General features: G+C 49.3%; 51 protein-coding genes, 2 tRNA genes, 1 other RNA gene and 10 pseudogenes (1 of these 64 only partly in view). 26 read left to right on the top strand and 38 right to left on the bottom strand.

The features are described from left to right. From ureE to CGZ65_RS08425, 6 genes and pseudogenes are all read right to left on the bottom strand, one after another. Positions 1-170, bottom strand: partial view of an urease accessory protein UreE gene (gene ureE, locus CGZ65_RS08445; protein WP_096295525.1) — the start only. It extends 319 nt beyond the left edge of the window; only the first 170 of its 489 coding nucleotides appear in the window; the start codon lies at positions 168-170; the stop codon falls past the left edge of the window. 96 nt (positions 171-266) lie between these two features. Further along, the gene (ureC, locus tag CGZ65_RS08440; RefSeq protein ID WP_332457910.1) at positions 267-1,643 is read right to left on the bottom strand and encodes an urease subunit alpha; all 1,377 of its coding nucleotides are present in this window, start codon (positions 1,641-1,643) and stop codon (positions 267-269) included. A gap of 38 nt (positions 1,644-1,681) precedes the next feature. Continuing rightward, entirely contained in the window at positions 1,682-1,918 is a 237-nt protein-coding gene (locus CGZ65_RS14925; RefSeq protein WP_332457909.1) for a hypothetical protein, read from the bottom strand. A 113-nt stretch (positions 1,919-2,031) separates the two neighbouring features. Beyond that, positions 2,032-2,319: pseudogene (locus CGZ65_RS08435) on the bottom strand (urease subunit beta); the annotation flags it as partial. 93 nt (positions 2,320-2,412) lie between these two features. Next, positions 2,413-2,715, bottom strand: a complete 303-nt coding sequence (ureA, locus tag CGZ65_RS08430; RefSeq protein ID WP_096295524.1) for an urease subunit gamma — start codon at positions 2,713-2,715, stop codon at positions 2,413-2,415. Between the two features lie 415 nt (positions 2,716-3,130). Further along, positions 3,131-6,961, bottom strand: a complete 3,831-nt coding sequence (locus CGZ65_RS08425; protein ID WP_096295523.1) for a DUF3683 domain-containing protein — start codon at positions 6,959-6,961, stop codon at positions 3,131-3,133. A gap of 335 nt (positions 6,962-7,296) precedes the next feature. Between CGZ65_RS08425 and ffs the strand changes: the two genes are divergently transcribed. The 6 genes and pseudogenes from ffs to dld all read left to right on the top strand — a co-directional run bounded on the left by ffs (position 7,297) and on the right by dld (position 9,819). Beyond that, positions 7,297-7,393: signal recognition particle sRNA small type (ffs, locus tag CGZ65_RS08420), an RNA gene on the top strand. Between the two features lie 62 nt (positions 7,394-7,455). Next, on the top strand, positions 7,456-7,686 hold the full coding sequence (locus CGZ65_RS08415) for a hypothetical protein (RefSeq protein ID WP_096295522.1): 231 nt from the start codon (positions 7,456-7,458) through the stop codon (positions 7,684-7,686). A 165-nt stretch (positions 7,687-7,851) separates the two neighbouring features. Then, positions 7,852-7,986 (top strand): hypothetical protein, encoded by a 135-nt coding sequence (locus tag CGZ65_RS14700; RefSeq protein WP_255419165.1) that lies wholly within the window; start codon positions 7,852-7,854, stop codon positions 7,984-7,986. Positions 7,987-8,131: 145 nt separating this feature from the next. Continuing rightward, the gene (locus CGZ65_RS15180) at positions 8,132-8,404 is read left to right on the top strand and encodes a hypothetical protein (RefSeq protein WP_415906951.1); all 273 of its coding nucleotides are present in this window, start codon (positions 8,132-8,134) and stop codon (positions 8,402-8,404) included. Next, positions 8,401-8,676: a hypothetical protein gene (locus CGZ65_RS15175; RefSeq protein WP_415906950.1), complete on the top strand. Its 276-nt coding sequence runs from the start codon at positions 8,401-8,403 to the stop codon at positions 8,674-8,676. The genes CGZ65_RS15180 and CGZ65_RS15175 overlap by 4 nt, the downstream gene beginning before the upstream one ends. Further along, positions 8,559-9,819: pseudogene (gene dld / locus CGZ65_RS08410) on the top strand (D-lactate dehydrogenase). The gene CGZ65_RS15175 and the pseudogene dld overlap by 118 nt, the downstream one beginning before the upstream one ends. Before the next feature lie 218 nt (positions 9,820-10,037). Here dld and CGZ65_RS08405 read toward each other — a convergent pair. From CGZ65_RS08405 to dapA, 17 genes and pseudogenes are all read right to left on the bottom strand, one after another. Then, complete coding sequence (locus CGZ65_RS08405) at positions 10,038-10,241, bottom strand: hypothetical protein (protein WP_096295521.1); 204 nt, start codon at positions 10,239-10,241, stop codon at positions 10,038-10,040. Between the two features lie 49 nt (positions 10,242-10,290). Beyond that, positions 10,291-10,981 (bottom strand): annotated as a pseudogene (locus CGZ65_RS15170) (IS3 family transposase); the annotation flags it as partial. 134 nt (positions 10,982-11,115) lie between these two features. After that, entirely contained in the window at positions 11,116-11,619 is a 504-nt protein-coding gene (locus CGZ65_RS08385) for a helix-turn-helix domain-containing protein (protein ID WP_232507406.1), read from the bottom strand. A 105-nt stretch (positions 11,620-11,724) separates the two neighbouring features. Next, positions 11,725-11,815: transfer RNA gene (locus CGZ65_RS08380), tRNA-Ser, on the bottom strand. A gap of 28 nt (positions 11,816-11,843) precedes the next feature. Continuing rightward, positions 11,844-11,934: transfer RNA gene (locus tag CGZ65_RS08375), tRNA-Ser, on the bottom strand. A gap of 81 nt (positions 11,935-12,015) precedes the next feature. Further along, on the bottom strand, positions 12,016-12,795 hold the full coding sequence (gene yaaA / locus CGZ65_RS08370) for a peroxide stress protein YaaA (protein ID WP_096295517.1): 780 nt from the start codon (positions 12,793-12,795) through the stop codon (positions 12,016-12,018). A 148-nt stretch (positions 12,796-12,943) separates the two neighbouring features. Further along, the gene (dapC, locus tag CGZ65_RS08365; RefSeq protein WP_096295516.1) at positions 12,944-14,128 is read right to left on the bottom strand and encodes a succinyldiaminopimelate transaminase; all 1,185 of its coding nucleotides are present in this window, start codon (positions 14,126-14,128) and stop codon (positions 12,944-12,946) included. Between the two features lie 176 nt (positions 14,129-14,304). After that, positions 14,305-15,474 carry an NAD(P)H-dependent flavin oxidoreductase gene (locus CGZ65_RS08360; protein WP_096295515.1) on the bottom strand — a complete coding sequence of 390 codons (1,170 nt, stop codon included), beginning with the start codon at positions 15,472-15,474 and terminating at the stop codon, positions 14,305-14,307. 328 nt (positions 15,475-15,802) lie between these two features. Next, positions 15,803-16,636 (bottom strand): symmetrical bis(5'-nucleosyl)-tetraphosphatase, encoded by an 834-nt coding sequence (locus tag CGZ65_RS08355; RefSeq protein WP_096295514.1) that lies wholly within the window; start codon positions 16,634-16,636, stop codon positions 15,803-15,805. A gap of 452 nt (positions 16,637-17,088) precedes the next feature. After that, positions 17,089-17,478 (bottom strand): RidA family protein, encoded by a 390-nt coding sequence (locus CGZ65_RS08345; RefSeq protein WP_096295512.1) that lies wholly within the window; start codon positions 17,476-17,478, stop codon positions 17,089-17,091. A 325-nt stretch (positions 17,479-17,803) separates the two neighbouring features. After that, positions 17,804-19,023, bottom strand: a pseudogene (hemW, locus tag CGZ65_RS08340) (radical SAM family heme chaperone HemW). Positions 19,024-19,242: 219 nt separating this feature from the next. Beyond that, positions 19,243-20,010 carry a sulfatase-like hydrolase/transferase gene (locus tag CGZ65_RS08335; RefSeq protein ID WP_198345264.1) on the bottom strand — a complete coding sequence of 256 codons (768 nt, stop codon included), beginning with the start codon at positions 20,008-20,010 and terminating at the stop codon, positions 19,243-19,245. A 391-nt stretch (positions 20,011-20,401) separates the two neighbouring features. Further along, positions 20,402-20,785: a phosphoethanolamine transferase domain-containing protein gene (locus CGZ65_RS12910; RefSeq protein WP_198345263.1), complete on the bottom strand. Its 384-nt coding sequence runs from the start codon at positions 20,783-20,785 to the stop codon at positions 20,402-20,404. 149 nt (positions 20,786-20,934) lie between these two features. Beyond that, positions 20,935-21,531 (bottom strand): RdgB/HAM1 family non-canonical purine NTP pyrophosphatase, encoded by a 597-nt coding sequence (gene rdgB, locus CGZ65_RS08330; RefSeq protein ID WP_096295511.1) that lies wholly within the window; start codon positions 21,529-21,531, stop codon positions 20,935-20,937. Next, positions 21,524-21,769 (bottom strand): NGO_0222 family membrane protein, encoded by a 246-nt coding sequence (locus CGZ65_RS08325; protein WP_096295510.1) that lies wholly within the window; start codon positions 21,767-21,769, stop codon positions 21,524-21,526. Before CGZ65_RS08325 ends, rdgB begins: the two co-directional genes overlap by 8 nt. Before the next feature lie 261 nt (positions 21,770-22,030). Next, positions 22,031-23,173, bottom strand: a complete 1,143-nt coding sequence (bamC, locus tag CGZ65_RS08320) for an outer membrane protein assembly factor BamC (protein ID WP_096295509.1) — start codon at positions 23,171-23,173, stop codon at positions 22,031-22,033. 18 nt (positions 23,174-23,191) lie between these two features. Beyond that, positions 23,192-24,066, bottom strand: a pseudogene (gene dapA, locus CGZ65_RS08315) (4-hydroxy-tetrahydrodipicolinate synthase). Between the two features lie 497 nt (positions 24,067-24,563). Here dapA and CGZ65_RS08310 point away from each other — a divergent pair. The 3 genes from CGZ65_RS08310 to nrdD all read left to right on the top strand — a co-directional run bounded on the left by CGZ65_RS08310 (position 24,564) and on the right by nrdD (position 28,508). Next, on the top strand, positions 24,564-25,955 hold the full coding sequence (locus tag CGZ65_RS08310) for a nucleobase:cation symporter-2 family protein (protein ID WP_096295508.1): 1,392 nt from the start codon (positions 24,564-24,566) through the stop codon (positions 25,953-25,955). Positions 25,956-26,156: 201 nt separating this feature from the next. Then, positions 26,157-26,687 carry an anaerobic ribonucleoside-triphosphate reductase activating protein gene (gene nrdG / locus CGZ65_RS08305; protein ID WP_096295507.1) on the top strand — a complete coding sequence of 177 codons (531 nt, stop codon included), beginning with the start codon at positions 26,157-26,159 and terminating at the stop codon, positions 26,685-26,687. A 39-nt stretch (positions 26,688-26,726) separates the two neighbouring features. Then, positions 26,727-28,508, top strand: coding sequence for an anaerobic ribonucleoside-triphosphate reductase (nrdD, locus tag CGZ65_RS08300; protein WP_096295506.1), 1,782 nt, complete (start codon positions 26,727-26,729; stop codon positions 28,506-28,508). Positions 28,509-28,592: 84 nt separating this feature from the next. Here the strand turns inward: nrdD and fumC are convergent, their stop codons facing one another. Further along, a complete protein-coding gene (gene fumC / locus CGZ65_RS08295) occupies positions 28,593-29,981 on the bottom strand; it encodes a class II fumarate hydratase (protein ID WP_096295505.1) in 1,389 nt (462 codons plus the stop codon). A gap of 671 nt (positions 29,982-30,652) precedes the next feature. On the opposite strand from fumC, the gene CGZ65_RS12905 reads away from it, so the two are divergent. From CGZ65_RS12905 to CGZ65_RS08275, 7 genes are all read left to right on the top strand, one after another. Then, the gene (locus CGZ65_RS12905) at positions 30,653-30,820 is read left to right on the top strand and encodes a hypothetical protein (protein WP_157742755.1); all 168 of its coding nucleotides are present in this window, start codon (positions 30,653-30,655) and stop codon (positions 30,818-30,820) included. Between the two features lie 24 nt (positions 30,821-30,844). Then, on the top strand, positions 30,845-31,021 hold the full coding sequence (locus CGZ65_RS12900; protein WP_157742754.1) for a hypothetical protein: 177 nt from the start codon (positions 30,845-30,847) through the stop codon (positions 31,019-31,021). A 301-nt stretch (positions 31,022-31,322) separates the two neighbouring features. Next, a complete protein-coding gene (locus tag CGZ65_RS08290) occupies positions 31,323-32,696 on the top strand; it encodes a diaminobutyrate--2-oxoglutarate transaminase (protein ID WP_096295504.1) in 1,374 nt (457 codons plus the stop codon). Then, positions 32,696-34,228, top strand: a complete 1,533-nt coding sequence (locus CGZ65_RS08285) for a pyridoxal phosphate-dependent decarboxylase family protein (RefSeq protein WP_096295503.1) — start codon at positions 32,696-32,698, stop codon at positions 34,226-34,228. Before CGZ65_RS08290 ends, CGZ65_RS08285 begins: the two co-directional genes overlap by 1 nt. Before the next feature lie 351 nt (positions 34,229-34,579). Continuing rightward, entirely contained in the window at positions 34,580-34,870 is a 291-nt protein-coding gene (locus tag CGZ65_RS14695) for a ferritin-like domain-containing protein (protein WP_198345262.1), read from the top strand. A 50-nt stretch (positions 34,871-34,920) separates the two neighbouring features. Further along, the gene (locus CGZ65_RS14690) at positions 34,921-35,031 is read left to right on the top strand and encodes a ferritin family protein (protein ID WP_269768595.1); all 111 of its coding nucleotides are present in this window, start codon (positions 34,921-34,923) and stop codon (positions 35,029-35,031) included. 48 nt (positions 35,032-35,079) lie between these two features. After that, entirely contained in the window at positions 35,080-35,514 is a 435-nt protein-coding gene (locus tag CGZ65_RS08275; RefSeq protein WP_096295502.1) for an organic hydroperoxide resistance protein, read from the top strand. Positions 35,515-35,607: 93 nt separating this feature from the next. On the opposite strand, the gene CGZ65_RS13395 is transcribed toward CGZ65_RS08275, so the two are convergent. The 4 genes and pseudogenes from CGZ65_RS13395 to pstB all read right to left on the bottom strand — a co-directional run bounded on the left by CGZ65_RS13395 (position 35,608) and on the right by pstB (position 38,303). Continuing rightward, a complete protein-coding gene (locus tag CGZ65_RS13395) occupies positions 35,608-36,246 on the bottom strand; it encodes a histidine kinase dimerization/phospho-acceptor domain-containing protein (RefSeq protein WP_096295501.1) in 639 nt (212 codons plus the stop codon). Continuing rightward, entirely contained in the window at positions 36,155-36,709 is a 555-nt protein-coding gene (locus tag CGZ65_RS08265) for a DUF3329 domain-containing protein (protein WP_096296146.1), read from the bottom strand. The genes CGZ65_RS13395 and CGZ65_RS08265 overlap by 92 nt, the downstream gene beginning before the upstream one ends. Beyond that, positions 36,702-37,394, bottom strand: a complete 693-nt coding sequence (phoB, locus tag CGZ65_RS08260; protein ID WP_096295500.1) for a phosphate regulon transcriptional regulator PhoB — start codon at positions 37,392-37,394, stop codon at positions 36,702-36,704. Before phoB ends, CGZ65_RS08265 begins: the two co-directional genes overlap by 8 nt. A 146-nt stretch (positions 37,395-37,540) precedes the next feature. After that, positions 37,541-38,303 (bottom strand): annotated as a pseudogene (gene pstB / locus CGZ65_RS08255) (phosphate ABC transporter ATP-binding protein PstB). Positions 38,304-38,318: 15 nt separating this feature from the next. Between pstB and CGZ65_RS08250 the strand changes: the two are divergent. Then, positions 38,319-38,963: pseudogene (locus tag CGZ65_RS08250) on the top strand (IS1595 family transposase). 49 nt (positions 38,964-39,012) lie between these two features. Here CGZ65_RS08250 and pstA read toward each other — a convergent pair. The 3 genes and pseudogenes from pstA to pstS form a co-directional block, all read right to left on the bottom strand. Then, positions 39,013-39,882: a phosphate ABC transporter permease PstA gene (gene pstA / locus CGZ65_RS08245; RefSeq protein WP_096295499.1), complete on the bottom strand. Its 870-nt coding sequence runs from the start codon at positions 39,880-39,882 to the stop codon at positions 39,013-39,015. Next, positions 39,879-40,837: pseudogene (pstC, locus tag CGZ65_RS08240) on the bottom strand (phosphate ABC transporter permease subunit PstC). Before pstC ends, pstA begins: the two are co-directional and overlap by 4 nt. Positions 40,838-40,957: 120 nt before the next feature. Continuing rightward, positions 40,958-42,090, bottom strand: a pseudogene (gene pstS / locus CGZ65_RS08235) (phosphate ABC transporter substrate-binding protein PstS). Between the two features lie 261 nt (positions 42,091-42,351). Here pstS and rpsF point away from each other — a divergent pair. From rpsF to CGZ65_RS08200, 7 genes and pseudogenes are all read left to right on the top strand, one after another. Then, positions 42,352-42,723, top strand: coding sequence for a 30S ribosomal protein S6 (gene rpsF, locus CGZ65_RS08230; protein WP_095502627.1), 372 nt, complete (start codon positions 42,352-42,354; stop codon positions 42,721-42,723). Beyond that, positions 42,720-43,021, top strand: a pseudogene (priB, locus tag CGZ65_RS08225) (primosomal replication protein N). Before rpsF ends, priB begins: the two are co-directional and overlap by 4 nt. 6 nt (positions 43,022-43,027) lie before the next feature. Further along, positions 43,028-43,258 carry a 30S ribosomal protein S18 gene (gene rpsR, locus CGZ65_RS08220; RefSeq protein WP_054599043.1) on the top strand — a complete coding sequence of 77 codons (231 nt, stop codon included), beginning with the start codon at positions 43,028-43,030 and terminating at the stop codon, positions 43,256-43,258. A gap of 14 nt (positions 43,259-43,272) precedes the next feature. After that, on the top strand, positions 43,273-43,725 hold the full coding sequence (gene rplI, locus CGZ65_RS08215) for a 50S ribosomal protein L9 (protein ID WP_096295498.1): 453 nt from the start codon (positions 43,273-43,275) through the stop codon (positions 43,723-43,725). Positions 43,726-44,036: 311 nt separating this feature from the next. Further along, complete coding sequence (mltB, locus tag CGZ65_RS08210; RefSeq protein ID WP_096295497.1) at positions 44,037-45,122, top strand: lytic murein transglycosylase B; 1,086 nt, start codon at positions 44,037-44,039, stop codon at positions 45,120-45,122. Positions 45,123-45,297: 175 nt separating this feature from the next. Continuing rightward, a complete protein-coding gene (gene dnaX, locus CGZ65_RS08205) occupies positions 45,298-47,307 on the top strand; it encodes a DNA polymerase III subunit gamma/tau (RefSeq protein WP_096296145.1) in 2,010 nt (669 codons plus the stop codon). A 183-nt stretch (positions 47,308-47,490) separates the two neighbouring features. Beyond that, complete coding sequence (locus CGZ65_RS08200) at positions 47,491-47,826, top strand: YbaB/EbfC family nucleoid-associated protein (RefSeq protein WP_095502622.1); 336 nt, start codon at positions 47,491-47,493, stop codon at positions 47,824-47,826. Between the two features lie 150 nt (positions 47,827-47,976). On the opposite strand, the gene CGZ65_RS08195 is transcribed toward CGZ65_RS08200, so the two are convergent. Next, positions 47,977-49,458, bottom strand: coding sequence for an aldehyde dehydrogenase family protein (locus CGZ65_RS08195; protein WP_096295496.1), 1,482 nt, complete (start codon positions 49,456-49,458; stop codon positions 47,977-47,979). Positions 49,459-49,923: 465 nt separating this feature from the next. Between CGZ65_RS08195 and adhP the strand changes: the two genes are divergently transcribed. Beyond that, positions 49,924-50,964, top strand: coding sequence for an alcohol dehydrogenase AdhP (gene adhP, locus CGZ65_RS08190; protein WP_198345261.1), 1,041 nt, complete (start codon positions 49,924-49,926; stop codon positions 50,962-50,964). A gap of 120 nt (positions 50,965-51,084) precedes the next feature. Here adhP and CGZ65_RS08185 read toward each other — a convergent pair whose 3' ends face one another. Next, positions 51,085-51,825: a pseudouridine synthase gene (locus CGZ65_RS08185; protein ID WP_096295495.1), complete on the bottom strand. Its 741-nt coding sequence runs from the start codon at positions 51,823-51,825 to the stop codon at positions 51,085-51,087. Between the two features lie 330 nt (positions 51,826-52,155). Further along, on the bottom strand, positions 52,156-53,721 hold the full coding sequence (guaA, locus tag CGZ65_RS08180; RefSeq protein WP_096295494.1) for a glutamine-hydrolyzing GMP synthase: 1,566 nt from the start codon (positions 53,719-53,721) through the stop codon (positions 52,156-52,158). Positions 53,722-53,992: 271 nt separating this feature from the next. Here guaA and CGZ65_RS12885 point away from each other — a divergent pair, with 271 nt between their 5' ends. Then, positions 53,993-54,196, top strand: a complete 204-nt coding sequence (locus CGZ65_RS12885) for a hypothetical protein (RefSeq protein WP_157742753.1) — start codon at positions 53,993-53,995, stop codon at positions 54,194-54,196. 46 nt (positions 54,197-54,242) lie between these two features. Here the strand turns inward: CGZ65_RS12885 and CGZ65_RS08170 are convergent, their stop codons facing one another. From CGZ65_RS08170 to CGZ65_RS08155, 4 genes are all read right to left on the bottom strand, one after another. Then, positions 54,243-54,590, bottom strand: coding sequence for a LiaF transmembrane domain-containing protein (locus tag CGZ65_RS08170; RefSeq protein WP_096295493.1), 348 nt, complete (start codon positions 54,588-54,590; stop codon positions 54,243-54,245). A 208-nt stretch (positions 54,591-54,798) separates the two neighbouring features. Beyond that, positions 54,799-55,245, bottom strand: coding sequence for an SsrA-binding protein SmpB (smpB, locus tag CGZ65_RS08165; RefSeq protein WP_096295492.1), 447 nt, complete (start codon positions 55,243-55,245; stop codon positions 54,799-54,801). 105 nt (positions 55,246-55,350) lie between these two features. After that, entirely contained in the window at positions 55,351-55,572 is a 222-nt protein-coding gene (locus CGZ65_RS08160; protein ID WP_096295491.1) for a DUF1653 domain-containing protein, read from the bottom strand. A gap of 266 nt (positions 55,573-55,838) precedes the next feature. Further along, the gene (locus CGZ65_RS08155; RefSeq protein WP_016687461.1) at positions 55,839-56,042 is read right to left on the bottom strand and encodes a cold-shock protein; all 204 of its coding nucleotides are present in this window, start codon (positions 56,040-56,042) and stop codon (positions 55,839-55,841) included. Positions 56,043-56,291 lie beyond the last annotated feature (249 nt).

The following is a 56,291-nucleotide window of genomic DNA, read 5'->3' as shown; positions in this document are numbered from 1 at the left end:
AGTCTTTGGCCTTCCTGCAGCATACGGAAAGAGATGTCTCTGCCGTTGGTTGTTGTTTTGCGTAAAATGTGCCGGCCGGCTTCATACCATTCGAGCTCAACGTAATCTTGTTCGGCTTGTGGATGAGGCGGCGTATCAAGCGGCAGCGTATTTTGGATAATCAGGTTCATGGTGAATCACTTAGAATAAATTCGAACGTAGTTTTTATGCTGGGTAGCGCGGCAGACAGGGCTTTGCGTAAGTAAAGTACCTGTCTGCCGTTTTCTTTAAAATAGAAAGTATCTTTGCGCTAAAGGCAATTTAACGGCAGGTTCGCAGGTAATGTGTTCTCCATTAACGCGCACTTCGTAACGTTCCGGATCAACAGTGATTTCTGGTGTTGCATGGTTATGGATAAGGTCTTTTTTACCGATGTTTCGGCAACCGTATACAGGTAAAGTGAGCTTGCTCAGGCCGTAACGGTCGCGGATTCCAGCATCTACAGCGGCTTGCGAAACAAACAATACAGCGGTTTCGGCCACTGCTTTACCGTGCGCACCGAACATGGGACGGTAGAGAACGGGTTGGGGAGTGGGGATGCTGGCGTTGGGATCCTCCTTTCGGGCGTAGCTGATGAAACCGTTTTTGATGATGATTTCAGGCTTGACGCCGAAAAAGGCGGGTTTCCACAAGACAATGTCAGCCATTTTGCCAACTTCGATTGATCCGACGTAATCGCTAATGCCGTGAGCAATGGCAGGATTAACTGTATATTTTGCTATGTAGCGTTTGATGCGGAAATTGTCGCTATCGGCTTGATCCTCTGGCAAGCTGCCGCGCTGCTGTTTCATTTTATCGGCAGTTTGCCAGGTACGGATGATGACTTCCCCTACGCGTCCCATGGCTTGGGAATCGGAATTCATGATCGAAAACACGCCCATGTCGTGCAAAATGTCTTCGGCAGCGATGGTTTCGGGACGAATGCGTGAATCGGCAAATGCGATGTCTTCGGGTACACGTTTGTCGAGGTGGTGGCAAACCATCAGCATATCGAGGTGTTCATCAATAGTATTGACGGTAAAGGGACGGGTTGGGTTGGTGGAGGCCGGCAGTACATTAGGATACATGGCCGCTTTAATGATATCGGGTGCGTGACCGCCACCAGCGCCTTCAGTATGGAAGGTGTGGATGACACGGCCATCTATCGCTGCCATGGTTTCTTCGAGAAAGCCACTTTCGTTGAGTGTATCGGTGTGTATGGCCACTTGCACATCCATTTCGTCAGCCACTTTCAGGCTGGCATCGATGACTGCAGGAGTTTCGCCCCAGTCTTCATGGATTTTCAGTCCAAGCGCACCAGCGCGGATTTGCTCGCGCAAAGGCTCTGTAGAAGCACAATTGCCTTTGCCGAAAAAGCCCATGTTTACCGGATAGGCGTCGACGGCTTGCAGCATACGTTGCAGGTTCCATGCACCGGGGGTAACAGTGGTGGCATTGGTGCCGTTAGCCGGGCCGGTTCCGCCGCCGATCATGGTAGTGATGCCACTTTCGATGGCATGGGCGATCTGCTGCGGGCAAATATTGTGAATATGGGTATCGATGCCGCCGGCAGTTGCGATCAGATGCGCACCGTTGTGTACTTCGGTGGAGGCACCGATGATCATGTTGGGGTCACACCGTCCATGGTGTCAGGATTACCCGCCTACCCAATGCCGACGATGCGGCCGTCGCGAATACCGATGTCGGCTTTGACAATGCCGCTGTGGTCGATGATAACGACGTTGGTAATGACAAAATCCAGTACGTTCGGATTGGTACGGCCTTCGGTAGCCGACTGTGCCATGCCGTCGCGTACCGATTTGCCGCCACCGAATTTACATTCGTCACCGTGGGTGAGCAAATCGCGTTCGACTGTAGCGAAAAGGCAGGTGTCACCCAAGCGGATTTTATCGCCGACAGTAGGACCGTAGGTGGCGAGATATTGGGCACGTGGGATGTCGAGCGTGGTAGTTTCTGTGGTACATAGGAGTGGGGAAGGCGTTTTCCAGAAGTTTGGTTACGAAAACCATGTAAAAGCCGTTTACCTCCGAATGCAACAAGCGTTACGGTTTTCTCTTCTCCCGGTTCGAAGCGTACGGCGTTGCCACTAGGGATGTTCAGACGGAAGCCTTCGGCTGCGGTGCGATCAAATGAAAGTGCGGGATTGGTTTCGGCAAAATGATAGTGCGAGCCGACCTGAATCGGGCGATCGCCGAGGTTGACTACTTTAATTATGCGTGTAGGCCTGTTACGGTTGGCAACAATATGGCCTTCAGCGGCTAGGTATTCTCCGGGAATCATAGGATTATCCTTTTTCTGGGATGTCGTTGCTACATTCCAAACGGTATGGACTGTAAGCATTGGGCAGTAAAGATTGCTGTATTTTTAAAATTTTCAGCGTATCGGACGGTGTACGGTAACGAGTTTTGTACCATCGGGAAAGGTGGCCTCAATCTGCATTTCGTCTATCATATCGGCAATACCTTCCACAACGTCGCCGTTGGTCAGCAAGGTCGTGCCGTATTCCATTAATTCGGCCACGCTCATGCCGTCGCGCGCGGCTTCTTGGAGATGGCTCGAGATATAAGTAATGGCTTCCGGATGGTTGAGCTTCAGGCCGCGGGCAAGGCGCTTAGCGGCGAGTTCGCCAGCCAGAAAAAGCATGAGTTTTTCTTGTTCTCGACTAGTAAGATGCATAAGAATAATCTTTTCGATTGGAAAATTGTTGACAATATATATTATATGAAAACTATTTTATCAATATTTAAAAAATTAAATATATAAAAAAATATAGTGATAAATTATAGGTTGTCAACAATTTTCAATTTAAAAAATATTATTCATCTTGCAAGATTGATCAGACATGCGGCTGAATGTTGCAAAAAATGCCGTCTGAAAAAATCAAGACGGTCTTAAGCAGGTAGAAAAATGCAGGGATATAGAAAGATTTGATTGAAAGCAGAAATTTTTTGAGTGTTGGCAAAGATAGGGATCGGGATTAGAAATATGAAAGTAATTCAAGCCAACATCTGCTGATAATGTTGCAATCGTTGACAGAGGTTGGCTTGAAATTGTCTTGGTTTGAAGGGGTAAGTGAAATAATTTTTTCAGATTACAGCAGCACTTTTTCCACGCCGCCGTTGTTGGCTTTGTCGACAAACTCATTCAGCCAGTTGTCGCCCAGAATATGCTTGGCCATTTCGATGACGATATAATCGGCGGGTATGTCGTTGTCGTCGCGGTAGCGGCTTAAACCTTGCAGACAGGCCGGGCAGGAAGTGAGCATTTTCACCGGCTGGCCTTGCGGCAATTCTTTAAGGTTTTTCTCGATTTCTTCCTGTTTGCGGAATTTCACCTGCGAAGCGATGTCGGGGCGTTTCACGGCAAACATACCGGATTCGCCGCAACAGCGGTCGCTCAACACCACTTTTTGCCCCATCAATTCGCTGGCCATTTGGGTGGCGTTCATGGTTTTAATCGGGCTGTGGCACGGATCGTGATAGAGATATTGCTGGCCTTCCACACCGTCGAGTTTCACGCCTTTTTCCAATAAGAATTCGTGAATGTCGATGATGCGGCAGCCGGGAAAAATTTCCTCAAAGCGGTATTTTTCCAACTGGTCGTAACAAGTGCCGCAGCTGACGACCACGGTTTTGATGTCAAGATAATTCAGCGTATTGGCCATGCGGTGGAATGAGACGCGGTTATCCGTGCTCATCTGCTCGGCGCGGGCTTTGTCGCCGCCGGCATCTTGCGGATAACCGCAACACATATAGCCCGGCGGCAACACGGTTTGCACGCCGACATGCCACAGCATCGCTTGGGTAGCCAAACCGATTTGGCTGAACAACCGTTCGGAGCCGCAGCCCGGGAAGTAGAATACGGCTTCGCTGTCTTCGGCGGTTTGCGGGTTGCGGATAATCGGGATGCTTTTGTCGTCTTCAATGCCCAATAACGAGCGCGGTGTTTTGGCCGGTACGCCTTTAGGTAGCGGGCGGTTGATGAAGTGAATCACCTGCTCTTTAATCGTCGGCTTGTTGACGGTAGCGGCCGGTGCGGCTTTTTCTTTTTTCACAATCGGGAACATTTTGCCCAATTTATAGGCAAAGTTCTGCGCCGGAAAGCCAGTTTGAATCATCGCGCCACGCAACGCTTTAATGGCTTTCGGGTTGGTCGCGTTCAGAAACGCCATGCCCATGGCTGCAGCCGGCACGGTGGTGCTGTGGCCGGTTTCGTTCAGATAATTGCGAATGGCAACGGTCACGTCGCCGAAGTCGATATTGACCGGACACGGTTTTACGCAGCGGTGGCACACGGTGCAGTGATCGCCGATGTTGGTCAGCTCGTCAAAGTGCTTCAAAGACACGCCGCGGCGGGTTTGCTCTTCGTAAAGGAAGGCTTCGGTGAGCAGACCCACACCGAGAATTTTGTTGCGAGGGCTGTAAAGCAGGTTGGCACGCGGCACATGGGTCGAGCAGACCGGTTTGCATTTGCCGCAGCGCAAGCAATCTTTCACCGATTCGGCAATCGTGCCCAAAGACGATTTTTCCATAATCAGCGATTCGGCGCCGAGTAATTCAAACGACGGCGTGTAGGCGTTGCGCAGGTCGGCTCCTTTCATCAATTTGTGGCGGTTGAAGCGGCCTTCGGGGTCGACTTTGGCTTTGTAATCCCAAAACGGCTGCATGTCTTCATCGCTCAAAAATTCCATTTTGGTGATGCCGATACCGTGTTCGCCGGAAATTACGCCGTTTAAGCTGCGGGCGATTTTCATGATGCGGTCGACGGAATGATAGGCCGTCTGAAGCATTTCGGCATCGTCGGAATTGACCGGAATATTGGTGTGCACGTTGCCGTCGCCCGCGTGCATGTGCAGTGCGACAAACACGCGGCCGCGTACGATTCTACCGTGGATTTTGGCTAAGTCTTCGAGAATTCTCACGTCGGTTTTGCCGCTGAAAATTTCGCTCAAAGGTTTCATCACGTCGGATTTAATCGACACGCGCAAACGGAAATCGCGGAAGGCGATAAAGGAGCTTTCATCATCGCGGGCTTCCGGTTCGGAAAAAACCGCTTTGCCGTAACGCGCTTTATATTCGCCTAAAGGCGCATCGAGATTGGCCAGCAGCCATTCCCAGCGTTCTTTTACTGCGGAAACATGATTCAGTGCGTGGGTGGCGCGGTCGCCTAATAATTCTTTACTTGGCAAGTCGGTGCCCATGGCATCGACCGGCAGGCGGCCTTGCAGGTAATCGAGCAGGGCGGCGCACAGGGTCAGCTTGTTTTTAATCGACAATTCGATGTTGATGCGCTCGATACCGTCTGAATATTCGCCCAATCGCTCCAGCGGAATCACCACGTCTTCGTTGATTTTGAAGGCGTTGGTGTGTTTGGCGATGGCGGCGGTGCGGCTGCGGTCGAGCCAGAAGGTTTTGCGCGCTTCAGGGGTGATGGCGATAAAGCCTTCGCCTTCGCGTTTGCGCGTCATTTCGACCATGTGTTCGGCCACTTCCTGCACGGCTTGTTCATCATCGGAAACCACATCGGCGAGCAACACCATTTTCGGGCGGCCTTTGCCGGCGGCTTTGGTGGCATAACCGACTGCACGCACATAGCGCCAGTCGAGATGCTCCAAGCCGGCCAATTGCACTTTTTCATGGCCGAGCAGGTAATCGCGGATTTCAACGATGGAAGGAGTGGCGTTGGCAACGGTGCCGAAAAATTCCATGCAGACGGTGCGGGTGTGTTTCGGCATTTTATGTAATACAAAGGCCACGCTGGTGATGATGCCGTCGGTGCCTTCTTTTTGGATGCCCGGCAGGCCGCTCAAGAATTTGTCGGTCACGTCTTTGCCCAAGCCGACTTTGCGGAATTTGTGACCGGGGATTTCCAAGCGTTCGGTTTTGACAATGTTGTTACCGCTGGTGTCGAGCGTGTGTACATCGAAAATGGCAGTTTCTTCATCGTGGATTTTGCCGAAATTGTGGCGCACACGTTCGATGCGCTGCCACTCGCCTTTCGGATTGACCATTTGCCAGTAGGCCAGATTGTCGAGCGCGGTGCCCCACAATACGGCTTTTTTACCGCCTGCATTCATGGCAGCATTGCCGCCAACGGTAGAGGCATCGGCAGACGTCGGGTCAACGGCAAACACCAAACCGGCTTTGTGCGCGGTTTCTTCCACGCGGCGGGTTACCACGCCGGCGCCGCAATGGATAATCGGGTGCGTGCCGTCAAGGCCCGGCAGGGTGACGAATTGCACACCGTTGTGCAGATCGAGTTTTTCAGTATTGATGACCGCACTGTTGGCATCCAACGGAATCGCGCCGCCGGTGTAGCCTGTGCCGCCGCCGCGCGGAATAATCACCAAATCCAGCCCAATCAGCGCGCGCACCAAAGGCGCGACTTCGGCTTCGTTGTCGGGATTAATCACCACAAAAGGATATTCCACGCGCCAGTCGGTGGCATCGGTGACGTGGGTCACCCGTGCCAAACCGTCAAACATAATATTATGCGGCTTGGTAATTTGGCTCAAACGCTCAAGAATCTTTTTGCGTTTTTGCTTGGTGATGCCGAAGCTGGCATCAAAATTCTGTACCGCGGTCAGGGCAGATTGCACCAAGGTTTCGACTTGTTGGTTGTCATCGCGGCGGTTTTGAATTTCGGTTAAGCGGTGGCGCATTTCCCGCACCAAAGCTTCGCGGCGTTTAGGATGCTCAAGCAGGTCGTCGACCAAATAAGGATTGCGTACCACTACCCACATATCGCCCAATACTTCAAACAGCATACGTGCCGAGCGGCCGGTGCGGCGTTGGCTGCGCAAGCCTTGCAGAATCAGCCAAGCCTCTTCGCCCAGCAGGCGCTGAACGATTTCTTTGTCAGTGTAGGAAGTATAGTTGTAGGGAATTTCGCGCAGGCGCTGCGGAGCGGTGGTGGTCGTCATGATGAATGGTGTCCGTAGAAGGCTTGTCGTTACAGATACTTTTTTTGCTTTTGCGATTTTGCAAGGTGTTTTCAGCCGGTTAAGAATGTGTTAATGTAATTTATTTTTTATTGTTTTTCAATGAAAAATTGGTATTATTTTAGGACTGTTTTGTGCCGGAAAGAGAAGATTTAATCTGTTTGATTGTTGACAATTTGTCCGGTTTGACGGGTTAAACCGTCGGAAAAGAACGGGAATTGATGTTCAGACGGCCTTAAAATGAAAAACATTTGCGGGGTTATATGACGCACGGTATTGGTATTTTTACAAAAAGCCGTTATAATGGATTTTCTTACGGCGGGTCTCCCCGCATGGTTACTTGGAACACCGGGTCAGGGGCGGAAGCCAGCAGCCCACTCTGATGCGCCAGTGCCGGGGGTTGGGCTCGCCGCCTCATTCAAAAAAGCACCGCAGATTTTTAGTCTGCGGTGCTTTTGTTTGCTCGGAGGAGAAAGATGGGAAAAATCGGCGAGATAGATTGGGGCGGACTGTGGGTGAGGTTTGCTTTGTTCGGCGTGATGTTTCTATTGCTGGGCGTGCTGCTTACTTTGCGCTATTTTGATGTGGTGTTGGGCGAAGTTCAATTGCAGCAGCAGATTTACCGGGTAAAAGCACAGTGTGTTAAAAGCCGGGCGGTATGCGCGCGAGGTGGAAAACGTCCGTGTCGTGCTGGTGTTGCCGGATAAGGAGCGGTTACCGCTTAATTTGGAATTGAAAAGCCTTCCCGTAAGGCTGGCTCAGTTTCAAAAAGAAGGGCTGGAAGTCTTTCCTGCGGATGAAATACGCATAGTGCGGCTGCAACGGCATGCTTATTTTGTCGAAGCATTGCTGTATCACGACCAAGGGTGGTGGTGGATTTTGTCAATCCGGATGTGCAGCAGCAGATGGAAGCGTTTCAACATCAAACTCGTAAAAGGGTGTCCGAACTGGTGATGATGGGCGGCGGGCTGGTGCTGTTTATCGGGGCGGCGGCATTTTGGCGCTAACGGCGCTGGTATTTAAGGCTTTAAAGCTTGCAGGCCGTCTGAAAGATGGTGTTCAGACAGCATGATGTCTTTGAACAGACGGTATTCGTGTTAACATACCGCGATGTAGAATGGTTTTAATCTCACGGTTGATAAGGAGAAAGCGATGACTGCTTCACAATTAATCCAAAGGCTGACGGAAGTCGTCGGCGAAAAATACATTTTAACTGACCCGAACAAAACTGAGCCTTACCGCCAAGGCTACCGTTTCGGCGAAGGGAGGGCGTTGGCAGTGGTACGGCCGGGAACATTGCTGGAGCAGTGGAAAATCTTACAGGCGTGTGTCGAAGCCGATGTGATTGTGATTACGCAGGCCGCCAATACCGGCTTGACCGGCGGTTCGACCCCGACGGCAATGATTACGACCGCGATATTGTGATTGTCAACACCATGCGCATGAACATCATCCAGCCCATCAACAATAATGAGCAAGTGGTGTGCCTGCCCGGTTCGACCCTGAATCAGCTTGAGCTCTTGCTCAAGCCTTTAGGCCGTGAACCGCATTCGGTGATTGGTTCATCGTGTATCGGCGCATCAGTATTGGGGGCGTATGCAACAATTCGGGCGGTGCACTGGTACAGCGCGGTCCGGCTTATACTGAAATGGCTTTGTTTGCGCAAATTAATTCAGACGGCCAATTGGAGTTGGTGAACCACTTGGGTATTGATTTGGGTGATACGCCGGAAGAGATTCTCACCAATTTGCAAGGTCATCATTATCAGCGTAAAGACATCACACAAAATGCCGGCAAAGGCCACGACCATGCCTATTGCGACCATGTGCGCCAAGTCGATGAACCGACCGCCGCGCGTTTTAATGCTGATCCGGCGCGTCATTATGAAGCATCGGGCTGTGCGGGTAAGTTGATGGTGTTTGCCGTGCGCTTGGATACCTTCCCGCAAGAGACAAAAACCGCGGTGTTCTACATCGGCACCAACGACATTAACGAGCTGACCGACATCCGCCGCGCGGCATTGGCCGATTTCAAATCCCTGCCGATTTCGGGCGAATATATTCACCGTGATGCCTTCAATATTGCGGAGATCTACGGCAAAGACACTTTTTATGTGATTAAGAAATTCGGTACGCACCAACTGCCGAAATTATTTGACTACAAAGCGCGCGCCGACCGCTTCAGCAAAAAATTATCCTTTCTGCCAAAACATTTCTCCGACAAAGCACTACAATGGGTGAGTAAATGGTTGCCGCAACATCTGCCGCAATCTTTGCTCAACTACCGCGACCAATACGAGCATCATCTGATCGTCAAAATGGGCGGCGGGGCGTGGACGAAGCGCGTGCCTTTTTGAAAGATTATTTTGCCAACCACAGCGGCACGTATTTCGAATGTAATGCAGAAGAAGCGCAAGCAGCGATGTTGCACCGATTTGCCGTGGCTTCCGCTGCTATCCGTTATCGCGCGGTGCATGATGACGAAGTGGAAGATTTGGTCGCGCTGGATATTGCCCTGCGCCGTGACGACCGCGATTGGTATGAGCATTTGCCGAAAGAAGTCGACGACAAAATCATTCACAAGCTTTATTACGGCCACTTTATGTGCCACGTGTTCCATCAGGATTATGTGGTTAAAAAGGCAACGACTGCATGGCTTTGGAGCATGAAATGTTGGCTGTGCTCGACCAGCGCGGTGCGCAATATCCGGCGGAGCATAATGTCGGCCATCTATACGAAGCCAAACCTGCGCTGAAACAGTTTTACCGCAAGCTCGACCCGACCAATAGCTTCAATCCGGGCATTGGGCACACGTCTAAGAAAAAAAACTGGGCGGAATAAGGTTTGCCCAATTTTAATGATAATAAGGCCGAGACCTTTGCGAAATCCCCATCTTTGACACATTTCTTTGCTATACGCTGCTCGAAAGCTTGCCTATCTAAATGATATGTCTGTGCTTTCTGTAATGCTCTAACTTTGAACTGTACTCAAATCGGGGGGGCAAAGGTCAGGCCGTCTGAAAGAAAAACTTTCAGATGGCCTGAGACCTTTGCCAAACCTCATGCACCACCAATAAAAAACCAAACAGCCGTCATTCCGCGCAAGCGGGAATCCATCTTAAAATTTAAGAAACTTATTTTATTCAATAGGTTGCCATACTCAAAAATAGATTCCCGCCTGCGCGGGAATGATGTCGACTCTTTGTACAGTGGCTTTTCAGGAAGTTTTGCAAAGGTCTCGGCCTGATAAATGAATTCAAACAAAAAAGCTGCTTAAAAATTGAACTGCCCCCCAAAAAGCCGGACAGTTTAATCAAGCGGTTTTCAAGGACTGAATCCTGTACTGTACAGGACTCAGTCCTTTTAATTTGAGCTTAATCCTCTCGTGGTTGTAATAATGAATATACTCATGCAAGGCTGTTTCCAATTCGGTAACAGAAGCATATTTGCAGGTATGGAAACATTCCGGCTTCAACGTTCCAAAGAAACTTTCCACCGCCGCATTGTCCAAACAGTTTCCCTTACGGGACATACCCTGCACTAATCCTTTGTCTTTTAACTGTTGTTGATAAAAGGGCATTCGATACTGCCCCCCTGATCCGAATGCAGTATCGGCTTTTCAGACGGCATTAATGTCTTAAACGCCTCTTTCAGCATCTTGCCGGCCAAATCGGAAGCCGGCCGGGTTTGGATACGGCAGCTGACGGTTTCCCCGTTAAACAAATCCGTCACCGGCGGCAGATACAGCTTCCCTCCTGCAACATTGAACCCGGTAACGTCCGTAACCCATTTCTTATTCGGTCTTTCCGCTTTGAAATGGCGTAGCAGGATATTGGGCGCAGTTCTACCGCCCCTCCTTTAAACGGGCGGTATTTGCGTTGCCGTATCACTGCCCTCAGGCCCATCTGCGCCATCAGGCGGCCGGCTGCCTTGTGGTTGGCCGATGTCCCTGTATGACGGATGGCCGCCGTTATCCTGCGGTAGCCGTACCGTCCTTTGTGTTGCCGGCAAACAGTGAGGATATGCTGTTTCAAACCGGCATATTTGTCTTCTGCCGATTGAGCAGCCAATTGGTAGCAGAAGGTACTGCGCGGCAGTCCGGCAATTGTCAGCAGCAGTTTCAAAGGATAGTCCTGCCTTAATCCTGCGACGATCCGGCTTCGCTCTGCCGCACTCCGTCCTCCCGGATTAAGGCATCGGGCTTTTTTAAGACGGCCGTCCCTGCACGAAGGTAAAGCAGTTCTTCCATCAGCCCTTCTTTGGTTTTGAGATGGCCGGCTTTTGGGGCGGCCTCAGGTTGCTTGGGCTTCTTCACAGGCTTCCTGCCTTCCGGTTTGGCTTTCAAACCGCCGGTGCCGTATTGGCGGTACCGACACAGCCATTGGGTGAGTAGGGAACCGGTCGGCAGGTTCAACCGGGCGGATGCCCCTTTTTGGGACAGCCCTTCATTTATGACCATTCTGACGGCGTTCGACTTGAAATCCAAAGGATAAACGGTAATACCCGACCATCGGTTGATGCCGTCCCCTCCATGAAGAACATAACGGGTTGCCCGTTTGCGTACGGCAGCATGGCCTAAGCAAAAAACTTTGGCTGTATGTTTTCCACCATGCCCCTGTAAATAGTAGTTTACTACTTGCAACTTGAATCCGTTTGAATACTTTGCCATAAAAAACTGCACCTCAATAAGTTGGGGATGGTGTCCAACTTTTGGGGTGCAGTTCACAATAAGCAGCTTTTTCTGATTTGGCGGAAGCGGTGAGATTCGAACTCACGGAGAGCTATCAACCCTCGACGGTTTTCAAGACCGTTGCATTAAACCACTCTGCCACGCTTCCTTAAATAAAAAAATAAAATTCAAGAAAATGGCGGAAGCGGTGAGATTCGAACTCACGGAGGGCTATCAACCCTCGACGGTTTTCAAGACCGTTGCATTAAACCGCTCTGCCACGCTTCCGTTTTCTTGAAGACAGTATAGTAATGAAAACTTGCCTGTTTGCCAAGCAAAATTTACGTATACAGGCTTAGTTTTTTGTTTTTACTTGGTTTGTTCTTTGCGTAAAAATACCCACTCCTTATCATTTGAAGCGGCGGCGTTGAATTCGTAGCCTTCGTAATCAAAATTTTGCAAATCTTGCGGATCGGTAATGCCGTGTTCGGCTGCATAGCGAACCATCAAACCGCGGGCGCGCTTGGCGTAGAAGCTGATGATTTTGTATTGGCCGTTTTTCTCGTCTTTAAACACAGGCGTAATCAACTTGGCTTTGAGTTTTTTGGTGTTGATTGATTTGAAATACTCTTGCGAAGCCAAGTTAATCAATACCTCGCTGCCGTTGGCGGCAAGGGTTTCATTCAGCAAACCGGTGATGCGGTCACCCCAAAATTCATACAGATTTTTACCGCGCGAATTGGCAAACGCCGTGCCCATTTCCAAGCGGTAAGGTTGCATTAAATCCAGCGGACGCAGCAAGCCGTAAAGGCCGGACAGCAGGCGCACGTGTTGTTGCAGGTATTGAATTTGTTTGGCGTTTAGCGATTCGGCAGCAATGCCTTCGTACACATCGCCGTTAAACATATACACCGCCTGCTTGGCGTTTTCCGGAGTAAACGGTGTGTGCCATGTAGCATTGCGCTCGGCGTTGAGCAGGGCGATTTTGTCGGAAACGTGCATCAGTTGGGCGATTTGCTGCGGCGCAAGCCGGCGTAATTCATGCATCAGGATTTCTGATTCTTTCAGCAAATCCGGCTGGGTAAATTCTTGAATGGGGGCGGAATCTTTTTCGTTGAGATTTTTCGCCGGAGATAAGACAAAAAACATGGTCGCCTCGTATCTTTATCAAAAATGAATGGGTCGATTTTAGTTTCAAACGCTGGGCAGGGCAAGAATCGGGGCGGTTGAAATGCTTAATTACACATGATAAAAGGCCGTCTGAAATTTTTCAGACGGCCTATGCATCACACCATAATCAACGATACAGTGACACGATGGTTTCTGCCGCTTTGACGCAGGTTTCCACACCGGCAACCAAAGCAATGCGTACATAGCCTTCGCCCGGGTTACCTTGCTCGGTATCGCGCGCCAAGAACCGGCCGGGTAAAACCTGAATCGCTGCTTCAGTCCACAAGCGCTTGGCAAAGGCCAAATCGTCGCCATCCGGCACTTTCAGCCAGATGTAAAACGATGCGTCAGGAAAATCGACCTCAAATACTTCGCGTAAAATCGGAATCACTTTGTCGAATTTTTCCTGATACAGCCGGCGGTTGTCGATGACGTGGGATTCATCGTTCCATGCCGCAATGCTGGCGCGCTGCACCGGAATACTCATCGCGCTGCCGTGGTAGGTGCGGTAAAGCAGGAAATCTTTCAGTAAAGCGGCGTCGCCCGCCACAAAGCCTGAACGCAAGCCAGGCACGTTGGAGCGCTTAGACAAGCTGGTAAACATCATTAATTTATCAAAGCTGCGCCCCAATTGCGCTGCGGCCTGCAAACCGCCGATGGGCTTTTTGCCGTCGAAATAAATTTCCGAATAGCATTCGTCGGAAGCAATCACGAAGCCGTATTTGTCTTGCAGGGCGAACAATTCCTGCCATTCTTCCAGTTGCAAGACGCTGCCGCTCGGGTTGTTCGGCGAGCAAACCAAAACCATTTTGGTGCGTTGCCACAGGCTGTCTGAAATGCTTGGCCAATCAGGATTAAATGATGGTGCAGGACAGTTGGCAAAATGAATTTCGCCGCCTGCGAGAATGGTACCGCCTTCGTAGATTTGGTAAAACGGATTCGGGCTGATGACAACAGGTTTGCTGTCGGCAACCGGATCCAAAACGGTTTGAATGAAAGAGAACAACGCTTCGCGGCTGCCCAATACCGGCAGGATTTCGGTAGCCGGGTCAACTTTTAAGCCATCATAGCGGCGCGCCAACCAATCGGCACAAGCTTGGTGTAATTCCGGTAAACCGGCGGTCAGCGGGTATTTTTCCAATTCGCTTAACGAAGCCGTGAGCGCATCGGTAATCACTTTGGGCGTGGCGTGTTTCGGTTCGCCGATGTGTAGCGGTACGGTTGGCAAGCCTTCGGGCGCTTCCAAGCCTTGCATGGCTTCGCGTAAACGGGCAAACGGGTAGGGTTTGAGTTGGGATAATAATGAATTCATGATGGTTCCGAGCCTGAAATTTAACCGCTATGTTAACATTTTTCTGATTTATTTTGTTAACAATCTGTGCAGGCTGTGACGGGTGAAGGCCGTCTGAAAAGTTTCAAGATATAGATAAATCACTGCACATCAAAAAGCCGTCTGAAATTCTATCGTTTTCAGACGGCCTCTGCGTTTTATTTTGCGGCAACCGGCATAGCGCCGTTTAACAAATAGTGAATGGTTTCTTGTACCGTGCGCATGGCATTGCCGAATGGCAGCGGGTCTTTGCCGCGGAAAAACAAGCCTTTATCGACCTCTCCACGGAAAGCGGCGGAAAGTTGGATGTCGATACAGAATTGGCCGGCTTTATCCAAACCATCACGCAAACCACAGCTGGTCAGGCAGTTTAAGCCTTGGGTGCAGCGGCGCGGGTCGGCTTTGGCCACAGATTGCAATTTGGCTTCGCGCTTGATGTAATTATCAAGGAATTTGGTGCGCACGCCGCGGGCCGGCAAACCGGCGACCGACATAAATTCAACCACTTGCTCGGTGTCGGCACCGGCCAAGGTTTTCTTGAAATTGATGTGGGCATCGCCTTCTTGGGTGACTGCAAACGCGGTGCCGATCTGAACGGCATTGGCGCCCCATGTTTTCAGCGCGGTAGTGACTTTTTCAAAATTCGCCATACCGCCGGCCAACACCAAAGGGATTTTTTCGCTTTCCAAGCCCAGATTTTTAAAGACTTCCAAAGTTTCTTCGATCACGCGCTTAAACTCGAATTTTTCATCGTTGACACCGGTTACGGTGGCTGCTCCTAAGTGCCCGGCGGCGTGAGCCGGGTGCTCGATTACGATGGCATCGGGCAAGATACCTTTCTTCATCCAGCGTTTCAACACGATATTAATGCCGCGCGATTCCGATAAAATCGGGAATAAAGCCACGTCTTTGTGGAAGCCCTCAGTCATTTCCGGTAGATCCAAAGGCAGACCGGCGCCCATCACAATTGCATCGGCACCCGATTCGCAAGCTTGGCGCACATAAGCGGCATGGTCTTTCACGGCTTTCATCACGTTCACCGCAATCATGCCGTTGCCTTCGGCGCCGCTTTTGGCTTTTTGGATTTCACGGTCAAGCGCAATGCGGTTGAGCTTGGTGTATTTTTCTTCGGTTGAGTTGATTTTCGATTGTTCCAGCAAATCTTCGTGCAGATGGCGCAAATCCACGCTGGCGATGGTGCCGATGCCGTTTTCTCGGGCGACGGCGCTGGATAGTTTAGACGCAGAAATACCCACGCCCATGCCGCCTTGAACGATGGGAATCAATGACTTGCCGCGGATAACCAATGGATCGAAAGAGTGTGACATGCTAATGGCCTCAGGTAGGGTGTTGGAGTGAGTACTGCAATGAGTGTGTCAGTGTATTTTTAATTTTAGGCATTATACTCTAAAAAAATCATAAATTAGAGTAATTCTATAGTTTTTTCAAAAGGTAACACAAAAATGTGAACCGGGTATGCTATATCGCAATAATAAAATCAAAAAAATTAATTGTTTATATAATTATTTAATATCGTAAAGATGCTGATGAAGATAAGAGAAACGGTAAATTTGATGGGAAAGTAGAAAACGTTTGATTTTGTATGGGCACAATAAAGGCCGTCTGAACTTAAATTTTTCAGACGGCCTTTTGATTTCAATCTTTTTTCAAAGTACGCCAATCCAAGCCGTTGATGGCGGCAACTTGGGTTACGGCTTCAGTACAGAGGTTGATGGCGGTGAGTTTGCCGCCCCACAATGCGCCGGTATCTAGCGAGATGATGCCGTTGGTGTTCATGTAACCGAGTGACGACCAATGGCCGAATACGATTTTATGGCTCAGGTTTTGGCGGTTGGGCACGCGGAACCACGGGCGCAGGTAAATCGGCATTTTGTCGAGCGTGGCTTTGAAATCGAAATCGAGTTCGTTTTGATAGGTGAGTGCCCGCATTCGGCTGAACACGTTGACGATAAAGCGCAGACGGCTGTAACCGCTTAAATTTTCATCCCACGCAATTGGGGTGTTGCCATACATTTTGGCGAAGAATTTTTCGTATTTCCGGCCTTGTAGTTCGGCTTCAGCTTCCCGCGCCAAATCTTCGGCTTGGTCGACAGACCATTGCGGCAGGATGCCGGCATGCACCATCACGTGGCTGTCGTTGCGGATCATCAAGGGTTGATGGCGCAGCCATTCGAGCATTTTCCGGCTGTCGGGATGATTGAGAATCGGGGTAATGGTGTCGCTGCGCTTGGTGGTGCCGTACCCGTAGCCAACAGCGAGCAGGTGGAAATCATGGTTGCCGAGTATGATCTGAACGCTGTCGGGATGCTGCATGGCAAATTGCAGCGATTCCAAGGATTTAGGGCCGCGGTTGACAATGTCGCCGGTGAGCCACAGGGTATCGGTGCCGTGGTTGAAGCCGATCTTTTCCAGCAAAACCGAAAGCTCGTCATAACAGCCTTGGATGTCGCCGATTGCATAATGCGCCATGTTGATTCTGATTCCTGATGGGGGGATTTCAGACGGCCTGAGATGTAGAAAATCGACGGGTTGTTTACACTTTTTATGCAAAACTTTTTTTATTTTTCACAGAATGATGGTTTTAAGATTTTTGAGTGTGATCCCGGCATTCTGGGCAACGCTCAAAAATCTCAAAATGGGCCGTCTGGCAAAAAAGCAAAAGTATGAACAACGCTAGGGTTTTCTAACTGCGGACTTGGCAACATCTCCATTTTTGGGCACATTTCTTCGTTATACGCGACCCGAAAGATCAGCTATCTTTATGATATATATTTGCTTTCTTCGCTGCTATAACTTTGAATTGCACTCGAATCTGATGCTTTGCAAAGCTCTCGGCCTGTTAAGATTAAGAGAATAGGCCGTCTGAAAATAATGATAACTTCAGGCCGTTTCAGACGGCCTTTATTTTTTAAACAAAAGGTTTACGCGTTTAACACCAATACCGCCTCCGCTTCGACCTGTACGCCTTTAGGCAGGCTGGCGATGCCGACGGCGGCACGGGCCGGGAACGGCTCAGGGATAAATTCGGCCATCACTTCGTTGAAAATGGCGAAATTGCCCAAGTCGGTCAGATAGGCGTTAACTTTAACGATGTCGCTCAACGAGCCGCCGGCTGCTTCGGCTACGGCTTGCAGGTTTTTAAACACTTGCACTGCTTCGGCACGGAAATCGCCGCCGCCGACCACTTGCATGGTGGCCGGGTCAAGCGGGATTTGGCCGCTCATATAAACAGTGTCGCCCGCGCGCACGGCCTGGCTGTAAGCGCCGATGGCGGCCGGGGCGTTGTCGGTGTGAATGATGATTTTCGCCATGATGTTTCTCCTGAAAAAAAAGCAGTTGGAATAGGCCGTTATGATACAAAATTTTGCGTGGCTTAGGAAGTTGGGCGGCAGGGTTGAGTGCGTTTCAGGCGGTATGTTTTCAATCAAGGCCGTCTGAAAAAGTTTGAGGATGAATTTCAGACGGCCTGAAATCTTTGCAAAATCCCTATCTTTGGCGCATCTATTCGTTATGCGCTGCTCGAAAGCTTGCCTGTCTTGATGATGTGTCCGCGCTTTCTGTGCCGCTCTGACTCTGAACGGCACTCAAATCTGGGGTTTGCAAATGTTCCAGCTTTCATTCTGTTTTATCAATCATTTATAAAAAACATTGCAATAAATCGTTTAAAAGCAGGCGGCCTTGTGCAGTCGGTTTAAACACGGTCGGGTCAGACTCCAGCAAACCTTTGCGGCGCGCGGTTTCGATTTGCGGCATGATTTGGGCAGTTGAAATACCGGTGCGCTGTTGCAGCATGGCGGCAGGCACGCCGTCGGTCAGGCGCAGGGTGTTCATCATGAATTCAAACGCCAAATCATCGCGCCGGATGGTTTGGCGCTCGATGCCGCCGGCCGGTTCGCTTTGCATGGCGGCAAGGTAATCATTGGGATGACGACGACGAGTGGTACGCTTGATGCGGTCGGCGTAGGAAATTTTGCCGTGTGCGCCTGCACCGATGCCGATGTAGTCGCCGAACTGCCAATAATTGAGATTATGGCGGCACTGCATACCGGCGCGGGCGAAAGCGGAAGTTTCGTAGTGGAGAAAACCGGCTTCTTGCAACTCGGCATGCACGGCGTCTTCGATGTCTAAAGCGTTTTCATCGCTCGGCAAACCCGGCGGCGGTGTATGGCCGAAAGCGGTGTTCGGCTCCATGGTGAGATGATACGCGCTGATGTGGCCTGCGCCGGTGGTGATGGCGGTGCGGACATCGTATAAGGCCGTCTGAACGGTTTGGTTTGGCAGGGCATACATCAAGTCGATATTGACTTTTTCAAATAAATTCAGGGCAGTATCGATGGCAGCTAAGGCTTCGCGGCTGTTGTGTATGCGCCCCAAGCAGTTTAACATGTCGTCATTGAAGCTTTGCACACCAATAGAAAGACGCGTAATGCCGGCTTCTTTAAAGCCTTGAAATTTTTCGATTTCAAACGTGCCGGGATTGGCTTCGAGCGTAATTTCGGCATTGGGCTGCAAGCGTACCAGAGCGCGTACGCCGCTGAGCAGCCTGTCGATGGCTTGTGCGCTGAACAGGCTCGGTGTGCCGCCGCCGAAGAAAATGGTTTCGACCGGCCGCCCCAAATATTGGGCAATTCGGTTTGCAAGTCGGCCAGCAAGGCATCAACGTAAGCATCTTCGGGCAAACCGCTTGGGGCAGTTTGAGTGGGTGTGATGGTGGCAAGCGGTTGATAACGCGAAATATTGTGTGAATTGAAATCGCAATACGGGCATTTTTTGATGCACCACGGAATGTGGATATAAAGCGACAAAGGCGGCAGGGCGGTGAGCGGTGTGGCGTGGGGAAGGGTAATCGGGGTCATGGTTTGGGTGTGGGTAAGGCTGTCTGAAAACAGTTATTTCAAAATGGATTTGGCTTAAGCGTTAGGATGAAAAAGTTTCAGGCTGCCTGATGGAGAATTTTTGAATTATAACAGCTGCGATATTTTTAGTTAGGAAACTTGTTAATCGTACATTTAAAATACTTTGATTATTTATCAATATGCCGTCTGAAAGTGATTTCAGACGGCATATTGATATGATTATGGCATTAAAACCGGATCATCTTCCAAGCTTTCATAAGGAACAATTTTTTCCCAATCGAAAACCTTGATTCCTTCACTTGCCTGCACTTCTGAAAAGAACTTATAAGGTAATTTCAGCTTAGTTTCATCAATGCCCAGCCATTCGGCAAAACCATAAATAAAATGGAATCCGCTTCGTTCGGCCTGTTGGCGGATTTGCCCTTTATCATTGCTGGAAATACGTACAAATGGAACATGATATGCCTGTTTGTGCTTCGGTGAGTTAATAAGGGTTACGTCAGCCGAATCTTTATTGACGTGTGCCAAGCCATGGTCAGATAAGTAAATCAAAGAATAACTGCCGTAAGGTTTCAGTTCTTGCACGATATTTTCGATTAATGTATCCGTTTGTTTCAGTGTTTCTAAATAGCAGGCCATTTTTTGATTTTTAAATTTCTCAGAAACAGGTTGTATCAACCGTTTGCAGAAATCAGGGTGCGAGCCGTTGATGTGGAAAACATATAAAGCCGGTTCTTGTGATTGTTTACGCTTGGATAAAACTTCTTTTAATCCATCCAGTACAACCGTGTCGTTGAATGTGCCAATTCCTTCTCTTGGTGCATTCGGTTCATAGAATTTTGAGAACTTAGCTTGAATCCCGACGCGAGAAGCCGCCGTATCCGCATCATGTCCTGTTGGTTGGGTAGATAACCAATGGGTTGTAAATCCTGCTGCATTGGCTAAGGAAATAATATTATTGGGATATACAGCTTGGTTTTCATTCATTAAGTGCAGCATACGTGTTAATGATAACTGGGTATTGGGGGAGGGGAGATAAATTTATCCAGTATCAAACCCGCATGTTGGTTTAAATAAGGACTGGTGTTAATTGGAAATTGATAGAACGGTAAATAATCGGAACGAACACTTTCGCCGATTATCAAGACATAGTTTCGATAATGAGGTGTGACTTTCTTAATTTCCCAAGCCGGTTTTTCTGCAAGAAAAGACTTAGCTAGATTTTTCTCTTCTTGATATTGTTGTAATACCTGCCATGCTTTGACATAAAAATGAATATTTGAAACTAAGGTATTATTCAGATTGAACGGTTGGTTGCGTTTTAAGGTTGCTGTTGTTGGTTTATGTAAGATCAAAAGTGAGAAAATAGTAAATAAAATTAGTGTTCTATAACTTCTAGGCCAGTATAATTTGCTTGCTTGCTTGCTTGCTTGCTTGCTTGCTTGCTTGCTTGCTTGCTTGCTTGCTTGCTTGCGGTGAATAATACACCTACGCCGCTCACCAATACGATTACTGCTGCCAGCCAACTCTGCCAGGGTAAAGTGCTGATAAATTCAATACTTTCGTTTGAATCGGTTTCTAAGGCCGAAGCAACCAGTCCGATATTGATGCGGCCATACAATTGGCCGACAGGTGCAAACAGTGTGCAGACCAATAAATTCAAGCTGAAAATAATTTTGAAAAGTGTCCTGTTAAGTTGAAATAAGGCATACCAAAAGCAGACCATAGCTAGAAAATAACCATCTTCTAATGCATAGCCCAACCCCTATACAGAGATAAGAGAAAATAGAAAAATACTGATTAATAAAGGATACCTAGTTAAAATTGACATCATTATTCCTTTGTTTGATAAGACTTCAGAGAGAAAGGTTTGTAGGCCGTCTGAAACGTTCAGACGGCTTTTTTAGCGATTCACATCTCGGCGTGGATTTTGTCGAGCAATTCCTGCAAAGCCTGTCCGCGGTGGCTGACGGCGTTTTTGACTTCAGGTGCGAGTTCGGCGGCAGTGCAGCCGTGTTCGGGCAGAAAAAAATGCGGGTCGTAGCCGAAACCGTTGCTGCCGGCGGCTTGTTGCTGCCATTGGCCGCGCCAAATGCCTTCGGCGATAATCGGCTGCGGATCATGCTCGTGGCGTACCAAGACCAATACGCAGACGTAATAGCAGCTTTGGTCGGCTTGATCGGCTAAGTCGGCGGAAAGTTTGGCGTTGTTGGCGGTGTCCGATTTGGGGTCTGATCCGGCATAGCGGGCAGACAACACACCCGGTGCGCCACCTAAAGCATTGGCGCAAATGCCACTGTCGTCGGCCAAAGCAGGCAAACCGCTATGCTTGGCGGCATGGCGGGCTTTGGCCAGCGCGTTTTCAACGAAGGTAGAATATGGCTCCGGGCATTCGGGCGTATTGAATTGCGATTGTGGCAGGATATCGATATTTTGTTCGGCAAACAGGCGGGAAAATTCTTTGAGTTTGCCGACGTTGCCGCTGGCCAAAACGATTTTGTCAAACATGGGGTGTTCCTTGATTGTCTTGTGCCTGCATCTGCATATATTGCATCTTGGCTTTTAAACGCAGATAAAGTGCCAAGCTGGCGATTTGGCCGAAGATGGCGGCAAATGCGAATAAGAATGCGGTCACGGCAAACTGTTTGCTGCCGATGGAAAGCAGATAGCTGCCCAGCAGCACCAAGGCCATAAAAAGCAGGGTAAAAAAGACGATGCAGAGTAGGTAGGTTTTGCGTTGGTTCATGAGCCGGTTTGCTTTTGCTGCAGAATGAAATGCCGTATTATATAGCGGTATTTCATCAATTTTCGATACAAGGCAGCAAGCCGAAGACAGTACAAGTAGTACGGCAAGACGCAGTAACGCCGTAGCGAAAGTTAAGTTAATCCGCTATAGCGGATAGAGAAGGCCGTCTGAAACTATTATTTTTCAGCCGGCCTTACCCATATAAAAAACCGCTTTTGAACGTCAAAGTCAAAAGTGGTTTGATGTGTTTGGATTGCCGGATTAACGCAATTCCGAATGCAGGCGACCAATCAGAGTGGAAGCGTCGCTGCCTTTGTAGCTGCTGCCGTCTTTATTCAGCAGGCTGATGCGTGCACCGTTGTTAACCGGTTCAATGTAAACAATCAGTTCAGGTCGTTGCACTTGTTGGGTTTCGGTTTTTTTGCCTTTGCCAAACCAGCGGCTGAACATCCCCGGTTTTTGGTTATTCACAGCCTCGCTTTCGGTCGGCGCTTGTTGTACCAAGAAAGCGTGACGCTCAGCGTTTTGACCCAATACGGTCAGGCCGATGCGATCCAGTGCCAGCGCAGTACGGCGCCAGTTGCGTTCGTAGTCGCCGCTGACCAGCACGGTTTGGCCTTCTACTTTGGCCAAGTCACCGGTATTGGCGGAAGGCGCAACGCTTTGACCCAAGGCGTTTTCAGCCTGTTTTTCGTCCATGCCCAGATATTGCATGAAGCGTGCCAAGAAGGCGGCTTCTAAGTTGGGATCGTTCGGGCGAGGCTGCCACATGGTGGTGTCTTTGTTTTTGTCACCATACACTTCTTCCATACCTTTGTGGGCGAAGAAGACATCGGTAGTGCCGTTTTTGCCTTTTTCAACACGGATGATGAATTTATCGCGCTCGCTGGTTGAGTAAACACCCCCTAAGCCGACTTTTTCAAACAAGCGTCGCAAGGTATCTTGCGGGATTTTGGCGCGGTTTTCCGCCCATTCGGTTTCCATTTGGCCGATAGCCGGTTCTTCAGATTTGATGTCGAAACCGTTTTCTTGCCAGAAAGCTTTCAGTAACGGCCACAATTCAGCAGGCTGTTTGCCGTCAACTACTACCCAGCGTTGTCTGCCGTCGCGCTCTAAGCTTACTCCTTTTACCGATTGCAACACGGCTTGGTTGGCCGGTTGCTGTGTAGCTTGAGTGCGGTTACGACGGTTGTCGAGCTCGGTCGCGCGCACGGCACCATTGCCCGCAGGCAGGTTGTACAAATTGCCTTGATCCGGATTGGTCAAATCAGGCGGTACTTCCAAGTTCACGATTTTACGTGTTTGGCTTTGGTAATCCAGCTTAGGTTGTTCTTTTTTGCCGCTAGAGCAGGCGGTCAGGCTAATCAGGGCGATAGCCACGGCTATCGGTTTGAGGTAAGTCATCTCGGTTTCCTGTTGAGGTTAAATCAGTTTGGCTGCTTCCAATGCGCGGCGTACTTTGGCTTGGCCGTCTTCGGTCAGGGCGACCAAAGGCAGGCGCACATGCGCTTCGCATTTGCCCAATGCTGCGGCGGCCCATTTCGGGGCGGCAGGGCTGGGTTCGCAGAACATGGTGTTGTAGATTGGAATCAGTTGGTTATTGAGTTGACGTGCCGCCGCAATGTCGCCGGCCAATGAGGCGCGGCACATATCGGCAAATAGTTTCGGTGCAACGTTAGCTGCGACGGTAATCACCCGTGGCCACCTGAAAGCATAAAGGCCATGCCGGTCGGGTCGTCGCCCGACAATACGGTGAAGCCTTCCGGGGCGTTGTTAATCAGCTCGATATCACGGCCGATGTCGCCGCTGGCTTCTTTCACGCCGACAATATTCGGTATTTCGGCCAAACGCAGAATGGTTTCGTTGTTCATGCTCACCACGGTACGGCCCGGTACGTTGTACACAATCATCGGAATAGAGGTGGCTTCGGCAATCGCTTTGAAATGTTGGTAGATGCCTTCTTGCGAAGGTTTGTTGTAATAAGGAACCACAGACAAGCTGTAATCGGCGCCGACTTTTTCTGCGGCTTTCGACAAAGCGATGGCTTCGACGGTGTTGTTGGCGCCGGTGCCGGCAATCACAGGCACGCGCTTGTTGACGTGTTTGACCGTGGTTTCAATCACAGCCAAATGTTCGGCAACATCTAAAGTTGCGCTCTCGCCGGTGGTGCCGACTGCGACGATGCCGTCGGTGCCGTTGTCGATGTGCCAGTCAATCAGGCTTTTCAGGTGTTCGAAATTAATGCTGCCGTCTTGATTCATCGGGGTAATCAGGGCAACCAAGCTACCTTTTAGCATAATGAAACCTTTATTTCGATAATGATGAGGTCGGTTATGTCGGCGATTGTAGCTTACTTTGTTGTTGGTGTGAAACACTGCTTAAACAGACGGTCGTGTGGTTGATTGGAGTGTTAGGGGTGTTTTAGGGAATAAGTTTATTAAAAACAGATAATTGCTTATTGTGTTTGACCTTTTTCATGTCAAGGCTAAAAAGTGTTAAATCTTCAAAACGCATTGGGGCCGTCTGAAACTAACAGGGTCTCGGCTTGTGTTCCTTATCCTATATATAGGTCAGTCTGTTTCGTGATGGCCGGAAACACCGATATTCTCTTAAACAATTAATTGCACAATATTGATATATCATAAATCAAATGGAGCCAGTTATTTAGCCAGTGTTGTGACTACATGCGGTTACGCTTTGCAGGCCGTCTGAAAAATTGCCCAAATGATTAAGATTGTATACAATTTTGCCCTTACAAAATTTATCTGTTTATTACTAACCTTAAAGGATGGGTATGGTGCACAACACGGACAAGCAGGCTCAATCGCCTGATTTGGTGTATGGTTTGGAAGACAAACCGCCTTTTATGAATGGGCTTTTGAGTGCCATTACGCACTTATTGGCGATTTTTGTGCCGATGATTACGCCTGCGCTGATTGTTGGCGGTGCGTTGAATCTGCCGGTGGAAATGACCGCTTATTTGGTGTCGATGGCGATGGTGGCTTCCGGCATCGGCACTTATTTACAGGTGAACCGCTTCGGGCCGGTTGGCTCGGGCATGTTGTCGATCCAGTCGGTAAACTTTTCGTTTGTGACCGTCATGATTGCTTTAGGCACGGGTATGAAAGAAGGTGGCATGGATGAAAACGCAATGATTTCGACGCTGTTGGGTGTGTCGTTTGTCGGTGCGTTTTTGGTGTGTTTTTCCGCGTGGTTGCTGCCTTATCTGAAGAAAGTGATTACGCCGACGGTAAGCGGCGTGGTGGTGATGTTGATTGGCTTGAGCCTGATTCACGTCGGCATTACCGATTTCGGCGGCGGCTTCGGTGCGAAGGCTGACGGAACATTCGGATCGATGGAAAATCTAGGCTTGGCATCGCTGGTGTTGTTTATCGTGTTGCTGTTCAATTGTATGAAAAACCCGCTGTTGCGCATGAGCGGCATTGCCGTGGGTTTGATTGTGGGTTATATCGTGGCGCTGTTTTTGGGCAAGGTGGACTTTTCGGCATTGCAAAACCTGCCGCTGATTACCATTCCGGTGCCGTTCAAATATGGTTTTGCTTTCGATTGGCACGCTTTTATCGTGGCCGGTGCGATTTATTTGTTGAGCGTGTTTGAGGCAGTGGGCGATTTGACGGCCACGGCGATGGTGTCAGACAAACCGATTGAAGGCCCTGAATACACCGAGCGCCTGCGCGGCGGTGTGTTGGCCGATGGTTTGGTGTCAGTGATTGCAACCGCATTGGGTTCGTTGCCGCTGACCACGTTTGCGCAAAATAACGGTGTGATTCAAATGACCGGCGTAGCTTCGCGCCATGTCGGGAAATATATTGCCGCGATTTTGATTTTGCTGGGATTGTTTCCCGTGATTGGCCGCGCGTTTACTACGATTCCGAGTCCGGTATTGGGCGGTGCGATGGTGTTGATGTTTGGTCTGATTGCGATTGCCGGTGTGCGTATTTTGGTGAGCAACGGCATCCGGCGTCGCGAAGCAGTGATTGCGGCTACTTCGGTGGGCATCGGTTTGGGCGTCGCGTTTGAGCCCGAAGTGTTTAAAACCCTGCCGGTGTTGTTTCAAAACTCGATTTCCGCTGGCGGTATCATGGCGGTAATTTTGAACTTGGTGCTGCCGGAAGATAAAACCGAAGTCACGGTTCATGTGAATACCGACAGTTTGGAACATTAATCTGAAAGCGGATCAAAGGCCGTCTGAAACCATAGTTTCAGACGGCTCTTTTTTATATTAATTTTTATATTAATTAGTTAGGATAAATCATATTTATAAAATTTTTCTATGTTAAACAGAAATCAGATTTAAACTTAAAAATACCATATTTAGTATTAATATGATTTAATCTGTACAAAATATAGTATCCAATCATTTGATATGCAAGCGCTCACGTTTACTGCCGAACACATTGTCTGGCAGGAAGTGCCGAATGAAACTTCATTGGCGTTTCTGATTGCCGGTTGCCCGCTGCGTTGCCCGGGCTGTCACAGTGCCGACAGTTGGAAAGCAGGTTTGGGTAAGGCTCTAACCGCCGAATATCTGGCAGGCCGTCTGAAACGCTATCAAGGCTTGATTAGCTGCGTGCTGTTTATGGGCGGTGAATGGCAGCCTGAAGCATTGCTGCCGCTTTTGAAGCTTGCACAATCCGCCGGATTGAAAACCTGCCTGTATACCGGTTTGGAGCGCGCGGAATGGGAAGCCGTTTCAGACGGCCTGATTGGGCATTTGGATTATTTGAAAACCGGCCGATGGGTAATGGAATTGGGCGGGCTCGACAGCCCGACGACCAATCAACGGTTCACGGATTTGCGCACAGGCGAAACGCTGAATCATTGGTTTGTCAAAGACCATCCGCAAAAAACGTTCGCCATCACACCTGCACAACCTGATTTTTTTCAAACGGCCTGACCGCTGCTGCTTATTAACCAACCTTACTAGGAGAACAACATGATTCGGCTGCATCCCGAACAGTTAAACGGCAAACTTAATTTTATGCATGACTATATTCACGCGGCCAATGCGGCCGACGGCTCGAAAATGGATGCCAATGCTAATGTTACGCAGAAAAACATCGCCACGATGGAAGCGGAATTGATGAAAGATTTTTTCGTGCAGATTAACCGCAGTCAGGTGTCGCGCAAGATTGCCGAATTGTTCGGGCAGGGGGCAGCCGATGAATACATCCGTCAAATCGAGGCGCACGAAATTTATGTGCATGACGAAACCAGCTTGAAACCATATTGCGTATCGGTGACGCTGTATCCGTTTTTGCTCGACGGTTTGACCAGGCTCGGCGGCGAATCGAAAGCCCCCAAGCACTTGGCTTCGTTTTGCGGGTCTTTCGTGAATCTGGTGTTTGCCATCAGCGCACAATTTGCCGGGGCGGTGGCGACAGTGGAATTTCTGACTTATTTCGACCATTTCGCCCGCCGCGACTTTGGCGGGGATTATTTGGAAACCCACGCCGATGAAGTGGCCAATCACCTGCAGCAGGTGGTGTACAGCATTAACCAGCCGGCGGCCGCGCGCGGTTATCAGAGTGTGTTTTGGAATATTTCGGTGTATGACCGATATTATTTTGAAGCCATGTTCGGCGATTTTGTCTTCCCTGATTTCAGCAAACCCGATTGGCACAGTGTGGCCAAGCTGCAAAACTTTTTCCTGAAATGGTTTAATCAAGAGCGTACCAAAGCCGTGTTGACGTTTCCGGTCATCACCGCCGCCATGCTCACCGGTGAAGGTAAGTGCAAAGACATGCAGTTTGCCGATGAAATGGCGCAGGAATTGGCTGAAGGCAACTCGTTTTTCGTGTATCTGTCCGACAATCCTGATTCACTGGCTTCGTGCTGCCGTTTGCGTAACGCCATCGAAGACCGCACCTTCTCCTACACCTTGGGCGCGGGCGGTGTGGCGACCGGTTCGATTAACGTCATCACCATCAATATGAACCGCTTGGAACAAGACGGACGCGATTTGGCGGCGGAAGTGGCGAAAATCCACCAATATCAATACGCCTGCCGCAAATTGATGGAAGAGTATCAAGCTGCCGGCATGTTGCCGGTGTACGACGCAGGTTTTATCACGCTGGACAAGCAGTTTCTCACCATCGGCATCAACGGCATGGCTGAAGCGGCGGAATTTCACGGCATTAAAGTCGGTTACAACGAAGAATATGTCGCGTTTGTGCAAGGCCGTCTGAAAACCATTTTCGAGGCCAACCAGGCCGCCACCAAACATTACGGCGTGAAGTTCAACACCGAATTCGTGCCGGCGGAAAACCTCGGTGTGAAAAACGCCAAATGGGATAAAGCCGACGGCTATCAAGTAAGCCGGGATTGCTACAACTCGTATTTTTATGTGGTGGAGGACGAAGAAATCAACGCGCTGGACAAATTCTTGCTGCACGGCAAAGAAATGGCCGGTTGGCTCGACGGCGGCTCAGCGCTGCATTTGAATTTGGACGAAGCCTTGCCGAAAAGCGGTTACCGTTCGCTGCTCGACATCGCCGCGCAAACCGGCTGCAACTATTTCTGCGTCAATGTGCGCATCACCATTTGCAACGAATGCGGCCACATCGACAAGCGCACCTTACATGCCTGCAGTAACTGCGGTTCGCACGATATCGATTACGGCACACGCGTCATCGGTTATCTCAAGCGTGTGTCAGCCTTCAGCAGCGGTCGGCGTAAAGAGCATGCCTTAAGACATTATCACCGCCAAGCGGCGTAAGGTTGCCTAAAAGAAAAGCCTCAGGCCGTCTGAAAGTTGTTTCAGACGGCCTTTTACTGTGTTTAAAACCTGATTTCAAACTTTTTAACGCGGATGCACCATATCGGCAGGTACCACCAGTTCGTCAAATTCTGCGCCGCTCAATAAGCCCAGACTGATGGCGGTTTCGCGCAGGGAGCTGTCGTTTTTATATGCGGTTTTGGCGACTTTGGCGGCATTTTCGTAGCCGATTTTACGGTTTAAAGCGGTAACCAGCATCAGTGAGTGGTGCAGGAAATAGTCGGTTTTTTCCGGTACCGGCTCGATGCCGACGGCGCAATGTCCGTTGAAGCTGTTGCAGGCATCGCCCAGCAGGCGGATGGATTGCAGCAGGTTGTAGCCGATGACGGGCATGTACACGTTCAATTCAAAATTACCCGATGCGCCTGCCATGCCGATGGTCACGTCGTTGCCGAATACTTGGCAGCACACCATGGTCAGTGCTTCGCATTGGGTTGGGTTGACTTTGCCCGGCATGATGGATGAACCCGGCTCGTTTTCCGGAATTTTGATTTCGCCCAGGCCGCAGCGCGGGCCGGAAGCCAGCCAGCGGATGTCGTTGGCGATTTTGTTTAAGCTTGCGGCCAAAGTTTTCAATGCACCTGAAGCGTACACGGCAGCATCGCGTCCGGCCAATGCTTCAAATTTGTTTGGGGCGGTGACAAACGGCAAGCCGGATAATTCGGCGAGTTTGGCGGCTGATTTTTCGGCGTATTCGGGATGGCTGTTCAAACCGGTGCCGACGGCGGTGCCGCCCAAAGGCAATTCATAAAGTCCTTTCAAGGCATCGTTCAGACGGCCTAAGCCGTGGTCGAGTTGGGAGACGTAACCGGAAAATTCCTGACCCAATGTCAGCGGTGTGGCATCCTGTAAGTGGGTGCGGCCGATTTTGACAATCGGTTCAAACGCTTTGGCTTTGGCATCGAGCGTGTCGCGCAGGGCTTTCACTGCCGGAATCAGCAGGCGGTTGATTTCGATGGCGGCGGCAACGTGAATCGCGGTGGGGAAGCTGTCGTTGGTCGATTGCGCGTGATTGACGTGGTCGTTGGGGTGGACAGGCTGATACGCCGCCAAACCGCTGCCCGCAATTTCGTTGGCGCGGTTGGCAATGACTTCGTTCATATTCATATTGGATTGTGTGCCCGAGCCGGTCTGCCACACCACCAGCGGGAATTGGCCGTCGAGTTTGCCGTTTAACACATCATCAGCCGCCTGTGTAATCAAATCGCCTTGCTCGGCTTTGATGCGGCCTAAGGATACGTTGGTTGCGGCGGCGGCTTTTTTGACCAAGGCCATGGCGTGGATTAACGGCTGGGGCAGGGTTTCGCCGCCGATTTTGAAATTGTTGCGGCTGCGTTGGGTTTGCGCGCCCCAATAGGCTTCAGACGGCACTTCAACATCGCCCATGGTGTCGTGTTCGGTACGGGTAGTCATGATTTCTCCTGTCTAGTTTAAAATGCGAACCATTCGCATAAAATAATTATAACCAGTCATGAATGTTGTGAAAAGGCCGTCTGAAACAATTTATTTTTTGGATGACTGAACTATTTTTGTTGAGGTTAGTCTGTAATTGACACAGCCAAACCGCCGGCAAAATTTGTCGGCGGTTTGTTGCATATTCATAAAGTAGATAAACCGCAGTGGCCAGACATTAGTTTGTGGTGATGAAGCATAAAAAAAGTGGATAAACCGGTAATCATCCTGCTATACGGTTGTCGGTGAATTTGGGAATTGGGAACTTAAATAATAGACAACCATTAGCCGAGAGCGGGAAAGCAAATTGCTTGACCGTGTTTATGAGTGTTTTGCAGCATCAATATTTTAGTTTGCATGTTGAGCTTCTCTTTGCAGATGATTGCACCTGCAGATGGAGGGCAGGATTTAGAGGCAAGCTGGTGTTTAGGCTGCATCGTTTTTCCGGTGTCAATGTTGATCAGGTTTTACCACTCGGTACAACGGTTTTGTGTTGTGGCGGCATCGGCATTGATTGCTTTTTTTGGTAGAGGCGATCGGGTTTTGCGTCGAGACGGTATGTTTCTGGCGTTGGTTCGCTGCGGCAGCTTCCGTTAGATGAAATTGCCCAAATTCATGAAAGCATGGCGATATTGAGTCAATGGGTAATGGGTTCTACGCAAGAAAGCATGCCTGGTTATGCCTATTTTTTGTGGGTGGTGCCGGGTTTGGTTGTGAGCACACTGATTGGTTTGTCTTTGCTTAAATTTATCCGTCGTCTGCCTGTCAAAGCAGCACGCGGCATTATTGCCGGGGTGTGATTTTTCTTGCGGGGGGCATTGGGTATGGAAATACTTCCCGGCTTGTGGAGCTTCCGTTACAGCGAAAATGCTTATTATCAACTTTTGGTGACATTTGAAGAAGGCATGGAAATGACGGGTATTTCCGTTGCGTTGGTATCGTTGCTTTCTGTGGTTCGTTTTCAGCCGCAGCAAAAAGGCGTAAACATGGTGCTTCAGTAAAAGTTGGAGTAAATACTAAAAAACACTTTCATTTTTCCAAAAAAGGTGTATCATTGCGCCCACTTGCCAGTACGCTACGGGTCGGTTTTGCCGATTCCGGGCGTTTTTTGTTTTTAGTACCTGCCGCTTCAACCCATGGTCATAATCGGCAACCTACTATTCGAGACCGCGTACTGCATGGGGTGTGCAGCTTGTTGCTGTCAGCACCCATTGTGGGGGTTTTATCATATGGTAAAACCTGTTCTTTAGGGCATTTTTATCTTTCCTGCCCGATAACCCTTATCCGAGATGGTAATCAGATATGAGCGTTACGCCTGTAAATCCTATTCCCCATGCCAGCAATGAGCATTACTTAACCCGTCAAAACGAGATGGAATCCAATGTCCGCAGCTATCCGCGCAAATTGCCGTTGGCGATTGCCAAAGCATGCGGTTGTTGGGTGACTGATGTTGAGGGTCATGATTATTTAGATTGCTTGGCCGGCGCCGGAACCCTAGCCTTGGGCCACAATCACCCTGCTGTGATTCAAAGCATTCAAGATACGTTAGCCAGCGGTTTGCCCTTACATACCCTGGACATCACCACGCCGTTGAAAGATGCGTTTTCCGAAGCCTTGCTGGCGCATTTTCCCGGCGGCAAAGAAAATTACCGCCTGCAATTTTGCGGTCCGACCGGTGCAGATGCTACGGAAGCAGCAGTCAAACTGGCCAAAACCTTCACCGGTCGCGGCAATGTCATCAGCTTTTCCGGCGGCTACCACGGCATGACCCAAGGATCGTTGGCCTTGACCGGCAATTTAAGTGCGAAAAATGCGGTGCAAAACCTGATGCCGGGCGTACAGTTCCTGCCGTATCCGCATGAATACCGTTGCCCGCTGGGCATTGGCGGTGAAGCCGGTGTCGATGCGCTGACTTATCATTTTGAAAACTTCATCGAAGATGCGGAAAGCGGCGTGGTGAAACCGGCTGCGGTGATTCTGGAGGCGATTCAAGGTGAAGGCGGCGTGGTGGCGGCACCGGCCAAATGGCTGAAAAAAATCCGTGAAGTCACCGCCAAACACGGCATTCTGATGATTGTGGACGAAGTGCAGGCCGGTTTCTGCCGTTCGGGCAAAATGTTTGCCTTCCAACATGCCGAAATTGAACCGGATGTAGTGGTGATGTCGAAAGCTGTCGGTGCCGGCCTGCCGTTGGCCGTGTTGGCGATTAAAAAAGAATTCGATGCGTGGCAGCCGGCCGGGCACACCGGCACCTTCCGCGGCAGCCAATTGGCCATGGCCGCCGGTTATGCCTCGCTGGAGGTGATGAAGTCGCAAAACTTGGCGCAAAACGCGCAAACGCAAGGCGATTTCATTCAAGCCGAATTGAAAAAAATGGCACAGGAATTTCCCTGTATCGGCAACGTGCGCGGTCGCGGCCTGATGATCGGCATTGAAATTGTCGATGAACGTCTGCCTGCCGACCACATGGGTTCGCTGCCGGCCGATAGCGAATTGGCGGCGGAAATCCAAAAATCCTGCTTTGCCAATAAATTATTACTGGAACGCGGCGGCCGCAACGGCACAGTCGTGCGCATATTGGCACCGCTGATTATCAGCCGCGAAGAGAGCGAAGAATTTTTGCGCCGCTTCCGCCAATCATTGGCTGATGCGCTGAAGAAAGTGCGGGGCGTGTAATGGCGGATTTTGCACAACACCAACGCACATTGCTTTGCAATCACCCGCAATCAGTCGCCGATTATCAGGCGGCGATGAATGATGCGGTGCAAGCGGTGGCAGCGTGGTTGAACGAAGACAAAATGTACACCGGCGGCAGCATTCGCCAATTGCGTGAAAAAATATCGTTCAGGCCGTCTGAAAACGGTTTAGGCTTGAATGATGCCTTGCAACGCGCAGTAGAGCTTTTTTTAAACAACAGTTTAAAAGTGCATCATCCGCATTCTTTGGCGCATTTGCATTGTCCGACCTTAGTCGCCGGCCAAGCGGCGGAAGTGTTGATTAACGCCACCAACCAATCGATGGACTCATGGGATCAAAGCCCGGCAGCTTCATTGATGGAAGTACAAATGATCGACTGGCTGCGCCAAAAGCTCGGCTACGGTAAAGGCACGGCAGGCGTGTTTACCTCCGGCGGTACGCAGTCCAATCTGATGGGCGTATTGTTGGCGCGCGATGCCTGTATTGCCAAGCACTGGAAAACTTCAGACGGCCTTGAATGGAGCGTTCAACGCGACGGTCTGCCGCCTGATGCGCTGCAAAAAGTGAAAGTGGTCTGCTCGGAAAACGCGCATTTTTCGGTGCAGAAAAACATGGCGATGATGGGCATGGGCTTCCAGTCGGTGGTGACCGTACCGGCCAACTGCTACGGCCAAATCGACACCGCAGCATTGGCAAAAACGCTCGACCGTTTGGCAGACGAGGGCAAAATCATTGCCTGCGTGGTGGCTACTGCCGGCACTACCGATGCCGGTGCGATTGACGATTTGAAAGCCGTGCGGGCTGAAGCCGACCGCTACGATGCGTGGGTGCATATCGACGCCGCATGGGGCGGTGCGCTGCTGCTTTCCAATGAGTTCCGCCACATGATTGACGGCATTGAATTGGCCGATTCGGTAACGCTCGATTTTCACAAGCACTTTTTCCAAAGCATTTCCTGCGGTGCGTTTTTGTTAAAAAACGAAGCAGATTTCCGCTTCATTCATTATGAAGCCGAATATCTGAATTCCGCTTACGATGCCGAACACGGTGTGCCGAATCTGGTGTCGAAATCACTGCAAACCACACGCCGCTTCGATGCGTTGAAATTATGGCTCACCATCGAAGCCTTAGGGGAAACACTGTACGGTTCGATTATCGACCATGGCATTAAGCTGGCAAAAGAAGTCGAGCAATATATCAACGCCACTGACGGCTTGGAAATGACGAACGCGTCGCAGTTTGCTTCGATTTTATTCCGCTTAAATCCGCAAGGTTATCCCGCCGGACATATCGACAGCTTGAATCAAAATGTGGCAGACGAATTGTTTGCACGTGGTGAGGCCAATATCGGCGTAACCAAGGTCGGCGATGTGCAATCATTGAAAATGACCTTGCTCAGCCCGATTGCCACGCTGGAGAACGTGAAAAAATTGCTGGCGCAAGTGCAGCAGGAAGCCGAGCGTATCAAAGATGCGATTGCCGCGGGCAGCTACACGCCGCCAATTGATTAATGCTTTGATTGAATAATCAGGCTAAAAGGCCGTCTGAAACATAGTTTGTTTCAGACGGCCTCAAATATAATAGGGCAACACTATTAAATTATTCCCTTCATTTAAATTTAACAACGGCCTATTGCTTAAAAACGGCTTTGTTGTTACATAGATAATCGGGCTGTCCGATTTTTCTGTCGGGCAGTAAGATCCGAGTCAACTTGGACTGTGTGGTTTAGGGTTTAGTTGAATAGCAGTATTGGAATTTTGATGAGTGTTCGTCTGTCGGATTAAAAAATTTTATAAAATTATATTGCAAACAATATAATTTTTGGATATAATGTTTTCACTGTTTAAGCTTGGAGCAAGAAAATGAATAAAATTCACGATTTATTAAATGAGATGTTGGCGGTTTATTGGTCGGCAAGCATTCAACACCGCAGCCATGTGGCGGTAATCGCTGCGGAAGGGGCAAGTTTGCTGGCGACTGAGATGGAAAGCAAAATTGCTGATGAGCCGGAAACAATCATTAAGCTACAAAACCGCTTACTTGATTTGGGCGGCCAAATCCGTTTTACCATCAAACATCCCAACATTGGCACTAATCTGCGCGAGGCACTGGAAAATGATTATGAGCTGCAAAAAATGCCCGTATCGGTTTAAATCAATGGGCAGAAACAGCAAGCAGCGAGCACGATGCCACCACGCGCATCTTGATTGAAGAAATTTTGGCAGACGAAGAAGAGCATTTGTCTTGGTTAGAGCAAGAGTTGGATTTTCTGGAAAAACTGGGCGAGCCGCTTTATCTGTCGAAAAGAATGTAATTTAAGTTTTAATTTTACTGTTGATTATTAAATTGAAAGGAATGTAACATGAAAATTTTCTACCACACTTCAGCCACAGCCACCGGCGGACGCGACGGGCATACTCAGGTTGATGACGGTTCAATCGGTTTTGACTTGGTCGGTTTTCAAAACGAAAGCGGCAAAACCGGTACCAATCCCGAACAATTGTTCGCCATGGGTTATGCGGCTTGCTTTGACAGCGCGATGAACCACGTTGCCCCGACTTTAGGCCTGAAGCCGGAGCAGTCTTCGACCACGGTGGCGGTGGGCATCGGCCAAAAAACCGGTGGTGCATTCGGCTTGGATTTGGACATCACCATCACGGTAAAAGGCTTAAGTGAAGCCGATGCGCGTAAACTGATTGAAAAAGCGCATGAGGTTTGCCCGTATTCTAATGCGGTGCGTGGCAATGTGGACACGCGTTTGCATGTAAACTTAATTCAATCGTTTGATTTGTCATAAAAAAGCAAATAGTTGATTTGCATGTGGCTCAGTCATTTGCATAAACCAAAGGCCGTCTGAAAATATTTCAGACGGCCTTTGGTTTATGCAAATCTACAATTTAATTCCAGTGGGAATTCCAGATGCCAATTCAAACAGTACGGAAAACGTGCTGCCTTTGCTTAATTCACTTTCCACTTCGATTTTGGTGTCATGCGCGGCCAAGGCATGTTTGGCGATGGCGAGACCTAAGCCGGTACCGCCGCTTTGGCGTGATCGGCTGTTGTCGACGCGGTAAAAGCGCTCGGTCAGACGCGGGATGTGTTCGGGGCGATGCCGGGGTCGGTGTCGCTGACGCTGAAGCGGGCGTGGCGCTCGCCTTCCGGTTTGAGGCTGATTTGTACTTTGCCGCCTTGACAGGGTGAGCAAGTCGTTGAGCAAATCGAGCATGCGGCTGCCTTCTTTTTGCATCAGGCTGATGAATTGCCGGCGCTGTTCATCGGGAATATCGGGCATATCGCGCATGGTTTCCAAAAAGCCGTTGATGACGGTTAACGGCGTGCGTAATTCGTGCGATACGTTGGCAACAAAGCTGGTGTGGCTGGCTTGCACGTGCTCGACGGTGCTGATGTCTTGGCTGATGAGCATTTGGGTGTTTTTTTCAAACGGACAGCGCGTCACCAGCAGCGTGCGCGGAATCGGGTGATTTTGCGGCACGGTCAAACGGATTTGTGTTTGCTCGGTTTGCTCCATAAAGGCATGAAACTCGGGCAGGCGGATGAGGTTGAGCTAAAATGCCGTTGCGGACGCGTTCGCGGTTGAGATTGAAATGAGTGGCGGAAAGGCGGTTTTGCCATTCGATGCGCATTTCTTTATCCAAAATCATCACACCGGTAGGCAGGGCTTCGGCAGCGCGGTTGAAACGCATCAATGCGTTTTTAAGTTTGCGCTTTTGCTTGCGGCGGTTGCGGCTTTGCTTGAGCAGGGTGGAAAATACTTCGTCCCAAATACCGTTGGCAAAAGGAATCGATTCCGGCTCGGGGTTTTTCAGCCAGCCGAGCAATTTGTACATCTGGCGGATGTGCAGCAAACTGATCAAGCTGAGCGTGGCAAAGGCGGCAACAAACGCGCCGGACATGCCCCAAAAGGTCAGTCCGGCGGCTGCGGCAAACAAAATGCCCAAAATGGAAGGAATCAGGTAAACGAGATTATTCATTGTTGTTGCCGAAACGGTAGCCGCCGCGGACGGTTTGCACTAAATGGGCGAGCTGGGCTTTTTCCAAGCCTTGACGCAAACGGCGGATGTGCACGTCAACGGTGCGTTCTTCGATGAAGACGTGGTCGCCCCAAATCATGTCGAGCAGTTGGCTGCGGCTGTAGAGGCGGTTGGGGTGTGCCATGAAAAAATGCAAGATTTTGAATTCGCTTGGGTTAAGTTGCAATTCAATGCCTTCGGTGGTATTGACTTTGCGGTTTTCCGCATCCAGGCGGATGCCGAAAATTTCTAAAACCTGTTTGCTTTTTTGCGGTGCCATACGGCGCAGCAGAGCGTTGATGCGGGCGATGAGTTCGCGCGGTGAGAAAGGTTTGGTGATGTAGTCGTCGGCGCCGATATTCAAGCCCAGCTCTTTGTCGCTCTCTTCGCTACGGGCGGTGAGCATGATGATGGGTAAGTTTTGCGTGCGGGTTTGGGCGCGTAACTGTTGGATGTATTCGACGCCGGATACATCGGGCAGCATATAGTCCATCAAGATAAGATCGGGCAATTCGTTTTTCAAAAGCTTTTCAGCCTCGCTCACGCGCTCGGCGGTGGCTACGCGGTAACCGGCCGCTTCGAGGTTGAAACGAATCAAGGTGGCAATGGCCGGCTCGTCTTCTACAATCAGGATATAGACGGACATGTTGTTCTCTCTTTGTTGGGTTGCGTTTGATTTTCAGACAGCCTGACAATCGGTTTGACACACAATACGCAACAGGATTTTCATCAGGCCGTCTGAAAGGTCATTGCTTTGGTTGCAGACGCCTATTAGGACTAAGCAATTCAAACTTAACCGAATTTACCGGTGATATAGTCTTCGGTTTCTTTTTTGCCCGGTTTGGTGAAGATGGTTTTGGTGTCGCCCACTTCAACCAGCCTACCCAAATACATATACGCCGTGATGTCGGACACACGTGCGGCCTACTGCATATTGTGGGTCACGATGGCGATGGTGTAATCGTGTTTTAATTCGGTTACCAATTCTTCAATATAAGCGGTCGAAATCGGATCGAGCGCGGAAGTCGGCTCATCCAGCAGCAAGACTTCGGGCTTGGTGGCGATCGCGGGCAATGCACAAACGCTGCTGCTGGCCGCCGGATAACGAATTGCCGCTTTGCTTGAGTTTGTCTTTGACTTCGCCCCACAAAGCCGATTTGTTTAATGCCCATTCTACACGGCCGTCCAATTCGCTGCGACTGAGTTTTTCATACAGTTTTACGCCGAAAGCGATGTTATCGTAAATCGACATCGGAAACGGTGTCGGCTTTTGGAATACCATGCCGACTTTGGCGCGCAGCAGATTCAGGTCAACATTTTTATCAAAAATATTGCTGCAGTCGAGCAGGACTTCGCCTTCACCGCGGTTGCCGGGATACAGGTCGTGCATGCGGTTTAAGGCGCGCAGCAAGGTCGATTTGCCGCAACCTGACGGACCGATAAACGCGGTGACTTGTTTTTCAGGGATTTCCAGATTGATGTTTTTTAATGCGTGGAATGGACCATAATAAAAGTTAAGGGGCTGTACTAGATAACTAGGGAAATCTAATTTCAAGTTAGAATAATCCCTATGAGAAGAAGCCGTTTAAGCCAGTACAAGCAAAACAAACTGATTGAACTGTTTATTGCGGGTGTTACTGCCCGTACTGCAGCTCAATTAGCCGGTGTTAATAAAAACACGGCAACCTATTGCTTTCATCGTTTGCGCGTACTGATTTTCCATAACAGCCCGCATCCGGAAATGTCTGATGGCGGAGTAGAAGTTGATGAAAGCTGTTTTGGCGGACAGCGCAAAGGCAAACGTAGTCGCGGTGCAGCCGGCAAAGTCGCTGTATTCGGGCTTCTGAAGCGCAACGGCAAGGTTTGCACCGTTGCTGTGCCCAATACACAAACTGCCACTTTATTGCCGGTAATACGTGAGCAAGTAAAGCCTGACAGTATTGTTTACACTGATTGTTACAAAAGCTATGACGTACTTGATGTGAGTTTAGCCACTTTCGCATCAATTACAATACACACTTTGCTGATCGGCAAAATCACATCAACGGGATTGAGAACTTTTAGAATCAGGCAAAACGCCGCTTACGTAAGTTTAACGGCATTCCAAAGAGCATTTTGAGCTGTATTTGAAGGAATGTGAATGGCGTTTTAACCACAGTGAGATAAAGTCTCTTGTTCTATTTTAAAACAATTAGTAAAGCAGAATTTATTCTAGTTATCTAGTACACAGCCCCAGTTAAAGTCTTTTGTAACGATTTTGGCGTTCATGAGGTTTCCTTATTTGGCTTGTTTGCCAAGGTATCGTGTTTGCCAAGGTATCGTGCCAAAATATTGGCGATTAATACGGTAACAGCGATCAGCAGTGCGGCAGCCCAAGCCAGTTGGTGCCAGTCTTCATACGGGCTCATGGCAAACTGGTAAATCACATTCGGCAGGTTGGCAATCGGCTGATTCATGTTGGTGCTGAAAAACTGGTTGTTCATCGTGGTAAACAGCAGCGGGGCAGTTTCGCCGGTAATGCGGGCAAAGGCCAGGATGATGCCGGTCAACACGCCTGCTTTGGCGGATTTCAAGGTCACCATTGTCACCAGTTTCCATTTTGGCGCGCCCAGCGCAAAGGCGGCTTCGCGCAGGCTGTTCGGTACCAATTTCAGCATGTTTTCCGTGGTGCGTACCACGACCGGAATGACCAACAGCGATAAGGCCAATGAGCCAGCCCAGCCGGAAAAGTGGCCTTGTTTCACGACCACCAATTCATAGATAAACAAACCGATCACAATCGGCGGCGCCGACAATAAAATATCGTTCATAAAGCGCGTGGCTTGGGCTAATTTGCTGTTTTGCCCGAATTCCGCCAAGTAAATGCCGCACATCAGACCGATGGGTGTGCCGACCAACAGGCCGAACAGGGTAATCATAAAGCTGCCCAAAATGGCGTTGCGCAGACCGCCCTCCATGTCCGGCGGCGGCGTGTCGAGCGTAAACAGCGTGCTTGATAAACCGCTGAAGCCGTTGCTCAATAAAGTGTAGAAAATCCACGCCAGCCAAAACAAGCCAAATACCATGGTGATGTAGGCCACGGCCAGATAAAAGCGGTTTTGCCACAAGCGTCGTCGGTAAATGCTGTTGCTCATGATTTTTTCCCTTCGGATTGCTGCATTCTGAGCAATAAGATTTTGGCGAAACACAGCACCACAAAAGTGATGAAGAACAGAATCAAGCCCAAGTAGAGCAGTGATGATAAGTGCAGCGGGCCAACCGCTTCGGCAAATTCGTTCGCCAGCGCGGAGGTAATCGATACACCGGAATTGAACAGGCTCGGGCTGATGTTGAAGGTATTGCCGATCACGAACGTTACTGCCATGGTTTCGCCCAAAGCGCGGCCCAAGCCTAAGATAATGCCACCGATAACGCCGGCTTTGGTGTAGGGCAGAACCACGTTGCGGATGACTTCCCATTGCGTGCTGCCCAAGCCGTAAGCCGCTTCTTTCAAAGGTTGCGGCGTGATTTCAAACACATCACGCATCACCGAGGCAATAAACGGAATAATCATAATCGCCAAAATCAGCGAAGCGGTAAAGATACCGATGCCCATCGGTGCGCCTTGAAACAGCGAACCAATCACCGGAATCGCGCCTAAATATTTAATAAAAAACGGCTGGAAGTGTTCGGCAAAGAAGGGCGCGAACACAAACAAACCCCACATACCGTAAATAATCGAAGGAATGCCGGCCAATAATTCCACGCAAATGCCCAAAGGCTTTCGCAACCAAACCGGACATAGTTCGGTTAAAAACACAGCAATGCCGAAGCTCACCGGAACAGCAATCAGCAAGGCCAGGCCGGATGTCACAATTGTGCCGTAAATCGGTGCCAGTGCACCGTATTTGCTGGCCACCGCATCCCAGTTGGAAGAAGTAAAAAAGCCGAAACCGAATTTTTCAATGCTCGGCATCGCGCCTAAAATCAGCGAGAACAAAATGCCGCCCAAGCTGGCCAAAACCAGTATGGCAAAAAACGCGTCGAGCCGACAAACAGCGCATCAAGCTGCTGCTGGCGTTTGAGTTTCTGTGCGGAAGAGGTTTGCATGAGTGTGCCTTTTATAGATTTGATGAGGCCGGATACGCAGAGCGTGATGTAAAGAGGCCGTCTGAAAAAATGTATCGTTTGAAGAGTACATTTTTGTTTTCAGACGGCCTGATTCATACATTATTTAGTGAAAACCGCCTGACCGTTTTCATCTTGGATATTGGCCCATTCTTGACGTACCAAGTCTTTCACTTCGGCAGGTAAAGGCACATAATCCAGTTTTTGAGCCGCTTCGTCACCGCTGGTGTAGGCCCAATCAAAGAATGCCAAGGCTGCTTTCGCTTTTGCCGCGTCAGCATTTTTTTTGTGCATCAAGATAAAAGTAGCCGCAGCCAAAGGCCATACGTTGGCGTCAGGCTGGTTGGTCAAGACCAAGCTGAAGCCTTTTACGCTCTTCCAATCCACTTTGGAAGCGGCAGCGAAAGTTTCTTGAGAAGGCTGCACGAAATTACCGGCCGCGTTTTTCAATTGAATGTGCGACATATTGTTTTGTTTCGCATAAGCGTACTCCACATAACCGATAGAATTGGCCACTCGTGATACATAGTTGGCCACGTCTTCGTTGCCTTTACCGGCCACGCCGCTGGCAGCAGTTGGCCATTTCACGGTATTGGCCGCGCCGACTTGGTCTTTCCAGCCTGCGGATACTTGGCTCAAGTAAGTGGTGAAAATGAAGCTGGTGCCGGAACCGTCTGAACGGAACACAGTGGTAATGTTGGCATCAGGCAGTTTTACATCGGCGTTTAATTCTTGGATTTTTGGGTCATTCCATTTGGTGATGGTACCCAAGCAGATTTCCGCCAATACTTCACCGGTCAATTTCAATTGGCCGGCTGCCACGCCTTCGACATTCACTACAGGCACCACGCCGCCGATCACAGTAGGGAATTGAACCAAGCCTTCCTGCTCCAGTTTTTCACATCCAAAGGCGAGTCGCTGGCGCCGAAATCAACGGTTTTCGCAGTAATCTGTTTCACACCGCCGGAAGAACCGATTGATTGGTAGTTGATGCGGTTGCCGCTTGCCTGTTGGAAAGCATTCGCCCATTGCACATAAACAGGTTGCGGGAATGACGCACCGGCACCGGTTACATCCAAGCCCACCGGCTGCTGCTGTCCGTCAGCCGCTTTGGGCGCTTCATTTGTCGTTGCCGCCACACCGGCTTTAGGTGCTTCAGGCGCTTTAGATTCGCCGCCGCAAGCAGCCAATGCCAAAACAGTTGCGATACTTACCACGAAAGCAGATTTTTTCATTTTAGGCGTCCTTGTTAGGAAGGTTGTTTGGATAACGCGGCCAGTTTATCTAGCAAGTATTACAACTTCATGACAAATTTAAGAAAATGTTACAAACTCTTACATCATTTTGAAATGATACAAATCCGCCACGGCTCAACATTTAAAACCATCAATAGCTTGTGTACTCAATTCATAAACGTTATAATCAAACGTTTTCCAACCCTTGCCTTTTACTTTTCGCATGGTAGAAGGCTGTTTATGAATCCATAAGGAGATAACATGCGTCATTACGAGATCGTGTTTATCGTTCATCCTGATCAAAGCGAGCAAGTGCCTGCGATGGTTGAACGTTACAAAGCCATGATTACCGAAGCCAACGGTACCATCCACCGTTTGGAAGATTGGGGTCGCCGCCAATTGGCTTACCCAATCAACAAAATCCACAAAGCACACTATGTTTTGATGAACGTAGAGACCACACCTGAAGTTGTGGCTGAGCTGGAAACCGCTTTCCGCTTCAATGATGCCGTATTGCGTCATCTGACCATCAAAACCAAAAACGCTGTTACCGAGCCATCTGTAATGATGGGCGGCGAGAAAACCAAAAACTTGCTGAACGGTGCGGCTGAAGAAGTTGCAGCAGCCGAATAAGATTGAATAATCTTATCCACCTTACCGCCCGGCTCGCCGAAATCGGCACGCTGAGGTATACGCCGGCAGGCATTCCTGTATTGGATATTGTGCTCAAGCACGAATCATGGCAGGAAGAAAACGGACAACAGTGTCTGGTCAAATTCGAAATGCCCGCACGGATTTTGGGTAAGCACGCTGAGGAATGGCAGTATCGGCAAGATATGATGGTTGAAGCAGAAGGCTTTTTAGCGCAACGCAGCCAACACTTCCCCGACCGATACTCCGCATACAGAACATTAAAGAATATAAAGGTTAAACGACAATGGCTCGTCAATCATTCAAACGTAGAAAATTCTGCCGTTTCACGGCTGAAAAAATCCAAGAAGTTGATTACAAACAAGTTGACTTGTTGAAAGACTTCATTTCTGAAAACGGCAAAATCATCCCTGCCCGCATCACCGGTACTAAAGCACACTACCAACGCCAATTGGCGGTTGCTGTGAAACGCGCACGTTTCCTGGCTCTGTTGCCTTACACCGATCAACACAAATAATTGGAGCTTAGAACATGCAAATTATTCTGTTAGAAAAAATCGGCGGCTTGGGTAATCTGGGCGACATCGTGACCGTGAAAAACGGTTATGCCCGTAACTTCCTGATTCCAAGCGGTAAAGCCAAGCGTGCTACCGAAGCCAACATGAAAGAATTCGAAGTACGTCGTGCCGAATTGGAAGCCAAACAAGCCGAAATCCTAGCTGATGCTAAAGCACGTCAAGAAAAATTGGACGGCCAAACTGTGACCATCGCGCAAAAAGCCGGTGTTGACGGCCGTCTGTTCGGTTCTGTAACCAATGCCGACATTGCTGAAGCCATCGTTGCTTCAGGCGTTGAAGCTGTTAAAGCCAACGTACGTTTGCCTGAAGGCCCATTAAAAGCTGTTGGCGAATACGAAGTTGAAGTGGCTCTGCACACTGACGCCGTTGCGAAAATCAATGTTGTGGTGGTTCCTGCTGCCGAATAATGATTGACAAATCGTGATCGATTAAAAAGGCCGTCTGAAATTCAGACGGCCTTTTGTTTATTTTTATAGGTACTGATAAACTTTTCAAGCATTATTTTTCAGACGGCCTGATATAGCGGATTTATTAATTTTCGATACTAGGCAGCAAGTCGAAGACAGTACAAGTAGTACGGCAAGGCGCCGCAACGCCGTAGCGAAAGTTAAGTTAATCCGCTATATGAATCCAGATGTTTCCCGCTTCAACTCAAAGGGTTTATCTAAACGTTTAATTTTGTTACACTCAATCCCTTTCTCACATTCACGGATACCTCATGAAAAAGTCTTTTGTATTCCTCTCTGTTGCCGTTGTCGCGGTATTGGCTGCTTGCAGCACGTCTAACAAACCCAGCATTACCCGCGATGGGCAACCATTAAAACCGATTCAGCAAACCGAAAAGCGTCCGACTTTTGACGTGGCGGCTGAATCAGTGGCGAGCAGCGGTTTCAATGCCAATCCTAATGTGCAGAATTTTATCCGTTACGAAGCCGCTAAAGGGCGCTTGAGTGCAGCCGAATTGCAAAACTTCTTTGACGGCGCGGTGTATAAAGGCAATATCATCAATATTATGTATCGTCCGGGCACATCACGACCATGGTATGAATTCCTCACCGGCAATTCGGGAGCAGCTAAATTCAATAACGGCCGCCAATTTTATGCCGACAACCGCGCGGTGATTGACGATGTGGCGCGCAAATACGGCGTACCGGCTGAGTTGATTGTGGCGATTATCGGGATTGAAACCAATTACGGCCGCAATACCGGCAGCTTCCGCGTAGCCGATGCCTTGAGCACGTTGGCGTTTGATTATCCGCGCCGCGCTGAGTTTTTCCAAAATGAATTGAGCGAATTGCTGTTGATGGCGAAAGAAGAAAACCGCGATGTATTCAGTTTTAAAGGCAGCTATGCCGGTGCGATGGGTATGCCACAGTTTATGCCGTCAAGTTTCCGTAAATGGGCGGTGGATTATGATGGTGACGGTCGTCGCGATATTTGGAGCAACATCGGCGATGTCGCCGCTTCGGTTGCCAATTACATGAAACAACATGGTTGGCAAACCGGCGGTAAAATGGTGGTGCCTGTGCACTTGAACCTCACGCCGCATTTGCAGGCAATCATCGATGAGAAAACCGCGCTTACCCGCACTGTAGCCGATTTCAAAGCTTTGGGTGTGATGCCGCAAACGCCGGTTGCCGACCATGAAAAAGCGGTGTTGTACCGTTTGGAAACCAGCCCGGGCGTATACGAATATTATTTGGGCTTGAATAATTTCTACAGCGTTTGGAAATACAACAACAGCCGTATGTATGTCACGGCCGTTCGCGACATTGCCAATGCCGTCGGTGCTGCCGGTTTATAATCCGGTTTATGTTAAAACCACTTTGTTGTTGTGACAAAGTGGTTTTGCTTATGGCAGCAAACAATGCATTTGTACGTTTATGCGTCAAAAATGTTAAAATGCACCATCTTTCAATAGGCCGTCTGAAAGAATATGGCGTTCAGACGGCCTGGTTATCATGAAGCAGAGAAAAGACATGGCTTATCAAGTGCTTGCCCGTAAATGGCGTCCGAAAACATTTGCCGATTTAGTCGGCCAAGAACACGTTGTCAAAGCATTGCGCAACGCTTTGGACGAAGGCCGTCTGCACCATGCCTATCTCCTGACCGGTACGCGCGGCGTCGGCAAAACCACCATTGCGCGTATTTTGGCCAAAAGCCTTAACTGCGAGCATGCCGATCACGGTGAGCCGTGTGGTGTGTGCCAAAGCTGCACCCAAATCGATGCCGGCCGTTATGTCGATTTGCTGGAAATCGATGCCGCCTCCAATACCGGTATCGACAATATCCGCGAAGTATTGGAAAACGCGCAATATGCGCCGACTGCCGGTAAATACAAAGTCTATATTATCGACGAAGTGCACATGCTGTCGAAAAGCGCGTTTAACGCTATGCTGAAAACGCTGGAAGAGCCGCCCGAGCATGTGAAATTCATTTTAGCAACCACCGACCCGCATAAAGTGCCGATTACGGTATTGAGCCGCTGCTTGCAGTTTGTCTTGCGCAACATGACCACGCAGCAGGTGGCCGAACATTTGGCGCATGTGTTGGACAGTGAAAATATTCCTTATGAGGTCACTGCCTTACAATTGTTGGGTAGGGCGGCGGCAGGCTCGATGCGTGATGCCTTGAGTTTGCTTGATCAGGCCATTGCGATGGGTTCGGGAAAAGTGGCCGAATATGATGTGCGCCAGATGATTGGTGCGGTTGATAAACGCTATCTGTATGAATTGCTGCATAGCGTGGTTAATCAAAACGGTCAAGCTTTGCTGAACAAAGCGCAAGAAATGGCCGACCGTGCGATTGGTTTTGACAGCGCATTGAGCGAACTGGCAATGCTGTTGCAACGTTTGGCGCTGATTCAAGCTGTGCCGTCTGCCGTGGCCAACGATGATCCCGAGCGCGAAGCCTTGCTGCAATTGAGTCAAGCCATGAGCGGTGAGCAGATCCAGCTATATTACCAATGCGCGATTCATGGCAAGCAGGATTTGAGTTTGGCGCCCGACGAATACGCCGGATTTGTGATGACCTTGCTGCGCATGCTGGCGTTTGCACCTTTGGCCGCTCAAGCGCACGGTGTAAATGATGTGGTTGAACACACGCAATTGAAGGAGGTGGAATATAAGGAAGCCACCGCAAAAAAGCCGCTGACGATTCCGACGCCGTCTGAAAATCAACCTGATGTTCAGACGGCCTCTACCGCTGCCGCCGTGGCTTCTGAAAATGAACCGCAAGCAAAAGATATTCTGCCTTGGGAAGAGCAGCCGGCAAATGAAGCGGTAGAAACCGAGTTGCTTCAGACGGCCCCGGTTTCTGATGAACCGTCTGCGGTTGTGGCAGAAGTTAATCCGCAAGTTATTGAGACTGAAAGCAATTCTGTTCAACAGCCGACACAAATTCAGACGGCGTTTGATCAATCAGACAGGCCGTCTGAAACCGATGAAGAAGATATACCGCCGCCTTATTTCGGCGAAGATTCCTATGATTTTGCCGCAGAGGCTGATATGCCGCCTGTGCCGCCGATTGCGGATGAAAGCCCTGAAGCCGATGACGAGGAAGAAGACGAGCCGAAATTTGTGGCCTTGCCTGATTTCGAGCCGGAAAATTGGGCGTTGCTGGTGCAACGTTTTGCGAAAAAACTTGGTGCCGCGCAAATGTTGGCGCAGCATGCTGCTTGGGTGGATTACAACCCCGATACGCATTTGATGAGTTTGTCGCTCACCAGCGAAGCCAAAGCTACCGCCAACAAAGAGCGTTTGGACAAAATCCAAAACGTGTTGGCCGCAGCTTATCATTTGCCGCTGAAGCTGCAAACCCAGCCCTGGCAAGACGGCAAAGGCTGGGAAACGCCGATTATGCTGCGCCAGCGTTTGCAGCGAGAAGGGCGGCAGCAGGCACAGGATTTATTGGATGCCGACCCGACCGCACAGCAGATTTTGCAAATATTTGAAGCTCAATGGCTGCCGGATACGCTGGAATTGAAATAAACGAAAGAATCTTGAGCCGAAGGATCAATATTTGGTATCAGGCCGTCTGAAAATGCTTTGCCGCAAACATACGTTCAGACGGCCTTAAATCATTTTTCATCGATTAGCCCGTGCAAGCAGGGGCAAAACCTGATAGGATTCGTCCTGAATAATTTTCTCATACACGCAAATTAGGAGCATACAATGTTCGGAAAAGCCGGATTAGGCGGGCTGATGAAGCAAGCCCAACAAATGCAGGAAAACATGAAAAAAGCCCAAGCCAAATTGGCTGAAACCGAAGTGAGCGGCGAAGCGGGCAACGGCTTGGTTAAAGTCACCATGACTTGTGCGCATGTGGTACGAAAACTCGACATCAGCGAAGATTTGATTAAAGAAGCGGCTGATGACAAAGAAATGCTGGAAGATTTGATTTTGGCTGCGGTAAATGACGCTTCTGCCAAAGCCGAAGAAACCAGTAACAAAACCATGGGCGCGTTTACCCAAGGGCTGCCGGCCGGCATGGGTGATTTTTTCCGTTAACCAGTAAAAGCATTCTCTAAGAAATCAAAAAACCGCTGTTCCGCTCAGATAGAAACAGCGGCTTATCATTGATTTTATTGAAGAAAGAAACGATAAAGGCCGTCTGAAAAATATCGGTTCAGACGGCCTGATTCAATCAATCATGAAAAATCAATACATGCCTTCGCGCTCTTCTCGGGTAGAAATGTAAATGTTTTTCACTTGTGTGTAAGCAGCCAACATCATTTTGTGGGTTTCGCGACCGATGCCGGAAGATTTATAGCCGCCAAACGGGGCGTGTGCCGGTAGGCGGTTGTAGCAGTTTACCCAAACACGGCCGGTTTCCAAGGCGCGGGATATGCGCAAGCAGCGGTTGATGTCTTTACTCCATACGCCGCCGCCCAAGCCGTATTCTGAATCATTGGCCATTTTGATGACTTCTTCTTCGGTTTTAAACTTGATGACAGTCGCCACAGGGCCGAAGATTTCTTCTTGTGCCACGCGTGCATCGTTGTTTTTGGCTTCGATTAAAGTCGGCTCCAAGAATGCGCCGTCGGCCAATTCGCCTTCGGCTTTTTTACCGCCGGTAATGATGCGGCAGCCTTCTTGCTCACCGATTTTCACATATTTCAAAATGGTTTCCAATTGACCGGCATTGACTTGAGCGCCCATTTGGGTGTCGTCTTCCCAAGGCAGGCCGACTTTTACTTTTTTGAACTCTTCCGCCAAAGCTTCAACGAATTTATCGTAAATGCCTTCTTGTACAAAAATACGCGAACCGGCGCAGCACACTTGGCCTTGGTTGAATAAAATACCTTTTTGGGCGCCTTCGAGTGCTTTGTCAAACGGCATGTCGTCGAAGAAAATATTGGCTGATTTGCCGCCTAATTCCAAAGTGGCCGGAATCAACATTTCTGCGGCAGCGATACCGATGCGGCGACCGACTTCGGTCGAGCCGGTAAACGCCAGCTTGTTGAAGCCTTTGTGATGCAGCATGTATTCGCCGGATTTCGAACCTTTACCGGTGATGACGTTGAACACGCCTTTCGGCAACACATCGTTCACTTTTTGTGCGAAAGACAGCAGGCTCAGCGAAGTGCTGGAAGAAGGATGCAATACGATGGTACAACCGGCTGCCAAAGCAGGGGCGATTTTCCAAGCAGCCATCAAGAATGGGAAGTTCCACGGAATAATTTGGCCGACTACACCGATTGGTTCACGCAAAATCAGCGACAAATCTTCTTCGTCCAATTGGGTGGCCGTGCCTTCTTCGCCGCGAATCACACCGGCAAAGTAGCGGAAATGGTCGGAAGCCAACGGAATGTCGGCAGCGCGGGTCTCGCGGATTGGTTTGCCGTTATCGAGGGTTTCTTGCAGGGCGAACAATTCGGCGTTTTCATCAATGATGTCGGCGATTTTGTTCAAGATTGCGGCGCGTTCGGTAACGGTGGTTTTTTTCCAGGTTTTGAATGCTTCTTGGGCGGCGGCAACGGCGGCATCTACGTCAGCATCGCTGGCATCAACGAATTTAGCCAATTCTTCGCCATTGGCCGGGTTAGTGGAAGTCAATAATTTACCTTCGCTGCCCTTGGTCCATTCGCCGTTGATTAATAAGCCGTATTCTTTGTCAAAAACGTTTAAATCTTTTGCCATGATGCTGCCTCCTGTATTTTTTAGCAGTTGTAGTTGACTGTAAGCGAAACGCTTAAGGGCTAGCATAGTATTTTTTGCTATTGAGTTCAAGCGTTAAAAATGCAAAGAAATATGAATTAACAAAGCGAAAGAATGCGGAAGAAAATTAATTCATTCAATAAAATCAATTGGTCAGGGGTTGAGGCCGTATGAAAAAATAAATTTTATTTTATTTAAATATAATAAATATAATCAGTTGCTTGTTCGATTGGAAAATGCATCAGTAAGTATGTTATATTATAACAAATTTTAATAAATTCAATACGATGCAGATTGACGGAACTAATTTTGAAGTACATACTTAAATCGTGATGTAACGAGCGAAATCATCATGTGTATGGTTTGTTCATGTGTGATTGAATGCGTGCATCCCGTTATTGCAATGAAATACCATTCTATCAGTTAAGCCAAACAAGGAGTGTTACCATGAAAATGCGTGCAGTGGTAGTGAATCAAGCTGTTGAAGGTGATGTAGAAGTTGTAGAGCGCGACATCCGCGAATTGGAAGCGGGCGAAGCTTTGGTAGAAGTTGAATATTGCGGCGTGTGTCATACTGACTTGCACGTTGCTGCCGGCGATTACGGCGAAAAACCGGGTCGTGTTTTGGGTCACGAAGGCATCGGTAAAGTCAGCAAAGTAGCTGATGACGTAAAAAGCTTGAAAGTCGGCGACCGTGTGAGTATCGCGTGGCTGTTTGAAAGCTGTGGTTCTTGTGAATATTGTAATACCGGCCGTGAAACTTTGTGCCGTACTGTATTGAATGCCGGTTATACTGCGGATGGCGGCATGGCAACACACTGTATCGTGACGGCCGATTATGCGGTAAAAGTGCCGGATGGTCTGGATCCTGCTCAAGCCAGTTCGATTACTTGCGCCGGTGTCACTACTTACAAAGGCGTGAAAGTATCGAATGTGCGTCCAGGGCAGTGGATTGCTGTGTATGGTGCCGGCGGCTTGGGTAACTTGGGTGTGCAATACGCGAAAAAAGTGTTTGGCGCGCATGTGATTGCCATCGATATCAATGACGACAAACTGGAATTTGCCAAAGAAAGTGGCGCTGATTTGGTGATTAATCCGCAAAAAGAAGACGCAGCTAAAGTGATTCAAGAAAAAGTCGGTGGTGCCCATGCGGCGATTGTGACTGCCGTATCTGCTGCTGCGTTTAATTCGGCCGTCGATGCCGTGCGTGCCGGTGGCCGCGTGGTTGCAATCGGCTTGCCGCCTGAGTCTATGGACTTATCGATTCCGCGCTTGGTATTAGACGGTATCGAAGTGGTCGGTTCTTTGGTAGGGACACGCCAAGACTTGGCCGAAGCGTTCCAATTCGGTGCTGAAGGTTTGGTGGTGCCGAAAGTGCAATTGCGTAATTTGGACGAAGCACCTGCAATTTTCCAAGAAATGCGTGAAGGCAAAATTACCGGCCGTATGGTAATTGACATGAAATGCGCTTGCGGTCACGAGCATTAATCTGACTCGTTCATAAAGATTAAAAGCCGTCTGAATCGTTTTCAGACGGCTTTTTTGCTGCGGAGTGAATAGAATCAGGCCGTCTGAAATATTTCAGACGGCCTCATCAATGCTATTGAATCAAAACGATTCATTCGCTTTCAAATAGCGCCATTTGCTCGGCGGCAGTTTGCCCAGTTTCACTTTGCCCATGCGGATGCGTTTCAAGCCGACCACGCGCAGACCTACCAGCTCGCACATGCGGCGGATTTGGCGTTTCTTGCCTTGTTTTAAAATAAAGCGCAGTTGGTCTTCGTTTTGCCATTCGACTTTGGCCGGGCGCAGTTTCTCACCGTCCAAGCTCAAACCGTGGTTGAGTAATGCCAAGCCTTTGTCATCTAATTTGCCGCGCACGCGTACCAAATATTCTTTTTCGCTGTTGCTGCTTTCGCCGATTAACTGCTTGGCAATGCGGCCATCCTGGGTCAACACCAGCAAACCTACCGAATCAATGTCCAAACGTCCGGCGGGAGCGAGGCCGAATTTGTGTTTTTCGCTAAACGTGATGCGGCTGTCGTCGCCTTCCCATTGGTTTTCGGCGGTAATCAATTCAGCCGCCGCTTTATAGCCTTTTTCCGCTTGCGCACTGACATAACCCACCGGCTTATTCAGCAAAATCGTCACACGGTTGGCCTGCTGCTCATGCGCCTGTTTGTTTAAATCAATGCGGTCGTTTTCGGTCACTTTTTGGCCGAGTACGGCGGTTTGTCCATTGACTTTGACCCAGCCTTGTTCGATATAGCTGTCGGCTTCGCGGCGGGAACAGAGACCGAGTTGCGCCATGCGTTTCGACAGGCGCATGGGTTCATTTGTGGGTTCCATGGTATTTACTTTAAAAAATATTGGCGAATTATAGCATTAACACATCATACCCGTTGTGTGAGGGAGGAACAGAGCTTTCCGTCGGAAATTGTCGGGTTGTTTACACTTTCTATGCAAAACAGCTTTTATTTTTTTGCCCGAATGATTGTTTTAGGATTGTTGAGTATCATTAAGAACCATGCGGCGTTGCCGTGCCTTTCGGTATTCTTGACAACTCGCAAAAAACCCAAAATGTGTCTTCAAGCAAAAAAAGCAAAAGTGTAAACAACGCTAGGATTTTCTACGTCTCAGACGGCCTTTTCATTATTTTATTAATTAAAAATCAAATGCTTATTCCCACTCGATTGTGGCAGGCGGTTTGCCGCTCACATCGTACACCACGCGGTTGATACCTTTGACTTCGTTAATGATGCGGTTGGATACGCGGCCGAGCAGTGAGTATGGCAGCTCTGCCCAATGTGCGGTCATGAAGTCGCTGGTGACCACGGCGCGTAAGGCCACCACATAATCGTAGGTACGGCCGTCGCCCATTACGCCCACGGATTTCACCGGTAGGAACACAGCGAAGGCTTGACTGGTGAGGTCGTACCAAGATGTACCGTTTTCATCAGTGGTGTTGCGCAATTCTTGGATGAAGATGTCGTCGGCTTGGCGCAGCAAGTCGGCGTATTCTTTTTTCACTTCACCTAAAATACGCACGCCCAAACCCGGGCCCGGGAACGGATGACGATACACCATTTCGCGCGGCAGGCCGAGCGCTACGCCCAGTTCGCGCACTTCGTCTTTAAACAAATCGCGCAATGGCTCCAGCAGTTTGAGCTTCATGTTTTCCGGCAGACCGCCGACATTGTGATGCGATTTGATGGCGTGGGCTTTTTTGGTTTTCGCGCCGGCGCTTTCAATCACGTCAGGGTAAATGGTGCCTTGTGCCAGCCATTTGGCATTGGTGAGTTTTTTCTCTTCGGCATCAAATACTTCAATGAATTCGCCACCGATGATTTTGCGTTTTTTTTCAGGGTCGGTTTCACCGGCGAGTTTGGCCATGAATTGGTCTTCGGCATCAACGTGAATCACGCGCACACCTAAGTTGCGGGCGAACATATCCATCACATTTTTGCCTTCGTTCAGCCGCAGCAGGCCGTGATCGACGAATACACAGGTAAGCTGGTCGCCGATGGCGCGGTGAATCAGCGCGGCGGCCACTGATGAATCGACACCGCCTGACAAACCCAAAATTACTTCGTCGCTGCCGACTTGCCCGCGGATTTTGGCCACGGCTTCTTCGATGTAGTTAGGCATGGTCCAGCTTGGTTTCGCGCCGCAGATATCGAGCACGAATCGGTTAATCAGCGCACGGCCTTGCTTGGTGTGGGTAACTTCCGGGTGGAACTGAATGCCGTAGAATTGTTTTTCCGCGTTTTCCATCATGGCAATCGGGCAAGACGGGGTGTCGCCGATGACGGCAAAACCTTGCGGTAATTTGGATACTTTGTCGCCGTGGCTCATCCACACGTCGAGCGTGTTCGGCTGGCCGTCAAAAATATCGCGGGTCAGCTCGCTGTCGATGGTTTTCACTTGCGCGTAACCGAATTCGCGTTGGTTGCCCGGTGACACTTCGCCGCCCAAGTGGTGCGCCATAAACTGCATGCCGTAGCAAATACCCAATACCGGCACGCCTAAATCAAACAGGCCGGTGTCGGCTTGGTAGTCGGATTCATAAACGGAATTAGGGCCGCCTGAAAGAATAATGCCTTTCGGATTAAAGGCTTTGATGTATTCCAATGGCATGTCGAACGAATGCAGCTCGCAGTAAACATGGGCTTCGCGCACGCGGCGGGCGATAAGCTGGGTAACTTGCGAACCGAAGTCGAGAATCAGGATTTTGTCTTGGGTCATGATGTTGGGCTTTGTGGAATGAAAAGAGGAGGCAGCGCAATAAAAAGGCCGTCTGAAAAATGGCGATATTGTACCAGTTTCAGACGGCTTTTGCATAAGCAAACCGATGGTGAATAAATGAGTTGCTATACGGTTTGAAAACTTTTCAGACGGCCTTGGCTTAGATAAAACAGGCCGTCTGAAAATATTTTGGATTCAAATGATTGTTTTATAAATCGCTGCCTTTCGAATCGCGTGTGTACACTTTATCGGCGACGTTTTCCAGGTTTTCATGCAGGCGGTTGGCCAAGATGATGTCGGTGCGTTGTTTGATTCGTTTAAATCCTACACCACTTCCGAGCCGAAGAAATCGCTGCTGTGGTATTCGGGTTCGTACACAATCACTGGGCGGCGACGATTGATAGTCGGTTTCAGCCATACGGCAGATGGGCCGGCGGTGGTGCAGGGTAATCATTTATCTACAATAATTGAATGATTAAATGATTAAAAGAAAAAAGACCGAGAATTCTCGGCCTTTCGGTTTATTGGGACAAGCGGTCAGGATGCTTGGGCATTTTATAGGGAATCATGCTGCTGCGCGAGAGCAACAACAGGCAGCCCAATACCATCATGCCTAAGGCAATTAGTGGCGAATAGGCAAACCAGTATTCAGTGCGCAAATAAATGGCCGCACCGATATACATTAAAATCGGGCCGGAAATAATCGATTGCTTGTTGATGCCGTCCATAATCATGACGGCCAATCCGGCAACGCACAGGCCGATGGCAATCAAAGTGGCGGTGGCGGGCAGGATGCCGGTGGTTTTTAAAAACCAGACCGCGCCAAACAGGATTAAAAACAAAGGCAGGGCAAGTGAGGCTTGTCGCATGGTGTTTTCCTTTGCAGGATAATGGGTTTTCAGACGGCATTATTATTGTGGCAGAAGCGCATCTTGAAAAGCGGATAACGTGCAATCTTGCGTATTTTTAAGAAAGGATTGAGACGGAATGTGTAAAACGTCAGCCGCTGAAAATATTTCAGACGGCCTAGGATTATGTCTAAAGGTCTCAGGCCGTCTGAAAAGCATGGTCGATAAATTAGCGGGTAATTTTCATCAAACGCTGTTTCTCACGTTTCCAATCGGCTTCTTTCAAGCTTTGGCGTTTGTCGTGTTGTTTTTTACCTTTGGCCAAGCCGATTTCCATTTTGATGCGGCCGCGGTTGTAATGCAGATTAAGCGGCACAATGGTGTAACCCGCGCGTTCGGTTTTACCGATGAGCTTGTTAATCTCGGCTTGATTGAGCAGTAATTTACGCGGGCGAACCGGATCGGGTTTGACGTGGGTAGAGGCAGTCGGCAGGGCGGTTACATGGCAGCCGACCAGATAAAACGCATCTTTTTTCCAGTAGATATAACTTTCTTTAAGCTGCACACGACCGGCACGGATGGCTTTCACTTCCCATCCTTCCAGCACCAAACCGGCTTCAATTTGGTCTTCGATAAAGTAATCGTGAAAGGCTTTTTTATTATTGGCAATACTCATAATGCTGATTCTTGATAGGTTTTCAGACGGCCTATTTTATCAGGCCGTCTGAAAAAGGGAAATAACAGGCCAAAGGCTTTGAGGCCGTCTGAAAGCAGATGATGTTTAAAACGCTTTCACTAAGGCAAAGCGCGCTACTGTTTCGCCGTTGAATCCAACGGTTTCGGCGAACATGGCGGCAGGCCGTACCCACAAACCGAATTCTCCGTATAAAGCGCGGTAAACGACCAATTCTTCTTCGGTTTCGCTATGGCGGGCAAGGCCGGACACTTCGTAAAGATTGCCTTTGTAGTGGCGGTAAATACCGGCAGGAATAGAATGTTTCATAATAGGATATGGCGTTGGTAAAAAGGTTGATATCGGCGATGTCTTTGCCGTGATAGGGGTTAAGTCGATTTTTAAATCGGCCAGTTTGATTATTAAAAGGCGGGCTTCTGCTTCGGCGGCAGTGCAGAAAATGTTACTTTGATTGCAAAATATGTAATTAACTCATCGAGTTGATTTAATGCACGTTGATAATTGCCCATGTCGTACCCACAATAAAAAATGGCGGGAGATCCCGCCATCACATTACGGCTTAGGCCGCGCACTCATTAAGCAGCTTGAATGTTAGCGGCTTGTTTGCCTTTAGGGCCGGTGGTTACTTCGAAAGACACGCGTTGGCCTTCTTTCAGGGTTTTGAAACCGTCCATATTGATCGCAGAGAAGTGAGCGAACAAATCTTCTCCGCCTTCATCCGGAGTGATGAAACCAAAACCTTTAGCGTCGTTGAACCATTTTACGATACCGGTTGCCATTGAGAACTTCCTATACTTAAAAAATTTAACAAAAACAGCAAATAAGGCAATACGTTAAACCTAAAAGTTTCAAGTTTCTCCCTAAAAACAATTATGCTTCTTCGAGTGCCGACTCTGCTTAACTGCCTTTTTACATTCGTTAATGTGTGTAGTCAAGTAATGTTTGGGAAAAAGTAAAAAATTTATTAAAATAGTACAAAATACAACAGAAACGCTCCGTTTTTTATTGGTTAAGCATATATTTACGCA

Origin of the sequence: Neisseria weixii, assembly GCF_002327085.1 — a bacterium.
GTDB classification, from domain to species: Bacteria; Pseudomonadota; Gammaproteobacteria; order Burkholderiales; family Neisseriaceae; genus Neisseria; species Neisseria weixii.
The sequence above is the reverse complement of the archived record's forward strand: the minus strand, read 5'-3'. Positions and strand labels throughout refer to the sequence as shown.

Bases quoted from the DNA above. Each gene is read 5' to 3' on its own strand.
- CGZ65_RS08425 (WP_096295523.1), bottom strand. From the start codon at position 6,961: ATGACGACCACCACCGCTCCGCAGCGCCTGCGCGAAATTCCCTACAAC.
- ureA (WP_096295524.1), bottom strand. From the start codon at position 2,715: ATGCATCTTACTAGTCGAGAACAAGAAAAACTCATGCTTTTTCTGGCT.
- nrdD (WP_096295506.1), top strand. From the start codon at position 26,727: ATGATTCGGCTGCATCCCGAACAGTTAAACGGCAAACTTAATTTTATG.
- CGZ65_RS13395 (WP_096295501.1), bottom strand. From the start codon at position 36,246: ATGGAGCAAACCGAGCAAACACAAATCCGTTTGACCGTGCCGCAAAAT.
- CGZ65_RS08290 (WP_096295504.1), top strand. From the start codon at position 31,323: ATGAGCGTTACGCCTGTAAATCCTATTCCCCATGCCAGCAATGAGCAT.
- CGZ65_RS12900 (WP_157742754.1), top strand. From the start codon at position 30,845: ATGGAAATACTTCCCGGCTTGTGGAGCTTCCGTTACAGCGAAAATGCT.
- rpsF (WP_095502627.1), top strand. From the start codon at position 42,352: ATGCGTCATTACGAGATCGTGTTTATCGTTCATCCTGATCAAAGCGAG.
- CGZ65_RS08160 (WP_096295491.1), bottom strand. From the start codon at position 55,572: ATGAAACATTCTATTCCTGCCGGTATTTACCGCCACTACAAAGGCAAT.
- dnaX (WP_096296145.1), top strand. From the start codon at position 45,298: ATGGCTTATCAAGTGCTTGCCCGTAAATGGCGTCCGAAAACATTTGCC.
- mltB (WP_096295497.1), top strand. From the start codon at position 44,037: ATGAAAAAGTCTTTTGTATTCCTCTCTGTTGCCGTTGTCGCGGTATTG.
- rdgB (WP_096295511.1), bottom strand. From the start codon at position 21,531: ATGTTTGACAAAATCGTTTTGGCCAGCGGCAACGTCGGCAAACTCAAA.
- phoB (WP_096295500.1), bottom strand. From the start codon at position 37,394: ATGTCCGTCTATATCCTGATTGTAGAAGACGAGCCGGCCATTGCCACC.
- CGZ65_RS08285 (WP_096295503.1), top strand. From the start codon at position 32,696: ATGGCGGATTTTGCACAACACCAACGCACATTGCTTTGCAATCACCCG.
- CGZ65_RS08345 (WP_096295512.1), bottom strand. From the start codon at position 17,478: ATGGCGAAAATCATCATTCACACCGACAACGCCCCGGCCGCCATCGGC.
- bamC (WP_096295509.1), bottom strand. From the start codon at position 23,173: ATGACTTACCTCAAACCGATAGCCGTGGCTATCGCCCTGATTAGCCTG.
- nrdG (WP_096295507.1), top strand. From the start codon at position 26,157: ATGCAAGCGCTCACGTTTACTGCCGAACACATTGTCTGGCAGGAAGTG.
- CGZ65_RS08355 (WP_096295514.1), bottom strand. From the start codon at position 16,636: ATGGCGCATTATGCAATCGGCGACATCCAAGGCTGTTATGACGAGCTT.
- CGZ65_RS14695 (WP_198345262.1), top strand. From the start codon at position 34,580: ATGAATAAAATTCACGATTTATTAAATGAGATGTTGGCGGTTTATTGG.
- rpsR (WP_054599043.1), top strand. From the start codon at position 43,028: ATGGCTCGTCAATCATTCAAACGTAGAAAATTCTGCCGTTTCACGGCT.
- CGZ65_RS08275 (WP_096295502.1), top strand. From the start codon at position 35,080: ATGAAAATTTTCTACCACACTTCAGCCACAGCCACCGGCGGACGCGAC.
- CGZ65_RS08170 (WP_096295493.1), bottom strand. From the start codon at position 54,590: ATGCGACAAGCCTCACTTGCCCTGCCTTTGTTTTTAATCCTGTTTGGC.
- CGZ65_RS08415 (WP_096295522.1), top strand. From the start codon at position 7,456: ATGGGAAAAATCGGCGAGATAGATTGGGGCGGACTGTGGGTGAGGTTT.
- fumC (WP_096295505.1), bottom strand. From the start codon at position 29,981: ATGACTACCCGTACCGAACACGACACCATGGGCGATGTTGAAGTGCCG.
- adhP (WP_198345261.1), top strand. From the start codon at position 49,924: ATGAAAATGCGTGCAGTGGTAGTGAATCAAGCTGTTGAAGGTGATGTA.
- CGZ65_RS08200 (WP_095502622.1), top strand. From the start codon at position 47,491: ATGTTCGGAAAAGCCGGATTAGGCGGGCTGATGAAGCAAGCCCAACAA.
- CGZ65_RS15180 (WP_415906951.1), top strand. From the start codon at position 8,132: ATGACTGCTTCACAATTAATCCAAAGGCTGACGGAAGTCGTCGGCGAA.
- smpB (WP_096295492.1), bottom strand. From the start codon at position 55,245: ATGAGTATTGCCAATAATAAAAAAGCCTTTCACGATTACTTTATCGAA.
- CGZ65_RS08360 (WP_096295515.1), bottom strand. From the start codon at position 15,474: ATGTCACACTCTTTCGATCCATTGGTTATCCGCGGCAAGTCATTGATT.
- CGZ65_RS08310 (WP_096295508.1), top strand. From the start codon at position 24,564: ATGGTGCACAACACGGACAAGCAGGCTCAATCGCCTGATTTGGTGTAT.
- CGZ65_RS08335 (WP_198345264.1), bottom strand. From the start codon at position 20,010: ATGAATGAAAACCAAGCTGTATATCCCAATAATATTATTTCCTTAGCC.
- CGZ65_RS08265 (WP_096296146.1), bottom strand. From the start codon at position 36,709: ATGAATAATCTCGTTTACCTGATTCCTTCCATTTTGGGCATTTTGTTT.
- pstA (WP_096295499.1), bottom strand. From the start codon at position 39,882: ATGAGCAACAGCATTTACCGACGACGCTTGTGGCAAAACCGCTTTTAT.
- rplI (WP_096295498.1), top strand. From the start codon at position 43,273: ATGCAAATTATTCTGTTAGAAAAAATCGGCGGCTTGGGTAATCTGGGC.
- CGZ65_RS08185 (WP_096295495.1), bottom strand. From the start codon at position 51,825: ATGGAACCCACAAATGAACCCATGCGCCTGTCGAAACGCATGGCGCAA.
- CGZ65_RS08195 (WP_096295496.1), bottom strand. From the start codon at position 49,458: ATGGCAAAAGATTTAAACGTTTTTGACAAAGAATACGGCTTATTAATC.
- guaA (WP_096295494.1), bottom strand. From the start codon at position 53,721: ATGACCCAAGACAAAATCCTGATTCTCGACTTCGGTTCGCAAGTTACC.
- CGZ65_RS08325 (WP_096295510.1), bottom strand. From the start codon at position 21,769: ATGAACCAACGCAAAACCTACCTACTCTGCATCGTCTTTTTTACCCTG.
- CGZ65_RS12885 (WP_157742753.1), top strand. From the start codon at position 53,993: ATGCAGGCGGTTGGCCAAGATGATGTCGGTGCGTTGTTTGATTCGTTT.
- CGZ65_RS08155 (WP_016687461.1), bottom strand. From the start codon at position 56,042: ATGGCAACCGGTATCGTAAAATGGTTCAACGACGCTAAAGGTTTTGGT.
- dapC (WP_096295516.1), bottom strand. From the start codon at position 14,128: ATGAATTCATTATTATCCCAACTCAAACCCTACCCGTTTGCCCGTTTA.
- yaaA (WP_096295517.1), bottom strand. From the start codon at position 12,795: ATGTTTTTTGTCTTATCTCCGGCGAAAAATCTCAACGAAAAAGATTCC.
- ureC (WP_332457910.1), bottom strand. From the start codon at position 1,643: ATGATCATCGGTGCCTCCACCGAAGTACACAACGGTGCGCATCTGATC.